Here is a 55,377-nt window from a genome sequence, read left to right on the forward strand (position 1 = left end):
TGCTCGCCCCCCCGGACGCCGACCGCCCCCCGGGCCCGCGCGGCCCCACCCGCACGCTCGTGCTCGGCGGCGCCCGGTCGGGCAAGTCCGCGGAGGCCGAGCGGATCCTCGCCGCCGCCCCGGCCGTCACGTACGTCGCGACCTCCGGACGGCGCGACGGCGACGCGGAGTGGCGCGAGCGCGTGGCGGCGCACGTCGACCGGCGCCCCGCCCACTGGACCACCGACGAGACCCTCGACCTCGTGCCCCTGCTCGAGGACGACGCCCCCGACGCCCCCGCCCTGCTCGTCGACTGCCTCACGCTCTGGCTCACCGGTGTCATCGACCGCCACGAGGGCTGGGACACGGAGGCGCCGGGCCACGCCGACGCCTGGCGCGGCGTGGACGCGGACGTCGCCGCCCTGGTGGCCGCGTGGCGTCGTACGACGCGGCGCGTGGTCGCGGTGAGCAACGAGGTCGGGCAGGGCGTGGTGCCCGCGACCGCCTCGGGCCGGATGTTCCGTGACGCAATGGGCCGGGTCAACGCCGCCGTCGCCGCCGAGACCGAGGACGTGCGCTGGTGCGTCGCCGGACGGGTCGTGGCGCTGTGAGCGGTGACGGACGGCTGCGCGACGGCCTCTGGCTCGCCTGCGGCACCCTGAGCGCCGTCCGAGTCCCGGCGCCGCGGGTCGTCGACCGCGCGGTGGGCGGCGTCGCGATGGCGCTCGCCCCGCTGGTCGGCGCACTCCTCGCGCTCGTGGTGGCCGTGCCGGCCGGCGTGCTGGGCGAGCTCGACCGGCCCCCGCTCCTCGTCGCCGCGCTCGCGGTCGGCGCGATCGCGCTGCTGACCCGGGCGATCCACCTCGACGGGCTCGCCGACACCGCCGACGGCCTCGGCTCCGCCCGCCGGGGCGAGGCCGCGCAGGAGATCATGCGGCGCTCCGACATCGGGCCCTTCGGCGTCGTGACCCTGCTGCTCGTGCTGCTGCTGCAGGTCGCGGCGCTCGCGCACCTGCTGGCCCTCGGCCCGGTCCTGGGCGCCACGGCGCTCGCGCTGGCGCTGCTCGGCAGCCGCGCGACGCTCGTCTGGCTGTGCACGCCCTCCTTCCCCGCGGCCCGCACGGACGGGCTCGGCGTCGTGGTCGCGGGGAGCGTGCCGCTCGCCCGGGCGCTGCTGTCGCTGGCGGTCGCCGCGGTGGTCGGCGCCGGCCTCGTCGCCGTGGTGCTGACGGTCGGCGACCCCTGGTGGGAGCCCGCCCGGCTGGTCGTCGCCCTGGTCGTCGGCGTCGTCGCGGGTCAGGTGCTCGCGCTGGGGCTGGTGCGGCGCTGCGTCGACCGGTTCGGCGGGGTGACGGGCGACGTGTACGGCGCGTGCGTCGAGGTCGCCGCGACCGCGACGCTGGTCGTCACCGCGCTGGTGCTCTGAGGCCCTCGCCGTTGTCGGCGGACCGTCCTAGGGTGGCGCTCATGACCACGCTCACCGACCGTCCCAGGACCGCTCTGGTCGTCATCGACGTGCAGAACGCCGTCGTCGCCGGCGGACACGACCGTGACGCCGTCGTCGGCGCCATCGCCGGACTCGTCGACCGTGCCCGTGAGGCGGGTGTCGACGTCGTCTGGGTCCAGCACAGCTCGGAACACCTCGTCGAGGGCAGCGACGAGTGGCAGATCGTGCCCGAGCTGACGCGCGCCGGCACCGAGCCGGTCGTCCACAAGCGGTACGCGGACTCGTTCGAGGAGACCGACCTCGAGCAGACGCTCGCCGAGCGCGGCGTCGGCCACCTCGTCGTCACGGGCGCCCAGACCGACGAGTGCGTCCGGTCGACGCTGCACGGCGCGATCGTGCGCGGCTACGACGCGACGCTGGTCAGCGACGCCCACACGACGGAGGACCAGTCGGCGTACGGCGCGCCCACGCCCGACCTCGTGATCGCCCACACGAACCTGTACTGGACCTACCACACGGCGCCGGGTCGCACGGCGGGCACGGTGGCCGCCGCCGACGTCGACTTCGGGGCGTTCGCGAGCGCCTGACGCGAGCCTCCCGGCGGCGGTGCTCAGCGCACCGACGGCTCCACGAACGGCGGGCGCACCACCGTGAAGGGCTCGGCGCGGCCGCGCACGTCGACGGCGACCTCGTCGCCCTCGGCCACGCGTGCGTCGAGCAGGGCCAGCGCCACGCCGGCCTTGAGGGTGGGGCTGAAGGTCCCGGACGTCACGACCCCGGCCGCACCCCCGTCCGCATCGGTGACGGTCATGCCTGCACGGGGGATGCCCCGCCGTACGGCGCGGAGGCCCCGGAGCACGCGGGCCGGACCGGCCGCCTTCTCGGCGGTGAGCGCGTCGCGGCCCCAGAACGCCGGCTTCCTCCAGCCGACGGCCCAGCCGAGCCGTGCCTGCACGGGCGTGATGTCGCGGGAGATGTCCTGGCCGTGGAGGGGGTAGCCCATCTCGGTGCGCAGGGTGTCGCGGGCGCCGAGACCGGCGGGCACCAGCCCGTGCGGCTCGCCGGCGGCGACGAGGCGGTCCCACAGCGCCTCCGCCACGCTCACCGGCGCGACGAGCTCGTAGCCCCGCTCCCCGGTGTAGCCGGTGCGGCAGACGACGACCGAGGTGCCGTCGACGTCCGTGTCGACGAACGACATGTAGTCGTGACCGGTGGGCAGCCCGGCACCGTCGAGCACCGCGTCGGCCGCGGGTCCCTGCACGGCGAGCACCACGTGGTCGCGGTGCTCGTCGCGCACCACGACGCCCTCCGGTGCGGCGGCCGCGAGGCGCCGTACGACCTCGGCGGTGTTCGCGGCGTTCGGCACGAGCAGGACGTCGTCGTCGGCGCGCAGATAGGCGATGAGGTCGTCGACGACGCCGCCGTCCTCGTCGCAGCAGAGCGTGTACTGCGCCTGGCCGGGCGCGATGCGGGAGAGGTCGGCGGTGAGGGTGGCGTCGACGTACGCCGCCGCGCCCGGGCCGCGCACGCTCGCCTTGCCGAGGTGGCTGACGTCGAACAGGCCGGCGGCCTGGCGCACAGCCGTGTGCTCCTTGACCACGCCGGTGGCGTACTCCAGCGGCATCGACCAGCCGCCGAACTCCGCGAGCTTGGCGCCGAGCGCGACGTGGCGCTGGTGCAGGGGGGACGTGAGCAGCTCCGGGGAGTCCTGGGTCGCCATGGCCAGCACTATGCCAGCGGCGACTAGCATCGCCCGGGTGACGTCGTACACGCTCAGCAAGGCCAGCCCCGCCAAGACCCGCGCCGACGCCGTCGTCGTCGGCGTCGTGACGACGAAGGACGGGCCGGCCCTCGCGCCCGGCGCGGAGTCCGTCGCCGACGCCTACGGCCGCCGCCTCCGCCCGCTGCTCACCGCGCTGGGCGTGACCGGCAAGGAGGGCGAGTCCCACCTGGTGCCCGTCGGCGACGAGCTGACGACCTCCCTGCTGGTGCTGGTCGGTCTCGGTGACGAGGCCGGGTCGAGCGACCCCGTCGTCGTACGACGCGGCGCGGGCACCGCGGCCCGAGCCGTCACGAACGCGGCGTCGGTCGCGCTCGCCCTGCCCGCCGACTCCCCCGCGCTGGTGCGGGCCGTCATCGAGGGCTTCGAGCTCGGCGGCTACCGCTTCACGGCGTACCGCAAGGAGAGCCTGACCGACGACACCACCGCGCCCGACGCGGTCGTGCTCACCCCGGCCGCGCGCCGCGCCGACGTCCAGGCGGAGGCGGAGGTGGCCCAGGTCGTGGCCCGCGCCGTCGCCGCCACCCGCGACTGGGTCAACACGCCGCCCGCCGACCTCACGCCGCCGGCCTTCGCCGACGCCGTCAGCGCCGCCCACCAGGCCGCCACCAAGGGTCGCGGCGCCCCGAAGATCGAGATCACCGTGCACGACGAGGTCTCCCTGGCCGAGCTGGGCTGCGGCGGCATCCTCGGCGTCGGTGCCGGGTCGAGCGCCCCGCCGCGCCTCGTCGAGCTGACCTACACCCCGGCCGACCCGGTCGCGCACCTCGCGCTCGTCGGCAAGGGCATCACCTTCGACTCGGGCGGTCTCTCCATCAAGCCCGGCGGGTCGATGACGACGATGAAGTGCGACATGGCCGGCGCCGCCGCCGTCGTGCAGGCGACCCTCGCGATCGCCGAGCTCGGGCTGCCCGTCACGGTCAGCACCTTCGCCCCGATGGCCGAGAACATGGTGTCGGGCAGCGCGACCCGGCCCGGGGACGTGCTGAGCATCTACGGCGGCACGACCGTCGAGATCTCCAACACCGACGCGGAGGGCCGCCTCGTGCTCGCCGACGGCCTGGCCCGCGCGGTCGAGCTCGCGCCCGACGTCGTGCTCGACGTGGCCACCCTCACCGGAGCGATGGTCGTGGCCCTCGGCGACCGCATCAGCGGCGTGATGGGCACCGACGACGTCGTGGCGGGCGTCGTCGAGGCGGCGGAGAGCGCCGGCGAGGCCATGTGGCCGATGCCCCTGCCCGACGAGATGCGCGAGCGTGTGCGCAGCAGCAAGGTCGCCGACCTCGCCCAGCACGACTGGGTGCGGTGGGGCGGCGGGCTCTTCGCCGGCGCCTTCCTGCGCGAGTTCACGGGCGGCCTGCCCTGGGCTCACCTCGACGTGGCCGGACCCGCGTTCCACGCGGGCGGCGCGACGGGCCACCTCACCCCGGGCGGCACCGGTGCCGCCGTGCCCACCCTCGTGGCCTACGCCCAGCGCCTCGCCGCGGAGCACGCCGCGAGCCCGGCGCGCTGAGCGCGCCGGACCCGGGCCTCAGAGCTCGCCGCTCGCCTTCTTGCGCCGGTTGAAGTCGCGCATGCGCTGCGGGATGCCGACGACCGCGGCGTCGTACGACGGCACCTGGTGCTTGTTGGCGAACGCGTGCGCCCACTTGACCGACGGCACGCGACGTCGCGTCCACTCGCCGTCGTGGGCGACGAGCAGGAGGGTGACGTCGCTGACCGCCGTGCGGGGCTCGACGAAGCCCTCGACGCCGCGGCGCGACTGCACGAACTCGAGCAGGTGCTGCGCGTCGTCGCTATCGGAGGCCCGCACGCGGGTGGAGCCGGTGCGCTCGGTGTGGCTGCCGGGACGACTGGTGCGCGGACGGGACCTGAAGCGGTCGAACAAACCCATGGTCACCATTCTGCCGTGTTCACGGGAGCACTACCGTCGAGTAGCGAACATGGGTCGTGTCCGGGTGGGAACCGGTGACCCGGTAGTGCAAGGATGGGCGCCGCAGCAGCACCCACTCGAGCCCTGGAGGCGAGGCGTGACGGACTACGACGTGCTGGTCCTCGACCGAGGACCGTCCGCCGGTCACGACCACGCCCTGCCCACGCCGTACGGCGGAGCACCGCTCGACCCCACGCTGCCAGTTTCCCTCCCGGGCGCCGACCGTCGCCCGGTGAGCCGCACGACACCTCACACACCCCGCTGAGACGAATAGGAAGCACATGGCGACCGAAGTAAACCTGCCGGCCCTCGGCGAGTCCGTCACCGAAGGCACCGTGACCCGCTGGCTCAAGCAGGTGGGCGACTCGATCGCGGTGGACGAGCCGCTCCTCGAGGTCTCGACCGACAAGGTCGACACGGAGATCCCCTCGCCCGTCGCGGGCACCCTGCTCGAGATCCGCGCCGAGGAGGACGACACGGTCGAGGTCGGCGCCGTGCTGGCCGTCGTGGGTGACGAGGGCGAGTCCGCCGGCGACGCCGACGACACCGCCGAGCCGGAGGCCCAGCCAAAGGACGACGCCGAGGCCGAGAAGAAGGCCGAGCAGGAGGAGGAGATCGTCGAGGAGAAGGGCGAGCTGCCCGCCGGCGACGAGACCCCCGAGGCCGAGAAGTCCGACGAGGCCCCCGCCGCGAAGCCCGCCGCCTCCGGCGGGTCGTCCTCCGGCACCGCCGTGACGCTCCCCGCGCTGGGCGAGTCCGTCACCGAGGGCACCGTCACCCGCTGGCTCAAGGAGGTCGGTGACGACGTCGCCGTCGACGAGCCCCTCCTCGAGGTCTCGACCGACAAGGTCGACACCGAGATCCCCTCGCCGGTCGCCGGCACGCTCCTGGAGATCAAGGCCGCCGAGGACGAGACCGTCGAGGTCGGCGCCGAGCTCGCCATCATCGGTTCCGCCGACGCCGCTCCCGCGGCCGCCGAGCCGGAGCCCGAGCCGGAGCCGGAGCCCACCCCCGAGCCCGAGCCGGAGCCCACCCCGGAGCCCGAGAAGAAGCCCGAGCCCGCCCCGGAGCCGGAGAAGAAGGCGGAGCCGGCCCCGGCCGCGCGCGCCGACGAGCCCGCCCCGGAGCAGCCCGCCCTGTCGTCCGGCTCGAGCGCCGGGTCCGACGCCGGCACCTACGTCACGCCGCTCGTGCGCAAGCTCGCCGCGCAGCACGACGTCGACCTGTCGTCGGTGACGGGCACCGGTGTCGGTGGCCGCGTCCGCAAGCAGGACGTGCTCGACGCCGCCGCGAAGGCCAAGGAGGCTGCCGCCGCTCCCGCGCCGTCCGCCCCCGCCGCCTCGGCTCCGTCCGCGCCCTCCGCTCCGTCGTCGTCGCCGTCGCCGGTCACCCCGTCGCCGCTGCGCGGCAAGACCGAGAAGCTGTCGCGGCTGCGCAAGATCATCGCGAGCCGCATGGTCGGGTCGCTCCAGACCTCGGCCCAGCTCACGCAGGTCGTGGAGATCGACGTCACCAACATCGCGCGTCTGCGCGACAGCGTGAAGGCCGACTTCCTGGCGCGCGAGGGCGTCAAGCTCTCGTACCTGCCGTTCTTCGCGAAGGCCGCGATCGACGCGCTGAAGGAGCACCCCGCCCTCAACGCCTCGATCGACGCCGAGGCCGACACGGTGACGTACTACGACCACGAGAACCTCTCGATCGCGGTCGACACCGAGAAGGGCCTCATCACCCCGGTGATCAAGGAGGCCGGTGACCTCTCGATCTCCGGTCTCGCGAAGAAGATCGCCGACATCGCGGCCCGCACGCGCACCAACAAGATCGGCCCCGACGAGCTGTCGGGCGGCACCTTCACGATCACGAACCTCGGCAGCGTCGGCGCCCTCTGGGACACGCCGATCATCAACTCGCCGCAGGTCGCGATCCTCGGCCCGGGTGCCGTCGTGAAGCGTCCCGTGGTGATCGACGACCCCAACCTGGGCGAGACGATCGCGGTGCGCCACATGGTCTACGTCGCGCTGACGTACGACCACCGTCTGGTGGACGGCGCCGGCGCCGGCCGCTTCCTCCAGGACGTGAAGAAGCGTCTGGAGAGCGGTCAGTTCGAGGTCTGACCGACCACGTCCGACCATCCGTACGACGGCCCCGGCCCGGTTCTTCCGGACCGGGGCCGTCGTGTCCGTTCAGGAGGTAGTGCATGCACGTCGTCGTCGCCGGTTCGTCCGGTTTCCTGGGCCAGGCCCTCGTCCGCGAGCTGCGCGCCCGCGACCACCGCGTCACGCGGCTCGTCCGCTCGGCCAGCGACGAGCCCGACACGTCGGTGTGGGCGCCGTACGACGGCACGGTCGACGCCGCGCTGGTCGGCAGCGCCGACGTGGTCGTCAACCTCGCCGGCTCGCCCACCATGGGCAACCCGCACTCGAAGAAGTGGGCCACCGAGCTCCGGCGCAGCCGGATCACCACGACGGCCCTGCTGGCCCGCACGATCGCGGATGCCGAGCGCTCCCCCGCCTTCCTCGCCGGCAACGGCATCTCCTTCTACGGCGACCACCGCGACGCCGGCGACCCCGTGCTGACGGAGTCGGCCGACAGCCGCGGCGACGCCCTGCTCACCGACGTGACCCGCGAGTGGCAGGACGCCGCCCAGGCGGCCGTCGACGCGGGGGCCAGGGTCTGCTTCCTGCGCACGGCGCCGGTGCTCGACCGCGCCAGCGCGCCGCTCAACCTGCTGCTGCCGCTCTTCCGCCTCGGCGGGGCCGCGAAGCTCGGCGACGGGCGCCAGCACTTCCCCGTCATCTCGCTGCGCGACTGGGTGGGCGGCGTGGCGCACCTCGCGGAGCACGACACCGCCTTGGGCGCCTTCAACCTCTGCTGCCCCGAGGTGCCGACCAACGCCGAGTTCACGAAGGTGCTGGCCGAGCTCGTCCGGCGTCCCGCGTTCCTGCGCGTGCCCTCCCCGCTGATCCGCTTCGGTGCCGGCCGGATGGCGCCCGAGGTGCTCGGTTCGCTCCGCACCCGTCCCGAGGCGCTCGAGCAGGCCGGCTACCTCTTCCACGACCACGACATCCGCGACGTGCTCACGACGGCGCTGGCCCCGACGACCTGACCTCGGTCAGGCGCCAGGTCGCGTCGTCGCCGCGGGTGAACGTGAGCACCCGCCGCGTCGACGGGGCCGACGGCGTCCGCACCCCCGTGGCGGCGCCGTCGGTCCGTCGTACGTCGGCCCGCCGCAGGCGCTCGGTCACGCCCACCACGAGCCGGTCCGGCGCGTGCTCGACCGTCGAGGCGGACACGAGCTCGAACCCGACCCCGTGCAGCCGCAGCCCGCGGTCCTCGTAAGCCGCCAGCAGCGCGACGTCCTCCGCCGCCAGCGGCGAGGCCTCCGGGTAGAGCAGCCGGAGCGCGGGCACGTCGCCGGCGGCGTACGCGACCGCGCGCGCCTCGTCCCAGTCGCGCACGACGGCCGCGGCGTCCACCTCCGACGCCCCGGCCGTCGGACGACCGGCGTCCCACCACCGACCCGCGGGACCGCCCTGCGCCGCCGCCGGGCTCGCGTCGCCACCCCCACCGGACGCACCCCCGCCGGACGCACCCCCGCCGGTTACCAGCACGGCGACGAGCCCGACGGCCGGCACGACCGCCAGCATCAGGGCGACGACGACCAGCGCCACGGGCGCGAGGCGACGGCGTGCGGCGCGGTGGGTCCCGCCGGGTGCGGCGCGACGGGCGGGTGGGACGGGCATGGCTCCACCCTGCCGCGGTCGGCCGATCGCTGCTTCCGCTCCTCCACAGGCTGCGCCCGGCCCGTCGTACGACGCGAGTAGGCTCGGCCCCATGGCACAGAGCGGTCTGTCGGTGAGGACGCTGGGGCTCGGCCCCGGCGAGGTGGGGCTCGAGTACCGCGAGGCGTGGGAGCTGCAGCGCGCCGTGCACGCCGAGGTCGTGGCGTCGCCGGTCGACCCCAGCGGCGCTCCGACAGGCACGATCCTCATGCTCCAGCACCCGCCGGTCTTCACCTGCGGCAAGCGCACCGACGCCCACGAGCGCCCCGCCGACCCGGGTGGCGCCGACGTCATCGACGTCGACCGGGGCGGCAAGATCACGTTCCACGGGCCGGGCCAGCTGGTGGGCTACCCCATCGTCCGGCTGCCCGACCACGTGCTGGTCGTCGACTACGTCCGCCGCGTGGAGGAGGCCCTCATCGGCGCCTGCGCCGACCTGGGCGTCGCGACCGCCCGGGTGCCCGGTCGCAGCGGCGTGTGGCTGCGCGCCGACGACCGCGGCCCCGAGCGCAAGATCGCCGCCATCGGGCTCCGCGTGGCTGGCGGCGTGACCATGCACGGGTTCTCGCTGAACTGCGACGTCGACCTCGACTGGTACGCCCGGTTCACGCCGTGCGGGATCACCGACGCGGGTGTCACGTCGCTCAGCGCCGAGCTGGGTCGCGACGTCACGATCACCGAGGTGCTGCCGGTCGTCGAGGCGCACCTGCGTCGCCTGCTGGCCTGGGCGCCGTACGACGCCACCCCCGACTTCGAGGCCCGCCCCGAGCCGCCCCGGGCGAGCGCGCCGTCGCTCCCCCGCATCGAGCTCGTCACCCCCGGCTGAGCCGCCCCGGCGCGACGCCGGAGTGTCGTGCGCCCGTTGTCACCCCTCCCCGGCAGGATGACCGCCGGAGACCAGGGGGCGGCGCCATGACCGAGCACGTGATCGAGACGCGCGGACTGCGCAAGGAGTTCCGCACGCGCCACGGCGTGCGCGTGGCGGTCGACGGGCTCGACCTCGCGGTGCCGGCCGGTGGCGTGCACGGTTTCCTCGGCCCCAACGGCTCCGGCAAGACCACGACCATCCGCATGCTCCTCGGCCTGGCCCGCGCCACCAGCGGCGAGATGCGGCTCTTCGGCCGTCCGGTGCCCGACGAGCTGCCGCACGTGATCGGCCGCGTCGGCGCCGTCGTGGAGTCGCCCAAGTTCAGCCCCACCTTCACGGCCCGGCAGAACCTGGGGCTCCTCGCCCGCGCGGGCGGGGTGCCGGTCGATCGCGTGGACACCGCGCTCACCACCGTGGGCCTCGCCGACCGCGCCGACGAGCGCTACCACGGCTACTCGCTCGGCATGAAGCAGCGACTGGCGATCGCCGCGACGCTGTTGAAGGACCCGGCGCTCCTCGTCCTCGACGAGCCGACCAACGGTCTCGACCCGGCCGGCATCCGCGAGATCCGCGAGATGGTCCGCGGGCTCGGGGAGCGGGGCGTGACCGTGCTCGTGAGCTCGCACCTCCTGGCCGAGGTGCAGCAGGTCTGCACCTCGGCGAGCATCATCGGCCGCGGCCGGCTGCTCGCCCAGGGTCGCGTCGACGACCTCCTGGGCGGCGGCACGTCGTACCGGGTGGTCGTGACCGACCCCGAGGCGGCGGTCGTCGCCCTGCGGGAGGCGGGTCTCGTCGTACGGCGCGAGCCCGGTGCCCCGCCGGGCACCCTCGCGGTCGACCCGGCCGGTGCCGGTCCGGCCCGGATCACGCAGGTGCTCGGCGAGCGCGGGCTGTGGCTCTCGGAGCTCTCCCCCGTGCGCGCCGACCTCGAGCAGGTCTTCCTCGACCTCACCTCGGACCACACCCTCGGCACGCCCGGCGACGAGCCCGGGACCACCGGCCCGGACGGAGACCCGTCGTGACCGGGCTCGCCGGGCTCGCCCGCGTGGAGCTCACCCGTCTGCGCCTGCGCCGGGCGGTGCTCGTGCTGCTGGCCGTCGCCGTCGTCGTGCCCGTCCTGATCTGGGCGAGCACGGCGTGGGACACCCGCGCGCACAGCGACGCCGACGCCCGCTTCGCCGAGGAGCAGCTGGTCACGGACACCGCCGACTGCCGCGCCTGGGCCGAGGAGGAGGAGCAGCGGCTGGACGCGGAGTCCGACGGCAGCGTCGACAACGTCGTCCTCTGCGCGGGCGACGAGGGCACGGGGGCCGAGGGCTACCTCCCCCGCCCTCCGCTCGACCTGGAGGAGGAGCGCACCGACAGCGGGTTCGCGGTGGTGGTGCTGCTCGGCGTCGTGGTGCTCCTGGTGGGCACGACGTTCGCTGGCGCCGACTGGGCGTCGGGGTCGATGTCGGTGCAGCTGCTCGTCGAGCCCCGCCGTACGCGCGTCTGGGTGGCGAAGGCCGTGGCCGTCGGTCTGTGGGCGGCGGTGGTCGCCCTCGTGGTGCAGGTCGCGTACTGGTCCGCCTTGATCGCGCTGGCCTTCTGGCGCATGCGACCACGGCCCGAGGGGTTCACCGTCGACCTCGTCGAGACCGTCACCGCTGCGACGCTGCTGCTCGCGGTGGCCGCGGTGACGGCGTACGCGCTGACGATGCTGCTGCGCTCCACGGTCGGCGCTCTCGGGGTGATGTTCGCCGTGCTGGTGCTGGGCAGCCTCCTCGTCGGGCTGCTGCCGCTCGACGCCCCCGAGCGCTGGCTCGTGCCGACCAACGTGCTCGCCTTCGTCACCGGGGAGTACCGCTACTACCTGCAGACTCCCGAGTGCCTCTACGGGTCGGGACTGCCGGGGTGCGAGGGCGTCATCGACCGCTCCGGCAGCGGCCTCTTCCTGCTCGTCGGTGCCGCGGTCGTGGTGGCGGCGTCGGTGCTGTCGTTCCGCCGTCGCGACGTGCCCTGAGAGCCCCCGGCGGATGCCCGGTGACCTGGCTCACCGGCGTACAGTGAAGTCCGTGACTCAGATGCCTGCCCCCGAAGGTCGCAAGCTCCTCCGCCTCGAGGTCCGCAACGCGGAGACGCCGATCGAGCGCAAGCCCGAGTGGATCAAGACCAAGGCGAAGATGGGGCCCGAGTTCCAGGCGCTGCAGGGCCTCGTGAAGTCCGAGGGCCTCCACACGGTGTGCCAGGAGGCGGGCTGCCCCAACATCTACGAGTGCTGGGAAGACCGCGAGGCCACGTTCCTCATCGGCGGCGACCAGTGCACGCGTCGCTGCGACTTCTGCCAGATCGACACCGGCAAGCCGCAGCCCCTCGACCGCGACGAGCCCCGCCGCGTCGCGGAGTCGGTGCAGAAGATGGAGCTGCGCTACGCGACCATCACCGGCGTCGCCCGCGACGACCTGCCCGACGGCGGCGCCTGGCTCTACGCCGAGACCGTGCGGATGATCCACGAGCTCAACCCCGGCACGGGCGTCGAGAACCTCATCCCCGACTTCAACGGCACCCCCGACCTGCTGGCCGAGGTCTTCGAGTCGCGCCCCGAGGTGCTCGCCCACAACGTCGAGACCGTGCCCCGCATCTTCAAGCGCATCCGCCCGGCGTTCCGCTACGAGCGCTCGCTCGACGTGATCACCCAGGCGCGCGCGTTCGGGCTGGTCACCAAGTCCAACCTCATCCTCGGCATGGGCGAGACCCGCGAGGAGGTCTCGCAGGCGCTGAGCGACCTCCACGAGGCCGGCTGCGACCTCATCACCATCACCCAGTACCTCCGTCCGTCGCTGCGCCACCACCCCGTCGAGCGCTGGGTCAAGCCCCACGAGTTCGTCGAGCTGCAGGAGGAGGCGATGGAGATCGGCTTCGCCGGCGCGCTGTCCGGACCCCTGGTCCGTTCGTCGTACCGCGCCGGTCGGCTGTACCGTCAGGCCGTCGAGGCTCGTTCCGGTGCGCCGGTCGAGACCAAGGCGAGCGTCAGCGTCTGACCCCCCGGGGGCACGGCGCTTTTCCTGTCCGACCGGGCCCGCACCGTCGGTCCCCGCAGAAGAAGGCTCCACCGCATGTCGAGCAAGCAGCCCGCAGCCCCCGCTCCGAAGAAGAAGCGCCGGCAGCAGTTCTCCGAGACCTACCGGATGGCCAAGAAGGGCGACCCGAAGCTCGGTCTGATCCTGCTGGGCACCTTCCTGGTGTTCGGCCTCGTCGGTTTCGGCCTCTTCTGGCTGATCCCGGGACCGAACTGGATCTTCGCCGTGCCCGGCGGCATCCTCACCGGCACCCTGGCCACCCTCATCGTCTTCGGCCGGCGCGCCCAGCGCTCGATGTACACGCAGATCGAGGACCAGAAGGGCGCCGCCGCGGCCGCGCTCCAGATGCTCCGCCGCGGCTGGGTCTCGAAGCCCATGGTGGCCTTCAACAAGCAGCAGGACGTCGTGCACCGCGTCGTCGGCCGCCCCGGCATCATCCTCATCGGTGAGGGCAGCCCCACGCGGCTCAAGCAGCTGATGGCCTCCGAGCGCCGCAAGCACGAGCGCGTCGCGACCGACACCCCCATCAACGAGGTCGTCGTCGGCCGTGGTGAGGGCCAGGTGCCGCTGCCCAAGCTGGTGCGCCACCTGCAGAAGATGCCCAAGAAGATCCGCCCCGCGGAGATGACCGACACGCTCAACCGCATCAAGGCGCTCGACGCCCAGCGCTCGACGCTCCCGCTGCCCAAGGGGCCGATGCCGTCGAACATGAAGGGCATGCGCCAGAACATGCGCGGGCGCTGAGCCGCTCCCCTGCCCGGTGCGCTCGCCGTACGGCGGGCAGCCCCCAGCGTGACGCAGCATGACGAACGCCCCGGTCCTGAGGACCGGGGCGTTCGTCGTACGGCGGTGCGTCAGGCGCTCGGGGCGCCCGGGAAGTCCTGGACCGTGCTCGGGTCCGGGGCCTGCACGTCGACGTCGGTGCCGAAGTCGGAGTAGGTGATGGTCTGCTCCGACTCGGGTGCGCCGGCGATCGACGGGATCGTGGTGACGACCTGGACGAGGTTGCCGTCGTCGTCGAACGCGGCCGTGTAGGTCAGCGTCTCGGGGAAGTCCGGGACCGCCTCGGTGAGCTCGGTGAGGCCCTGGGCCTCGAGCGACGCGAGGGCGTCCATCTCGACCTCGTAGACGTCGACCTCGGAGCCGTCGACGTCCTCGGTGCCCGTGTAGACGACCGAGTTGGCGGCGGTGGCGAAGAGCTCGCGGTTGGCCTCGGCGTCGAACGAGATCGAGAACGACTTCGCGAACGGGTTGTTCGGGTCGTCCAGCGGGAGGGAGAAGAAGCCACCAGCACCGTCGCCGACGTACATGACGTCGTCGACGAGGAGCACCTCGGACGACTGACCCGCCGTCTCCGTCGTGAGCTCCATCTGGACGTTCTCGGGGTCGAAGCTGATGACGCCCTCGGAGGTGACCGGGGCTGCTCCCGTCGCGTCGACCGCGACGGCGGCGGAGCCCATCTGCTCCATCGCGTCGGCGTACATGTCCGCGAACGCGGTCGGCTCGACCTCGTCGCCCTCGGCCGGACCCTCGTCCGTCTCCGGGTCGGCCTCCTCGGCGTCGCCGTCCTGCGAGCTGTCGTCGCTGCTGGAGTCGGAGGCGGTGGAGCCCCCGTCGTCATCGGAGCCGCAGGCGGCGAGGCCGCCGACGGCGAGCACTCCCAGGGTGGTGGCGGCGACGGCCCGTCGTACGTTGAAGCGGGTCATGGGGTTCTCCTCGGGTTCATCTCGGGAGACGTCCCCTCCTAGGTCCGGGGACGCCCGCGGCCACGGTGCCCCGGTGGCCCTCGCACCAAACTGGGGTCTGCCCCCCAGTCCCTCCGCCCCTCGAGGAGACGGGCGTCAGGGAGTCGTGAGCTCGCCCAGGCCGAGCTCGGCGAAGTCGATCGTGGTGTCCTCGGCGGGCGCCTCGACCGTGACGTCGGAGCCGTAGTCGTCGAACCGGATCGTGATCGTGGAGTCCTCGCCGGACGCCGGGTCGGGCAGGGCCATGTCGAGCTGGCGCACCAGGCCGTCGGCGTCGAGGAAGACGGCGTACTCGAGCGTCTCGGGCAGGGCCGCGGCATCCTGCTCGGTGACGCCGAACTCGGCCGCGGCCGCGGCGCCGTCCATGACGACGTCGTAGCGCTCGAGCGCGGCGCCCTCGACGTCCTGCTCCCCGCCGTACGTCACCGACTCCACCGACGCCTCGAAGAGCGCCACCATCGCGTCGGGGTCGAGACCCTGGGTGAACTGGTCGGGGTCGATGCCGAGCGAGGCGGCGGCCTCGGGGTCGGAGATGTCGACGCGGAGCCACTCGGCGCCGAGGTCGGCGAAGGCGGCGCTGCCCAGGTACATGACGCCGTCGACGAGGCGCAGGTCGAGCGCCTCCCCCGCGTAGTCCATCGACATCGCCAGCTGCGGCGGGGCGGTCGTGAGGTCGACCTGGCCCTCGGCGGTCATCGCCGCGGCGCCCATGCCGGCGCCGGAGAGCTCCATCGACATCGCGGCCGAGGTCTGGCCCTCGTACGCCGCGGTGTAGAGGGCGATGAACTCCTCGGTGGGGACGGCGTCGCCCTCCGCCCGCTCGCCGTCGGCGGCGCTGGGAGCGTCACCGCTCTCGCTGCTCTCCGAGCTCGCGTCGGCCGACGCGTCCTCGGTCGTGTCGTCGGAGCCGCACGCGGCGAGGCCGGTGACGGCGAGGGCACTGAGCGAGGCGGCGGCGATCGCGCGCCGTACGGGAAGGAGGGTCATGCGGGCACCTCTCGGGTGGTCAGCGGGCGCTCAGCGCCGCTGCAGGGGCACCGTCGCCGAGGCGACGATGAGGTCGTGGAGGCCGCGTCCGTCGGGGCGGAAGACGAGCGGCGGGATCACCAGGGCGACGAGCACCGAGCGCAGCAGGGCACGCAACGGGTCGATCGGCGACGGGTTGCCGTCCATGCGTACGACGCGCAGCCGCGTCGCGAGCTTGCCGAAGGAGCCGCCCGCCAGGCTGGTGAGCACGGTGCTCTCGGCGACGAAGAGCAGCAGGGTGAGGATCGACGGGTTCACGCCCGTCAGCTCCGTGCCGGCGGACGGGAAGTAGCGCGCCGGGCCGACGAACGCGATGACGACGAGCATGCAGGCCAGCCAGTCGACGAGCACCGCCAGCATCCGCCGGGCCCACGAGGCGGTCTCGGCGGGAGCGGACTTCGCGACGGGTGTATCGGGCACCGGTCCAGGCTAACGGGGCCGTCTGAGAGCTCCCGGCTCGGCCAACCTGTTACACGGGCGAAACACTCGGGATATGGCCGCGAAACTGGTGCTGCATACTTTGCCGAGTACTCGTCCGGCCCGTTGTCGCGCCGGATGACTGACCCCGTACCAGAGCAGTCGCGTGCGCGCGGCCTGCGTAGGAGGACGAATGTTCGCCAACAGCGAAGAGCTGCTGAAGTACATCAAGGACGAGGGCGTCGAGATGGTCGACGTCCGCTTCTGTGACCTGCCCGGCGTCATGCAGCACTTCACGGTCCCGGTCTCGTCGTTCGACCAGTCGGTCTTCGACGACGGCCTCAACTTCGACGGTTCGTCGATCCGTGGGTTCCAGGCGATCCACGAGTCGGACATGTCGCTGTTCCCGGACCCGACGACGGCGTTCATCGACCCGTTCCGCGTCGCCAAGACGCTGGTGGTGAACTTCTTCATCCACGACCCGATCACGGGCGAGCCCTACTCGCGCGACCCGCGCAACATCGCCCGCAAGGCGATGAGCTACCTCGCCACGACGGGCATCGGCGACACCGCCTACTTCGCCCCCGAGGCCGAGTTCTACGTGTTCGACAACGTGCGCTTCGAGACCAAGGCGAACGCGGGCTACTACGAGATCAACTCGTCGGCCGGCGCCTGGAACACGGGTGACGCGTTCGAGAACGACAACCGCGGCTACAAGGTCAAGTACAAGGGCGGCTACTTCCCCGTCGCGCCGACCGACCACTTCGGCGAGCTGCGCGACGAGATGGTCATCGAGCTCGAGAAGTCCGGCCTCCAGGTCGAGCGCGCCCACCACGAGGTCGGCACCGCCGGCCAGGCGGAGATCAACTACCGCTTCGACGAGCTGCTCAAGGCCGCCGACGACGTGATGAAGTTCAAGTACATCATCAAGAACACGGCGTGGCGCAACGGCAAGACCGCGACCTTCATGCCGAAGCCGATCTTCGGCGACAACGGCTCGGGCATGCACGTGCACCAGTCGATCTGGAACGAGGGCTCGCCCCTGTTCTACGACGAGACCGGCTACGGCGGCCTCTCCGACATGGCGCGCTGGTACATCGGCGGCATCCTGAAGCACGCCCCGTCGCTGCTCGCCTTCACGAACCCGACGGTGAACTCCTACCACCGCCTGGTGCCGGGCTTCGAGGCGCCGATCTCCCTCGTCTACTCGCAGCGCAACCGCTCGGCCTGCGTGCGCATCCCGATCACGGGCTCCAACCCGAAGGCGAAGCGCATCGAGTTCCGCTGCCCCGACCCGTCGGCGAACCCGTACCTCGCGTTCTCGGCGCTGCTCCTCGCGGGCATCGACGGCATCAAGAACAAGGTCGAGCCCGCCGCCCCGATCGACAAGGACATCTACGAGCTCCCGCCGGACGAGATGGCCGAGATCGACCAGGTGCCCACCTCGCTCGGCGCGGTCATGGACAACCTGGAGTCCGACCACGAGTTCCTGACGGCCGGCGACGTGTTCACGCCCGACCTGATCGAGACGTGGATCGACTACAAGCGCACGCAGGAGATCCTCCCCGTGCAGCTGCGGCCGCACCCGCACGAGTTCGAGCTGTACTACGACATCTGAGTCGAGTGACCGCGACGCCCCCGCCGACCACCTGGTCGTGCGGGGGCGTTGCCGTTGTACGACGCGACGCGGACTTCGTCCGACGGGATCCGCGTGCCCGCCCTCAGGTGCTCGAGCCGCTCGACGCGGCTGCGGTCCGACGCATCGCGGGAGCCCCGACGGCCGGCCCCAGCGCGAGGACGAGGAACGCGTACTGCCAGCCGACCGCGTCGGCCAGCAGCGGCACGAGCTGGATGCTGGCGACGGTGAGCGCGAAGCCCAGGGCGGTCTGAGCGCTCAGCGCCGTGCCGACGAACCTCTGGTCGGCGACCTCGGACAGGGCGGTGGAGAACACCCCGGAGTCCGCGATGACGGAGGCGCCCCAGACGGCGCAGAAGATCGCGAGCACCGGTAGCGGCGCGAGGAACGCGACCGGGGACACGAGGCAGCAGGCACCGCTGACGCTCAACGCGGTGACCGCCGCCGCGGAGCGGCCGTACCGGTCCGCGGCCCATCCACCGAGGAGACAGCCGGCGAGCCCGCACAGCCCCATGGTGACGAAGACCAGGAGCGCCGTGCGGGTGCCGAGGTCCGTGGACGCCCGTGAGTGCGTCAGGAACATCGGGACCCAGGTCCACAGCGCGTACAGCTCCCACATGTGGCCGAAGTAGCCGACGTTCACCCGGCGCGGACCCGGCTCGGCGAACATCGTCAGCGCGTAGCGGGGGTGCAGCGTCCGTGGCCCCGCCGCCAGGTGCGGTCCAGGTCGAACGACCACCAGCGCCACGGTCGCGCCGACGAGCCCTGCAGCGGCGGTCACCTGCAGCACGTAGCGCCAGGGCAGCGTCACGAGCCCGCCCACCAGGTGGGGCAGCGTCGACCCGATGGTGAGCGCTCCGATGAGCAGACCCATGGCCAGCCCACGGTTGCTGGTGGGCGCCCACGACGCCATCAGCTTGATGCCGACGGGATACACGCCGGCGAGGAACACGCCGGTCAGGAACCGCAGCACCAGCGCGGGCAGCAGACCGTCGGCCAGCGAGGCGAGCGCGAGGGTGCAGCCAGCCGCCAGGGCTGCGCTCGCCGCCATGAGGACGTGCGGTGGACAGCGGTCGGCGAGGTTCAGGACGGTGGAGGCCAGTGCGCCGACGACGAAGCCGAGCTGCACGGTGCCCGTGAGCCACACGGCCTGGGCGCTCGAGATGCCCCAGTCGGCCTGCACGCTCGGAACGACGGCCGACATCGAGAACCACACAGCCAGCCCGAGCACCTGGACGGCCGCGATGGCCGAGCGCTGCGAGGTGGCCGTCATCTCGTGATCCTCCCAGGCCACACGTCCCCCGCCGACCACCTGGTCGTGCGGGGGCGTTGCTGCTGTACGGCGCGACGCACGCGGCGCCTACGATGGCCGCGATCCCGATGAGCCACTCCGACGACGACGCCCGCAGATTGCTGCTCGTCGTCGACGCACCGTCGCTGCTGCACCGCAACCACCACGCCCGCGCCCACACCCGGGCGCTCGACCGGGCCGGGCGGCCGGTCTGGGCGCTGCACGGGATGCTGCGCCAGATCATCGAGTCCATCGACGGGTTCGCCCCCGACGCCGTGCTGTTCGGCCTCGACGACCGGACCGCTTCCGTGCGCCGCGACGCCTACCCGGCGTACAAGGCCGGACGCGCCGAGAAGCACCCCGAGCTCGTCGCCCAGCTCGAGCGGGCGGGCGCGCTCCTCGACGCGCTCGGCCTGGCCACCCTCACCCCGCCCGGGCTCGAGGCCGACGACGTCAGCGCCTCGGGCGCCACCTGGGCCGTCCGGCACGGCTGGGACTGCGTGATCATCACGTCCGACCGCGACGCCTTCGCCCACATCAGCGACCACACCAAGGTGCTCCGCCTGATCGACGGCGGCATCCACGGCTCCCCGCTGCTCGACCCGCGGCGGCTGCACGCCATGTACGGGGTGGCCGCCGAGAACTACCTCGCGTACGCGGCGCTGCGCGGCGACGCCAGCGACAACCTCCCCGGCGTACCGGGCATCGGGCAGAAAACCGCCGCGCCGCTGCTGGAGACCGCCGGCTCGATGGAGGCGGTGTGGGCCGACATCGACCACGACGAGGGGCGCTCGCTCGCCGCGGCCCTCGACTCGTGGTCGGCGGACCACGGGGGCCGTCGCCTCGGCGACCGCGTCGTGGGTCACCTCCGGGCGCCCGGCGCCCGCGAGCGCTACGACTTCAACGTCTCGATGATGCGGGGCCACGACGACCTCGACCTCGGCCTGACGCCGGACGTGCCCGGCTCCCCCGGCCTGCTGCCGCTGGACGTCGAGCGGGTCAGCCGGGTCGTGGGGTTCCTCGGCGTCGAGGCGACGACGTCGCTGGCGGTGCGGGTCCTGACGGGCGACCCCGCCTCGGCGTCACGACGCTGAGGCGGGCACGCGCTCAGGAGACGCTGATCTCGACCTGGTCCGGGTAGAACGCCACGTGACCCGCGATGGGCGCGACGGCGTCGTACGGGTCGTCGTACACCCACACCACGTTCTCGGCACGGTCGTCGCCGTCGACGAGCGAGAAGTAGCCCGACTCGCCCTTGTAGGGGCAGTACGTCGTGTGCTCCGTCCGCTCGAGCACCGACGCGTCGACGTCGGCGAGCGGGATGTACTGCACCGGCGGGTACGACGCCTCCTGCAGGGTCTGCGCGCGGTCGGTCTCGGCGATGACCCGGCCGTGGCGTGTGACGACCACGCGGCCCTCGGTGGGGGTGACGTCGATGGGGTGGGACTCGTCGGGGATCAGGTGCGGGCGCTCGGTCATGACGTGGTCAACGCCGAACGGCGCCCAGGTCATCCCGCTCGGTCCGCGTGAGCCCCGCCCGCGAGCGTCAGCCCAGCAGGGCCAGGTCGCGCCGTACGTAGCGCAGGTGCGCCCACTCCTCCTCGAGGATCACGCGCACGCAGTCGCCGACGGTGGGATGCCAGTCGTCGCCACCCCAGGGGTTGTCGCGCTCCTCCGCGAGCAGCTCCGGGGTCGCCATGGCCAGGAAGTCCGTCACCATCTGCTGACGCTCGGCGCGGACGGCGAGGATCTCGTCGTACGTCGGTGTGTCCGCCCGGAAGATCGACATGTCGAAGCCCATCTCGCCGGCGCCGGTGAAGATGAGCCCGATCTCGTGGAGCGGCTGCTGGACCCGCAGGACGCCGCCGCGGAGCCAGGCGTCGGTCGCCAGCACCAGGTGGCGCAGGGTCTCGGCCAGCGACCACTCGTCCTCGACGTGGGCGTCGACCATGTCGGGTGGCGTGTCCGCCACGGTCGCAGCCCACGCGGCCTGCACCGCCACCCATCCCTCGCGCAGACCCTCGGGTGTCTCGGCCTTCTGCAGCTCGCGGCCCGGGAACTGACGGTTGAGCTCGGCGTCGACGAGCGGTACGACGTCGACCCCGTTGACGATCAGGGTGCCGAAGAACAGGTCGTGGCTGTCGATGTCGAGCCCGCCCACCTCGACGGCCCGCATCGTCGCGCCGCTGATGTCGGAGGACCGGAGGGTCACGCCCTTGAAGCTCGACCTCACGAAGGTGGCGCCCTCGAAGTCCTTGATGCCGGAGTAGGTCGTCATCGCTCTCCCACCGTCGCTGCCGGGACTGCCCTGACCGCCAGCGTCACGAGCCGCGGCGGCTGCGTCAAGGGCCGGACGGGTCAGACGCCCGGCCACTCCGCGTCGGGGGCCTCGTCCGGCGGCGCCGGGTCGGCTGCCGGGTGGACGGGCGCCCGGTCCCCGATCCCGGTGCGCACGGTGAGCAGCTCCGGGAAGAACGTGAGGTCGAGCGCGCGCTTCAGGAACGCCGCCCCCGAGCTGCCGCCCGTGCCCGGCTTGAAACCGATGGTGCGCTGGACGGTGCGCAGGTGGCGGAACCGCCAGAACTGGAACGCGTCCTCCAGGTCGACGAGGTCCTCGCACACGGCGTACGCCTCCCAGTGGGTCGCCGTGTCGGCGTAGATGACCGCGAAGGTCTCCACCAGGTCGGGGTGCTCGACCCACGCCTCGCGCACGTCGCGCTCGAGCACCTGCCCGGGCACGTCGTGGCCGTGACGGGCGAGGAAGCACAGGAGCGCGTCGTACACGGTCGGGGTCTCGAGGAGCGACCGCAGGCCGTGCTGCGCGTCCGGGTCCGCGTCGAAGACGGCCAGCATCGCGGCGTTCTTGTTGCCGAGGAGGAACTCCACCGAGCGGTAGAGGTACGACTGGAACCCCGACGAGGGCCCGAGGAAGCCGCGGAACTCGGCATACTCGCTCGGGGTCAGGGTCGCGAGCACCGACCACTGCTCGGTGAGGGTGCGGAAGATGTGCTTCACGCGGGCCAGGGCCTTGCGGGCCCGGCTCGGCTCGTCGGCGTCGAGGTAGCGCCGGACCGCCTCGAGCTCGTGCAGGACCAGCTTGAACCACAGCTCGGTGGTCTGGTGCTGCACGATGAAGAGCAGCTCGTCCGGGTGCTCGGGGCGGCTCAGCGGGTGCTGGGCGTCGAGCAGGGTCGCGAGGTCGAGGTACGACGCGTAGTCGAGCGTCGACCGGAAGTCGGTCCGGATGCCGTCCTCGAGCGGTCGCTCGCCCTCGCGCGGGCCGTCGTCGTGTGCGGTCACTGGTGTGCCTTCCGATCGGGTGGGGCGGACTCCTCGTCGGCCGAATTGCTCATCCGGATGACAAGAATGGTGCTCAGCACCGGCATTCCCCGCGCCGACCGGCCCACCGGTGACCGCATCGTGCCACCCTCGACGGCGGGGGTGGGGGCCGTCGTGAGGGAGATCGAGTCCGACCTGGTGCGCGTCGCTCGTCTGGAGCGGGGCGACCGGGTGCTGCTGCCTGACCGGACGTCGTGGGGATGGGTGACTGTCACCGACGTGCAGGGGTCCTCCGGGACCGGATTCGTGTACCTCCTCGAGGTGTGGCTGCCGCTCGGGGCGCGGGCCCGCGCGAGCCGCACGATCTGGCGCCACGGCTGGGACCGCGTGCACCGGTGGGACCGAGCGACGCACCCGGTCGAGGCGAGCGTCCGGCTCGCGTCGTGGCGGCGTGTCCTCATGCGGAGGAGGCGGTTGACCTACGCTCCGTCCATGCCCGCCGCCCACCACAGCACGCCATGAACCTCCTGGTCCCGTTCTTCGCGGTCCTGGGCATCCTCGTGGTGGTGTTCGTCGTGGTCCTCCTGCTCGCCGGGTTCCGACCGCAGCGCAGCCGTCGCGACACCTCGCACCGGTTCGGCCGTGGTGGTGGGTCCGGGGACGGCGGGACGACGACGTGATCACCGAGACCGCGGCCCCACGCCGTACCCGACCGAGGGCAACGCCTTAACTACGTACCCGAGCGAAAGACCTGACGTCGTACGGCCGAAAACGCCGACCCGACAAGAGGCACGACGTCAAGACCCCCCGGCAGTTCTCAGCAGCGGTAGAGACAAGGCTAAGTCCGGTACCTCGATGACGCCGCGGGTACTCGGCGCACTCGCCCGAGGTAAGGGGCGCGGGTAGCGACAATCGCTCGGCGGGGGCAAGGAGGATCGGCTTGAGTTGGCACAGACCTTGCGGGCCCGGCTCGGCTCGTCCTGATCGAGGTAGCTCCAAACGGCCTTGAGCTCGTGCAGGACGAGCTTTAGTCAGACCTCGGTGGTCTGGTGCTGGACGATGACGAGCAGCTCGGGGCGGCTAAGCGGGTACTGAGCGGGGCGTCGAGGTCCAAGTACGACGCATAGTCGAGCGTCGACCGGAAGTCGGGCTAGATGCGATCGATCCTCAAAGGGTGCACTCGTTGTTCGCGGGCCGTCGTCGGGTGCTGTCACGCACTGGTCTTCCGTGGCGCCACTTCCTACGACCGGCCGTCCCCCGCGGCGTTTGCCGACTGGATGCCCCGCTTCGCAGGTCCCGTTCCCTACGGTCACGCCGAGCCAGCACTGACCGTCATGATTTGAAGTGAGAGCTTCCTCGAAGGCCACACACAGGCGAGGGCGCTGCTTTAGGTTTGGGTCTAAGTAGACGCTGAGTGGGGGGACTATGGAGACGCTGCGCTTGTCGAAGGACGATCTTCTAGCACGGCACACCGATGAGGAGTGGCGTTCAAACTTCCTCAAGGCGGCAAGACTTGGCGAGTTTCTCGCTGGCAGCATCCTGCGCGAGAAATACAAGATCCCGGATGAGATTGTCAATACGGTACACCTTACCGAATACGGCAACAAAATACTTCAGCGCCTCGTAGTTAAGAACGACGTTCCCGCCAAGGAAGCGCGCCTAATTTGCTTCCTACGCCTTGTCCACCGAGAGCCGCTGGTCGATCTGACTCGAACAGATCTCGCCGAATTGCACAAACTTATCGACAGGCAGATTCGCGAACGCGAACTTCTGTTTCCATTTATTCTCGGTCGGGACCTTTACGATCGAGCCGCGTCGATGTACGACGACGCCCGCGACACCCTCTCTCACGCAGAGACACTCCGCCTATTAGACGGACTGCCCATCGGCGTCTTCCAAGCCGACGACCTCATCTCGGGCCCATACGGCTTATTGCAAAGCAAAGAGCGGCGATGGTTTGGGCCTGTGTCCTCGGTTCCCATGTATCACTGCAGCGAATTAACATGCTCGGCCATTCACTCTACACGCCTCAGTAGCGACCACAACGCGCCGATAAACCAACACCAGCAGGCAATGGAACGCGTCCTGGAGGCACTCGGGGATGATGAATCAGAGTGGGGAGAGTTTATCCAACACCTGGCCGGAACAGATGGCTTTCGCTATGATGACCGTTCGCTTGAGCCGCTGTGGCTCGCACTTGCAGACCTATTCGCAGACGACGAATTGCGAACCCTTTTAGCTCACTTGCTGGATTCTACTGGAGCCGAGTACCGTAGCCAATTGGAACCTCTGGCGCTTGTAGGACGCTCAGACGATATCGCAGCCTCCATCGAGTCGCGCGCCGGCCTTATTCAAGTCCTGCTCTTAACTGACAACGCAACTCTCGTAGCGGGCATCGATCAACTTGTACTCGCGTCAGACCAAGATCCCCGGCGGATCGAGGTTGAGGCAGGCGAAATTCGTCGACTAGTTACCAACCAACGACTCGCCTACGGCACTTTCGGCACGTACCCCGAGCTGTCTTCGTTGGGAGTTAGATTTACCTCTGACGAGCACTCGCTCGGCCCAATGCGCCTGAAACGCCTCGTCGACGAACTCTACTCTCTCGATCGTTCCGATGAGGTAGATGAGCTGCAGTGGCAGTTGCGCTCAGTTGAGGGAGATGATCCCCCAGAACGACTGGAGGAGTTCGTTCGATCTGCCGAGCCCGACGAGGTGATAGAGCGGCTAATACTATCTCGCCGGACCAACCTCGTCCTGGCCTGCGAGCGACTTGGACTTCGATACGACGATTTCGCTGACGATGCAACTTTTGTACAGGCGGCTTTGTGGAAGCTCGGCTTTTATCGGCATGAAGCCACAGACCTTCGCTCGAATCATTGGCAACAATTCCTGCGCTTGAAACGCTTCTGCCAAACTGCCGGAGTTGGAGCACGAGTAGACCCAGTGGAACTCCGCTCAAAAACAGCCAACTATTTCGTAGAACTGGAGGGTGTTCTTGACGATGCACTTAGTTTCGCCACGTGGGCGTTGACGTTCGATCACTTGGGCGCCGAGCGTCCATTCGATTACGAACCAACCGGAGAGCGGCTCGCTTCTTTCAAGCGTTTGAATGAGTTTGAAAGCGCCGACAAAGCTGCACCAGAGATGCTACTTGGGGACAAAAACACTCTACAACCCCTGATCAGTGGGTTCGGACGACTCGCCGACCTTCTGGAGAACATGCTGGAGAATTCAGGGGCGCACAGACGCGATTCCAAGCTGTATCCCCACTTTGCACAGCACACCAGCCTTAAGAAGTTTCCTTTCGAGCATACCGCTATTTTTCTCGACCTACTTCCCCGATCGCAAGGCAGGATTCTTGAGTCTCTGAAGTTCGTTCGCGAGACGCTTGACCGTGGAAGCGTTGCCGCCACGAGGAATGAACACATGCATTATCGCGCAACATCTCCTGAGATAAGTAAACTGGATTCAGCCCTGGACTCTGCAGAGAAGGCCGTCTCAAGGCTCGAGGCTGACGGATTGAGTCGAACTCTGTTTCGACAAGTCAGCGACCGCGGCGACAGCTGGGGCCGCAGGATCTTCACGCTACGCAGCGCCAAGGGCACAGAGATCGCATTCGCCCGACCCAGTGCTTACGACTGGCTGCGAATGCCGCTCTTGGGAAGCGGACCTCAGTACCTCATGCCAGCCGCGGTCCTCGCTCAGCCCAATGAGGTTCTCCGATTTCGGCAAACCTTTGCGACGTCATACGCACGGTACTGGCAGAACTATCCATCTCGCCGCCCACCCAGGGTCGGCGTCATCGGCGCGCGCGTAGGGTCGTCACAGGACGCCGACCTTTAGCATGAAGAGTTCGCATCCACATCGCCGCGTTGAACCAAGCACAGTTCTCGCTTGATGAGGTTCGGATGACCGCCCGCCAGGTCCGCACCCGCACCCTCATCACCGCCGACGACTGCCGCCACGACGCCGACGACATCGACCCGACGGCCCCCGGGTACGGCGCGCACCTGCCGTTCCACTCGATCCTGCAACGGTGCGGGCTCGCCTGGCGGGCCTACCTCGAGACCCTGCCCGGCTTCGACGACGGCGTCATCGTGCCCCACCTCAGCGCGGACTTCCTGGCCGAGGTGCACGTCGGGCCCATCGAGATCGCCGTCTCGCTGGTGCGCGTCGGCTCGTCGTCGTTCACCCTGCGGTGCGACGTGGAGCAGGACGGGGCGACGGCGGCGCGGGTGACGGTCGTGCTCGTGAAGTTCGACTACGAGCGCCGGCACTCCGTGCCGCTCACCGCCGACCAGCACGCGGTGCTCGGAGCCGACCTCCCCGCCGGTGGCGAGAGCTGACGTCATACGGAGCGAGCACCCGGCGCCACGATCGGGATGACGTCCCGCTCCACCTCCCCCGCCACCCCGCGCAGCCCCCTCACCCCTCGTAGCGCACGACCCCGAGGGCGAAGTCGACGTACTGGCGCGCGATGACCTCGGCGGACGCCGGGCCCTCGGCGCGGTACCACTGCGCGAGCGCGGTGCACATCGTCGCGACGGCCCGGGCGGCCTCGTGCGGCAGCGCGGTCCGGAAGACCCCCGCCTCCACGCCGTCGAGCACCGCCACGTCGACGAGCCGCTGCTCCTCGACGCGCATCGCGGCGACCCGGGGGCGCGCCTCGGGCGAGAGGCTCCGCATCTCCGAGGCCCCGACGAACGCCAGCGGGCAGCGGTGGGTGTGGAAGAGCGCGAGGCTCTCGACGGTGTGGACGAAGCGTTCGACGACGCCGTCCGCCTCCGCGATGGCGGCTTCGGTGCGGGCGCGGAGGTCGTGCATCGTCAGGTCGAGCAGCGCGACGAGCATCTCGTGCTTGCTGGCGTAGTAGTGGTAGAGCCCGGGCACCGAGAGGCCGGCGTGCTCGGCGATGGTGCGCATCGAGGCGCCGTGGTAGCCGAACTCCACGAACGACGCGAGCGCGGCGGCGAGCGCGACGTCGAGATCCAGCGGCGGGAAGTCGCGCCAGGCCCCGGGCCGGCTGAGGTCCACGGCCACCCGGACGGTCGGCTCGAGCGCGGGCAGGGGCGGCGCGGCCTGGTGCGGCCCTCCGGTGAGCAGCCGCTCCACCGTCACGCCGAGGGCACCCGCCAGGTGGGTGGTGCGCTCGCTGGAGACACCGGTCCGACCGTTCTCGATGCCGCTGAGGGTCGCGGCGCTGACCCCGAGCTCCGCGGCGAGCCCGCGCAGCGTGAGCCCGCGGGCGACCCGGAGCGCCCGCACGGTGGCGCCCAGGTTCTCCCGGTGCAGGCGTCCCGCCTCGACCGCCTCCGTCATCGCGCCTCCTCGTCGCCGTACCCGCGTGCCGATCCCGTCACCGACCCGCAGTGTTCAGGAATTCTAAACACAGCCGACACTCCGCTCGATGAGATCCACCCTTTGACAACAACGACCGGCGACGTAGATTGTGACGCGCGTCATAGCCTGACCCGATCGTCCGCTCGCTCATCGTCGCCGGCCCCGTCCAGGAGGACCCCCATGACCGAATCCGCCTCTCCCGACCTCACCGAGCTCCTCAAGGACTCCCCCTCCAACTGGGGCAAGTGGGGTGACGACGACGAGGTCGGCGGCCTCAACTACCTCGGTCCGGAGCAGGTCATCGCCGCGGCCGGGCTCATCCGCAGCGGCAAGGTGTTCACGCTCCAGCGCCTCATCGGCGACCCGAAGGGCGACCCCGTGTGGCCCGGTCGCACGCCCGCCGAGCGCACCCAGATCCTCGACGAGTCGAGCTGGGACGGCGAGGACGCGCCCGCCTTCCCCGGCGGCCTCCACTACGCCGACGACAAGATCAACGCGTTCCTCCAGGGCTCGACGCAGTACGACGCCCTCGGCCACGTCTGGTACGGCGGGCAGATCTGGAACGGGTACGACGCCCGCACCACCGTCGGCGGCCTCGACAAGGCGAGCATCGAGCCGATCGCCGAGCGCGGTGTCGTCGGTCGCGCCGTGCTGCTCGACATGGCCCGCTTCCGCGGCAAGCCGACGCTCGAGTCGGCCGAGACCTACACGCACGAGGACCTCGTCGCCTGCGCGGAGTCGCAGGGCGTCGAGCTGCGCAAGCGCGACATCCTCATCATCCGGACGAACTACCTGCAGCTCTTCTTCGACCTCGGCGACAAGTTCTACGAGGGCTTCTGCGAGCCCGGCCTGGTCTACAGCCCCGAGCTCGTCCAGTGGTTCCAGGACATGGAGATCCCCAACCTCGTCACCGACACCATCGCCAACGAGGTCACCTTCGACCCGAACAACGGCGTCGCGCTGGTGCTCCACAACGCGCTGATGCGCAACCTCGGCGTCACGCTCACCGAGATCGCGGACCTCGAGAAGCTCGCCTCGGACTGCGCCGAGGACGGTGTCTACGAGTTCTTCTACGCCGCGGCTCCGCTCAAGGTCGCCCTCGGCAGCGGCTCGCCGGTCAACCCGCTCGTGATCAAGTAGGAGGACCAGGCGACGTGAGCGTCTACGACGAGAGGCCCTGGCTGGGGCTGTACGGCGACATGCCCGCCGACCTGGAGCTCGAGCACCCGAACGCGCTCGAGATGTTCCGGGCGGGCCTGGCGGCCGACCCCGACGGGGTGGCGGTGCGCTACTTCGACGGCGTGCTGACCCGCACGGAGCTCGACGCGCAGAGCGACGCACTCGCCAGTGCGCTGCTCGCGCACGGGTTCGCGCCCGGCGACCGGCTGGCGGTCTACCTGCAGAACGTGCCGCAGTTCGTCGTCTGCATGCTCGCGACCTGGAAGGCCGGCGGTGTGCTGGTCTCGATCAACCCGATGAGCCGGAGCCGCGAGCTGACCTACCTGCTCGCGGACTCCGGCGCCACGGTGCTCGTCGCGCTCGAGTCGTTGTACGACGAGGTCGGCCGCGACGTCGTGCCCGGCAGCGACGTGCGGCTGGTGCTCACGACGAGCGAGCTCGAGTACCAGACACGGCACGACGAGCGGCTCTTCGCCGGCTCGTCCCGGCAGCGCCACGACGGCACGACCGACCTGGTCGAGCTGATCGAGCAGCACCGGGGCGAGTCGCCGCCGCCCGTCGAGCTGGGCGCCGACGACCTGGCGTTCCTGACCTACACCTCCGGCACCACCGGCGTGCCGAAGGGCGCGATGAACACGCACCGCAACGTCGTGTTCACGTCGCGGGTCTACCGCGACTGGGCGCGCTTCGGGCCCGGTGGCTCCGTGTTCGGCATCGCGCCGCTGTTCCACATCACCGGGCTGATCGGTCACATCGGCGTCAGCTTCGCAGCGCCGATCCCGCTGGTGCTGGCCTACCGGTTCGAGCCCGACGTGGTGCTGGACGCCCTCGTCGAGCACCGCCCGACGTACACGATCGGCGCGATCACGGCGTTCAACGCGCTCTTCAACTCGCCCCGGTTCACGCGCGACCACTTCTCCTCGTTCACCGCGACGTTCTCCGGCGGCGCGGCGATCTCACCGACGTCCGAGAAGGCGTTCTTCGAGGCGACCGGGCTCCAGGTGCACAACGCCTACGGCCTCACCGAGACCACGAGCCCGATGACCCTCACCCCGTTCGGCACGCCCTCCCCCGTCGACCCGACGTCCGGCGCGCTCTCGGTGGGCGTGCCGGTGCCGAGCACGATCGTCCGCATCCAGGACGACCTCGGTCAGGACGTGCCGATCGGCGACGTCGGCGAGATCGTCGCCGACGGGCCGCAGGTGGTCGCCGGCTACTGGGGCAAGCCGAAGGAGACGGCCGCCAACCTGCCCGGCGGGGCGCTCAAGAGCGGCGACGTGGGGTTCATGAACCGCGACGGGTTCGTCTTCATCGTCGACCGCAAGAAGGACATGATCAACGCGTCCGGCTACAAGGTGTGGCCGCGCGAGGTCGAGGACGTGCTCGCCGAGCACGCCGCGGTGCGCGAGTCCGCCGTCGTCGGCGTGCCCGACGAGAAGCGCGGCGAGACCGTCAAGGCGTTCGTCAGCCTCAAGGCCGGGGCCGAGACCACGCCCGAGGAGCTCATCGCCCACTGCAAGGAACGGATGGCGGCGTACAAGTATCCGCGTCAGGTCGTGATCATCGACGAGCTGCCGAAGACCGTCACCGGCAAGATCCTGCGCCGCGAGCTGCGCAGCTGACTCCGTACGGCGGCGACCCCCGCGCCGCCGTACGGCTCCACCCCGGGCACTTCACCCCCGGGTCCCGACCGACGTGAGGACCGACCATGTTCACCGTGACCTTCGTGCTCTACGAGTCGCCCGCGATGGACCGTCAGGAGTCCCTGTCCTACTGGCGCACCACGCACGCCGGGATCGTCGGTCGCGTGCCCGGGGTGCAGCGCTACGTGCAGCAGCACGCCGTCGCCGCGCCGGACGGACCCCCTCCCTTCCTGGGGGTGGCGAGCCTGAGCTTCGCCGACCAGGCGGCGTTCGAGGCGGCCGCGGGGTCGCCGGAGTTCTCCGCCGCCGTCGCGGACGTGGCGAACTTCGCCGACGGCGCCCGGCTCCCGACCGCCTTCACCGAGGAGGTCGTGATCGTTGGCTGAGCCGACGGCCGCCCCCACCGATCCGCCCGGTCTGCCCGTCGCTGCGGTCGAGGAGCACGTACGACGCGAGCTCCCCGACCTCCTGCAGGGCCCGCTCGCCGCCGAGCTGACCTCGGGGGGACGGTCGAACCTCACCTACACGCTCACCGACGGGCGCACCCGCTGGGTGCTCCGGCGCCCCCCGCTCGGCCACGTGCTGGCGACGGCTCACGACATGGGGCGTGAGCACCGGCTGCTGGCGGCCCTGGCTCCGACGGCCGTGCCGGTGCCCGCGCCGCTGCTCCTCGCCGGCCCCGACGTGATCGGGGCACCCTTCTACGTCATGGACTTCGCCGACGGCGCCGTGCTGCGCACCACCGATCAGCTGGCCGCCCTCGGCGATCCGACCGCACGGGCGGCGGCGGAGGACCTGGTCGACGTGCTGGTGCGCCTGCACGCGGTCGTGCCGGACGAGGTCGGCCTCGGCGACCTGGGCCGTCCCGCGGGCTACCTCGACCGGCAGCTCCGCACCTGGCAGCGACAGCTGGCGGCCTCCCACAGCCGCGACCTCCCCGACCTCGACGCCCTGGCGCAGCGGCTCGGCTCCGCCGTCCCGACGACGCAGCGGGACACGGTCGTCCACGGCGACTACCGCCTCGACAACGTCGTCGTCGACCCCACCGGCGGGTCGGTCGTGGCCGTGCTCGACTGGGAGATGGCCACCCTCGGCGACCCGCTCACCGACCTGGCGTCGATGGTCGTGTGGTGGTCGGGAGTGGCCGGACTCGACATCCCCGTCGCCGCGGCGCCCGGCGACGTCCCGGGCTACCCCGACGCCGACCAGCTCGTCGCCTGGTACGCCGCCGGCACGGGCCTCGACCTGGGCGACCTGTCCTGGTACCTCGGCTTCGCGTTCTTCAAGATCGCGGCGATCTTCGAGGGCATCCACTACCGCTCGCAGCAGGGCCTCACTGTCGGCGAGGACTTCGACCGCATGGGTGCCGTCGTGCCGGAGCTCGTCGAGCGGGGGCACGCGGCGCTCGGCGGCGGCTGAGCCGTGCGTGGTCAGGCGGCGCTGACCAGCTCGTCGGGCGGCACGATGCGCACGCCCGCGTCGGAGCCGAAGAACACGGGGTACGACGCGAACGGCGCCTGCTGCAGCGCGGCGTGGAGCCGCCGGACCCAGGTGCGGTCGAGCGCGGTGAGCGTCTGCCCGCCGGGGCGAGCCCGGAGGTGGGCGACGGAACCACCTGGCGCGTGCTCGGCGAGCAGGTCCTCGTGGACCCGCATCAGGCCCTCCAGGTAGCGGTCGTCGGGCGCCTCGGACGGCACGGTGTCGTCGATCTGCAGGTAGAGCGGCGTCAGCCGGCCGTCGGCGTCGAGATGGAGGCAGTGCAGCTGCGGGCGGCTGTAGCCGAGCCCGCCGTCGATGTGCTCCCAGACGGCGGTGAGGTCGGCGAGGTGGCGGATCGGGTGGTCGAGGGGGTCCATGCCGTCCAGTGTCGGACGACCCGTCCTCGCCCGCTGAGGTTCTCCACAGGGCCTGGGAGAACGGCGCGGGGCCGTCCCGAGCCCTCCGCCCCGGCTATCGTCGATCCATGCCTCGACGCAGCCTGGGTGACGTCCTCGGTGTCTACCGGCGTGACGGTCGGGTCCGCTTCGGGCGCGCGCCGTACCTCACCGACGCCGACCGCGAGAGGACCCGGAACCCCGGGCGGACCACTCGGGTCCTGCAACGCATCGGGCTCGTGTACGCCCCGGACGGGACCCGCCGCCGACTGTTCGGCGGGCGCACCCGCGACTGAGCGGTCCCGTCGGTCCGCCGACCATCCAGTGGTGCCCGCACCACCGTGACCTGGCTCTCACTAATGCTAGTATTCATACGCATTGATTGCGGCGGTCGATCGTCGCTGCGGACGAGCCGGAGGATCCATGAACGACCGAGTGACGCCGCCCGCCCAGCTCGACACGCTGGTGGTCGGCGCGGGCTTCTCGGGCATCTACTCCCTGCACCGGTTGCGGTCCCTCGGCCGCACGGTGCACGTCGTCGAGGCCGACACCGACCTCGGTGGCGTGTGGTTCCGCAACCGCTACCCGGGTGCTCGCTGCGACATCGAGAGCGTCGACTACTGCTACTCGTTCGACCCGACGATCGTCGCCGAGTGGACGTGGACGGAGCGCTACCCGGCGCAGCCGGAGATCCTCCGCTACATCAACTTCGTCGCCGACCGCCTCGACCTGCGGTCCGGCATCACCTTCGGCACGAAGGTCACCGAGCTGCACTGGGACGACGAGGCGTCGGTCTGGAGGGCCCGCACCGACCACGGCGACACGATCGTGGCGCGCACGGTGATCATGGCCAGCGGCCAGCTGTCGGTGCCCCAGCTCCCGGCCATCGCCGGGATCGAGTCGTTCACGGGCGAGCTGCTGCACACCGGGGCGTGGCCGACCGAGGGCGTCGACCTCGCCGGCAAGCGCGTCGGCGTCATCGGGACCGGGTCCTCCGGCGTCCAGGCCGTGCCCCAGCTCGCGAAGCAGGCCGAGGAGCTTTTCGTCTTCCAGCGCACGGCGCACTACGCGATCCCGGCGCGCAACCGACCGCTCGACCCCGAGTACGTCGCCGATCTCAAGGGTCGCTTCGAGGAGTACCGCGAGATCGCCCGCCACCACCCCGGCGGCACCCACCGCGTGCTCGGCGAGGAGTCGGCGCACGACGTCGACCCGGGCGCCCTCGAGGAGACCTTCCGGCGCCACTGGAACAACGGCGGGCCGGACATCCTCGCGGCCTACCGCGACTTCCGGACCGACGAGGTCGCGGCCGAGAAGGCCGGCGCCTTCGTGCGCGAGCGCATCCGCGAGATCGTCGAGGACCCGGAGACCGCGGAGAAGCTCTGCCCGAAGGGCTACCCGTTCGGGGCCAAGCGGCTCGTGCTCGAGATCGACTACTACACGACCTTCAACCGCGAGAACGTGCACCTCGTGGACGTCGCCGCCGCCCCCATCGAGCGGATCGAGGGCAACGAGGTCGTCACGACCGACGGCCGCTACGAGCTCGACGTGCTCGTGACCGCCACCGGCTTCGACGCGCTCACGGGCCCCCTCTTCGCGATCGACCTGCGCGGCGTCGGCGGCCAGCTGCTGAGCGACGCCTGGAAGGACGGGCCGCAGACCTACATCGGTGTCGCCACCCACGGGTTCCCGAACCTCTTCGTCGTCGCCGGGGCGGGCAGCCCGTCCGTCATCAGCAACGTGCTGATCTCCATCGAGCAGCACGTCGAGTGGATCACCGACCTGGTCCAGCACCTCTTCGACCACGACCTGCGGCGGGTCGAGGCCGGCCTGGAGGAGCAGGAGGCCTGGACCCGGGAGGTCTACGACATCGCCTCGAAGACCCTCTTCATGAAGGGAAACTCCTGGTACCTCGGTGCGAACGTGCCCGGCAAGCCGCGCGTGTTCTCGCTCTACCTCGGCGGCGTCGGCCACTACCGCGACGTCTGCGAGAAGGTCGCCGCCGACGGGTACGCCGGGTTCACCCTCTCGTGACCTGGCCCCTCGTCGCGCCGCTCGACCCCGAGCTCGACGCGCTGCGGGCCGCCGGCGCAGCCCGTGGCCTGGCGCCCATGGTCGCGCTCTCCCCCGCCGAGGCCCGGGAGCGCGTCACCGCGGGCGACCGGTGGTGCGCCTCGGGGCCCGACGTCGCGTCGTACGACGCCGTGGCCGAGGTCGACGGCCACCGCGTGCCCGTCCGCGTGTACGCCGCGGGGCGTCCCAGCGGCGTCACCCTCGTCCACAGCCACGGCGGCGGGTGGGTGACGGGCGACCTCGCGTACGGCGACGAGCTCTGCCGGTTCCTCGCCGCCGAGGCCGGCTGCACCGTGGTGGGCGTGGACTACCGGCTCGCACCGGAGCACCCGTTCCCCGCCGCGCTGGACGACGTCGCCACGGCCGTGCGCTGGGCCGCCGCGCAGCCCTGGACCCGCACGCTCGCCGTGGGTGGGGACAGCGCGGGCGGCAACCTCACGGCGGCCGCCGTCCTGCGGATGCGCGACGCGGGTGAGGAGGTCCCGGCCTTCCAGCTGCTCGTCTACCCGGCGCTCGACCGCGAGGACGCCCACGCGTCGTACGTCCAGCAGGCCGCCGCGTTCCCGGTCGGGGCCGCCGACATGCACTGGTTCCTGGACCACTACGTCCCGGTGGCGCAGCGCGACGACCCCGCGGTGGCACCGCTGCGGGCCGCCGACCTCCGCGGGCTCCCCCGCACCCACGTGGTGACCGTCGGCCACGACCCGCTGCGCGACGAGGGGCTCGCCTGGGCCGCACGTCTCGCCGAGGCCGGCGCCGAGGTGTCGACGACGCACCACCCCGACCTCTGCCACGGCTTCCTGCGCTTCACCGGCGCCTCGGCAGCCGCCCGCTCCGCCCGGGACGCGCTCGTCGCCCAGGCGTGCACGATGGTCGCCGAGACCGCCTCACCCCCCGACGACGCCGACGCCGTACCGACGGCGCGCCCACCAGACCACGGAGGACCGAGATGACCAGCCCCACCACCGACGACCGCGCTGCGGAGGCTCCCGAGGAGCCCGACCTCCTCGTCGAGGAGCGCGGCCGGGTGCTCGTGCTCACGATGAACCGACCCGCGTCCAAGAACGCGATGTCGATGGCGATGGCCCACCAGATCGCGGAGGCCCTCGAGACCTTCGACGCCCGCCCCGACCTCAGCGTCGCGGTCATCACCGGCAGCGGGGGCACCTTCTGCGCGGGCATGGACCTCAAGGGGTTCGCCCGCGGCGAGCGCCCGGTCGTCGAGGGCCGGGGCTTCGCGGGCATCGTGAAGCAGCCGCCGACGAAGCCGATCATCGCCGCGGTCGAGGGCTACGCGCTCGCCGGAGGCTTCGAGATCGTGCTCTGCTGCGACCTCGTCGTCGCCTCGAGCACCGCCACGTTCGGCCTGCCGGAGGTGAAGCGCGGGCTGACCGCGGCCGCCGGCGGGCTGCTGCGGCTGCAGCACCGCGTGCCCTACCACCTCGCGATGGAGCTCGTGCTCACCGGACGGATGTGGCCCGCCGCCGACGCCGCCGAGGTCCGCCTGGTGAACGTGCTCACCGAGCCGGGCGAGGCCCTCACCGCCGCCCTCGCGCTCGCCGACGAGGTCGCGGCCAACGCACCTCTCGCGCTCGCCGCCTCGAAGCAGGTGCTGGTGCAGTCCGTCGACTGGTCGCTCGACGACCAGTTCGGGCGCCAGGAGCAGTTCGTGAACCCCGTCCGCGAGTCCGCCGACGCGAAGGAGGGCGCCCGCGCCTTCGTCGAGAAGCGACCCGCCCGGTGGACCGGCGCCTGAGCCGACGCGGCAGGCGCCGTACGACGTGACAGCGGGTCCGGACCTCGAGGAGGTCCGGACCCGCTTGCGTCGTCCGTCAGACCAGGAGGCCGACCGGGAGCACCTCGCTGCCCTCCGGCTGCGACCAGGCGACCCTCACGGCGGCGTCGACAGCAAGGTCCGCCGCGTCGGCCTGCGGCAGGAGCAGCGAGAGCCACGGGCCCTCGTCGAGCTCGACGATGCCGATGACCGTGGCCACGGCCGGCTGGTCGTCCTTGGCGCGGCCCGGCTTGACCGTCCAGGTGACGAGCCGGCCGGCGCCGGTCGACTCGCGCCACTCGAGGTCGGCGGCCTGGGTCACCGAGCAGAACCGGGCGGCCGGCTCCGACCACGCGTCGCTGCTCGGCGACCAGCGCAGCAGGAGCCGCCCCTCGGCCGAGGCCTCGAAGAACGGGGCCGAGAAGTCGTCGCGGACGACGGGCGCGAGGCCCGCCGGGGCGTCGATGAGGGTGAGCGTCATGTCACTTGCCCTTCTGGTGCGGGCTGAGGATCAGCGTGGAGTGGAAGTCGAGGACGCCGCCGTTGCCGCTGACCATCACGAGGTCGTGCTGCGGCACCTGACGCTCGCCGCCCTGGCCGCGGGCCTGGATGACCGCCTCGGACAACGGGGTCATGCCCCACATGTAGAACGAGGAGAGCTCGCCGCCGCCCGTGTTGGTCGGGTGGGAGCCGCCGGGGGCGATCGCGCCGCTGGCGACGAACTCGCCCCCCTCGCCCTTCGCACAGAAGCCGTAGTCCTCCAGGGTCACCAGCGTGGTGAAGGTGAAGCAGTCGTAGAGCTCGCGCACGTCGATCTCGTCGACGCCGACACCGGCCATCTTGAGGGCCTCCGGACCCGACTGCGCCGCCCCGGTGACCAGGCCGAACTCGCTGTCACGACGGTTGACGTAGCCCGGGTGGCCCTGGCCCCAGCCCCACACGTGCACGGGCGGCTGGGCGAGCGTCGCCGCCCGCTCGGCGCTCGTCACGATGACGGCGACCGCACCGTTGCTGACGAGGCAGCAGTCGAGCAGGCGCAACGGGTCGGCGATCATCCGCGAGGACTGGTGGTCCTCCAGCGTCATCGGCTCGCGCATCTGGGCGGCCGGGTTGAGCTGCGCCCACTGGCGTGCGGCCACGGCCACCGCGCCGAGCTGCTCGCTGGTGGTGCCGTAGGCGTGCATGTGACGACGCGTCGCGACGGCGTACCGCTCCGGCGCGGCCTTCAGCCCCGCCGCGAACGGCAGCGACCCGACCCCCTTCATCGCGCGGGCCTGGCCCGGGTAGGCCGCACCGGCCCGCTTGCCCTCCGTGAGCGGCGCGTCGGCGTAGACGCAGGCCACGACCTCGGCCATGCCCGCCTCGATGGCCATGGCGGCCATCTGCACCATCTGCCCGGCCGACGACCCGAAGCCCTGGATCGTCGCGAGCACCCGCGTGTTGCGCATGCCGAGGGTCGACTGCAGCCGCAGGTCGGTGTCGTTCTTGATGCCCGGGTTCACGTAGAGCCCGTCGATGTCGGCCAGGCTCAGCCCGGCGTCGGCGGCGGCCCGCGAGATCGCGTCGACCGCGAAGTCGGTGGCGCTGCGGCCGTAGACCTTGCCCATCTCGGTGATGCCGAGACCGGCGATGGCGGCACGGGTGGTCATGCGGTGCTCCCCTCGGTGGTGGTGCTGGTCGAGCCGGTACGGCGGGGCAGGACGACCTCGACGACGCCCGGGCCGACGGTGACGCCGGCGGACGTCTCGCAGCGGATGGCGACCTCGACGATCCCCAGGTCGCCCTCGGTGCGCGTGGCCGCGACCTCCGCGATGACCCGCATGGTCTCGCCGACGTAGTTGAACGAGCGCATGCGGAAGCCACGGATCGCACGGATCCGGCCGCCCAGGCCCATCCAGTCGCGCACGGCGCGCTCCCACGAGCTCATCAGGAAGGACGTGTTGGCGTACATCTCCTCGGCGCCCGTGCTCCGCGCGTACTCGGAGTTGTGGTGGATGGAGTTGAAGTCGCGGTTGCTCCCGGCGGCCATGACGAGCCGGTAGACGGTCAGCGGGAGGGCCACGGTCGGCAGCCCGTCGCCGACGGCGACGTCCTCGAAGTGGAGGCCGCTCGGGGCCACCGCGCTGCTCGACGGATCGGTCGGCGGGCTGGTCACGGGGCTGGTCACGCCTGCTCCTTCGGTCGGGGCACGTACGCGTACGTGCCGATCCGGATGCGGCCGACGACCTCGCCGGCCTCGGTGACGATCTCGCTCTCCCACGTCATGAAGGCACCACGGCCGACGCCCGTCTCCTTCGGCGTGCAGCTGACGAGGCGGCGGCCACGACGCCCGATCCGCTCCCCCGCGACGACGTCGCGCTCGAGGTCGACCTCGATGTCGGTGCCGAAGAAGCCCGTGGTCCGGGGGCCGAGCGGCATGTCCGCGTTGTTGATCGCGGTCTTCACCGGCTGGGCGTCCCGGGCGTCGCTGTCGAACAGGGTGTCGCCGGGCACCCAGGCCTTCGGGATCGTCCAGGCGATGACACCGGTGGCCGGCATCGTGATGTCGGAGTACCCGTGCGCCCGGGCGACGTCGGCGTCGGTGTGGAGCGCGCAGTCGAGCTCGAGCGGCTCGAGGTAGCGGCGGACGGCGCCCGGTTCCACCGGGTCCCCGCCCCACGTCACCGCGCCGTCGGCGAAGTCGTCGCCGACCGCGTCGACGACCGGCTGCCACTCCGCCTTCCAGTCCGCCTCCCGGTCCGTCTCGGTCGTGCTCGTCAGCGAGGTCATCGCAGTGCTCCTTCGTCGTGCAGCGCGGCGATGCGCGCGTCGTCGTAGCCGAGCAGGTCGCGGAGGACCACCTCGTTGTCCTGGCCGAGGGTCGGCGCGGCCCGGCGGGGGCCGCCCGGGGTGGCCGAGAGCCGGTAGCGCGGCCCCTCGACGGTCGTCGTGCCGTGCAGGGGGTGGGGCAGCTCGACGAGGTGCCCCCGGGCGGCGAGCTGGGCGTCCTCGACGTAGTCGGCGGTCGACACGGCCTTGTGCGCCGCGACGCCCGCGGCCTGCAGGGCCTGCTCCGCCTCGTCGGCCGTCCGCGCGGACGTCCAGGCGCCGATCGCGTCGTCGATCTCGACCTCGGCGTCGCGTCGCCCCGCCGCCGTCGCCAGGTCGGGCCGCGACGCGAGGTCCGCCCGTCCGATCGTCGTGGCCAGCAGCGACCACTCGTCGTCAGTGCGCGCCACCACCGCGACGAAGCGGTCGCGGCCCGGGCGTGCCTCCTCGGCGGCCGACGGGTAGACCCCGTGCGGCACCATCACGGCGTCGTGGTTGCCGCGGCGCTCGGCGACCGTGCCGTCGTACGAGTGCTGCGCCACCTGGGGCGAGAGGAAGAAGACCCCGGCCTCGACCTGGGCGACGTCGATGTAGCAGCCCGTGCCGGTCCGGCGCCGGTTCTCCAGCGCCGCGAGCAGGGTGACCAGCGCGAGCCGGGGGCCGACGTAGTCGGTGTAGGGGCCGAACGGGCCCATCGGCAGGGCGTCCTCCCAGCCCACGAGGTTCTGGAACCCGCTGAGCGACGACCCGACGTTGCCGAACCCCGCCAGCGTCGACCACGGACCGTCCTGCCCGGCGATCGAGGTGCTGAGCATGATCAGGTCGGGCCGGTCCGCGGAGAGCGTGGCGTAGTCGAGCCCCCACTTGCGCAGCTGGCCGGGCGAGAACGACTCCACCACCACGTCGGCCCACGCGACGAGGTCGCGCACGACCTGCTGGCCGGACGACGACTTGAGGTCGAGGGTCACGCCGAGCTTGCCGGCGTTGCAGTTGCCGAAGAGCACCGAGCCCTCCTTGTCCTGCACGCCGCCGTGGAACGGCTGCATCAGGCGGGCCGTCTCGACGCGCGTGCCGGACTCGACGCGCACCACCTCGGCCCCGAAGTCGGCCAGCGCCCGCCCGATGAGCGGACCCGCGACGACCCAGGAGAGGTCGAGCACCTTGAGACCAGCGAGTGCCGCGGTCATCGGGCGGCCCCCTCGAGGTCGACGGCGGCCGCGGCCGGCGCGTGGCCGAGCCAGTCCCGCAGGACCTCCTCCTGGTGCTCCCCCAGACGCGGGGCCCGTCGCCGCACGCGCGGCCCGTCGGCGCCGGTCACGTGGGCGATGCGGCCCGGGATGCGGGTGGTGACGCCGGCGACGTCCACCTCGGCCCAGAAGCCGCGGGCCTCGAGGTGCGGGCTGGCCGCCAGGTCGGACATGTCGAAGATCGACATGCACAGCAGGCGCCGCTCGATCGCGGCGTCGAGCACCTCGGCCTTGGTCTTGGTCAGCAGGAAGGCGCGCACGGCCGCCCGCGCGACGTCGAGCTCGCTCTCCTCCAGCTCGCCCGCGACGATGCGGTCAGGCACGGTCCGCCAGTCCCACGACGCCACCGGCTCCTCGACCGCGCCCTCGTCGCGGAGCCAGCCGAAGAGGTTGTTGGTGAAGGTGCCGGCCGCGGGCCCCATCGAGAGGTGCAGCTCGATCATGCCGTCGCGGCAGTACCACTTCTTCAGGCTGTTGGGCGTGGCCGCCCCGCTGCCGCTCTGGTCGGTGCGCTTGACCGGCGCCTGGTGCCACTCGGGGTGGTCGTCGCCGACGGCGTGCGCCAGCACCCGGCCGAGGGTCGCGACGCCGAGACTGGCCTGGGCCGAGACGTCGACCACCTGGCCGGCACCGGTCGCGGACCGGGCCAGCACGGCCAGCATCGCGCCCGTGGCCGCGTCGGCCGCGGCGTGCAGGTAGGCCTGGGGCGCGCTGATGCGCAGGGGCGCCCGGTCGCCGTCACGGTGCGGCTCGAGCGGCCCGCCGGCGGCCCACACGACGAGGTCGCTGTCGGCGTACCGGGCCTTCGGGCCCTCCCAGCCGAACGCGCTGACCGCGACGTACACGAGCTCGGGACGCTCGGCCCGCAGGGAGACGGGGTCGAGGCCGACCGCCTCCACGAGGTCACGGGGCCACGAGGTGACGACGACGTCGGCACGGGCCGCGAGGCGTCGTACGACGGCCACGTCGGCCTCGTCGTCGAGGTCGACCGCGATGCCCCGCTTGCCCGCGGCGAAGGTCTCCCAGAACAGCGACGAGACGGCGAGCCCGTCGGCGACGGGCGGGGCCGAGCGGGCGGAGGAACCGGCGAACGGCTCCACCTGCACGACGTCCGCCCCGAGGTCGGCGAGCAGGCGTCCGCAGAGCAGGCCCCGCTCGTCGGTCAGGTCGAGGACACGGAGGTGCTCAAGCATCGGCCGGCGCGGTCTCCAGCAGCGCGATGGCGCTCTCGGGACAGGCGTCGGCCGCCTCGTACGCCAGGTCCAGCTGCTCGTCCGGCACCTGCCAGCACCGGCCGCGCTCGGCCACGAAGCCCTCGTCGTCGTCGGAGAGGAGGTCGGGGGCGACCGAGTAGCAGCGGCCGTGGCCCATGCACTTCTCGGCGTCGATGGAGATGAACACGGCTCAGGCCTCCCATTCCAGCGGCAGCGTCGGCAGCGTCAGCTGTCCGCCGCGCTCGGTGAGCTCGACCCCGTCGCTGATGCGGTAGTCGGGGATACGTGGGTGCCACTCCTCGAGCACGACCTTGATGCCCATGCGGGCGAGGTGCATGCCGAGGCAGCGGTGCGGCCCACCCCCGAACGCGAGGTGGGTGCTGGCGCCGTGGCGGTCCATGTCGAAGGTGTCGGGGTCGTCGTACTTGCGCGGGTCGCGGTTCGCCTGCGCGATCCCGATCCACACCACGTCGCCCTTGGCGAGCTGGAGGCCGTCGAACTCGCCGTCCTCCTGCACCTCCCGACCCGCCTGGAAGACCAGGGGGTAGAGCCGCAGGAACTCCTCCATGGCCTTCGGCACCATCTCGGGCTCGTCGATCAGGCGCTGCCGGTCCTCGGGGTGCTGCGCGAGGTGGGTGAAGATGTAGCCGAGCGCGCTGCGGGTGGTGTCGAGCCCCGCCAGCATGAGCGTCAGCAGGATGGTGAGGATGTCGTCGTGGCTCAGCGCCTCACCGTCGATGTCGGCCTGCACCAGGCGCGACACCATGTCGACGTCGGGGTCGCCGGGGTGGGCGCGACGCTCGTTCACCGCCTCGGTGAAGTAGTCCATGATGTTCTTCTTCGCGACGGTGGCCGTCGACATGTCGCCCGACAGCATCGCGGCGAAGAACTCCTCCGACCACACCACGAACTTCTCGCCGTCGCTCGTCGGCAGCCCGAGGATCGAGAGGAACAGGTCGGTCGGGAACCGGATGGCGAACTCCTGCACGAAGTCGCACCGCCCGGCCGGCCGCAGCTCCTCGATGAGCTCGATGCAGCGTGCCCGGGCCTGCGGCTCCATGCGCCGGATCGCCACCGGTGAGAAGAACTGGTTGAGGATCTTGCGCAGCTTCTGGTGCGCCGACCCGTTCAGGTCCTGCGGCAGCAACGGCTCGCCGATCCCCGGGTTGAGGGCGCTGCGGACCGCGGTGGTCCACGTCGCGTGCTGCTGGAAGCCGCGCTGCACGTCGTCGTAGCGCTGCAGCATGAAGAAGCCGCGCTCGGTCGTGTCGTTGAACTGGAAGCGCGCGGCCTCCCGGTCGGCGTCCAGCCGGCGGTAGTGCTCGTAGATCTCGGTGTACGACGTGAAGTCCGTGTGGCTGACGGGCAGGCCACGGAAGGTCTCGGTCGAGTCGACGCTCATCGATCGTCCTTTCGGGGGTGGGTCGGTCTAGCCGCTCGCGGCCATGTCGGGCAGCCAGGTGGCGATCTCGGGGAAGAAGATCAGGATCACCGTCACCAGGATCGCCATCGGCATGAACCACCAGCAGGCCATGAAGACGTCGTTCAGGGTGATCTTCTGGCCCTGGTTGACCTCGGGCTCCTTGCAGATCGAGTGGATGATGAAGGCCAGGATCCCGACAGGTGGTGTCACCACCGCCAGCTCGCCCATGAAGACGGCGAACACGCCGTACCAGAGCAGGGAGATGTCGAGGTCGATCAGCGTCGGCATCAGGATCGGGATGGTGAGCACCATCATCGGCAGCGGCTCCATGAAGGTGCCGAGCACGATGTAGACGACCATCATCAGCAGCAGGAACGTCACGCGGTTGAGGTTCATCGACTCGACCAGCTCGGCGAAGCCGTTGCTGATCCCCGTCAGGGTGAACATCCGCGAGAGCGCCTCGACGCCCGCCAGCATGAAGAAGATCGCGCCGACGCTGCTGACGGTGGCCACCGACGCGTCGGCGATCGCCCGGAACGGGTGGTCGCCACGCTTCCAGACCATCGTGATGACGAGGGCGAAGACCGCCGCCACCGCGCCCGCCTCGGTGGCCGTGAAGGTCCCCGAGAACATGCCCCAGATGATGACGCCGATGAGGAGCGGGACCGGCCAGACCTTGGCCAGGCTGGCGAACCGGTCGAGCCACGTGGTCTCGCCCAGCGCCGCAGCGGTCTCGGCGGCCCGGGACTCCTCGGGCACCCAGCGCTTCGCGAAGATCACGATCATGATCGTGAAGAGGACCGCGACGAGGATGCCCGGGCCGATGCCGGCGATCAGCTGGGGCCCGATCGGGACCTCCGCGATGCCCGCGTAGATCACGAGCATGATGCTCGGTGGGATCAGCTGGCCCGGGAGGCCCGCGACGATGACGGAGCCGATGGCGAGCCGCTTGTCGTAGCCGGCCTTCAGCATCTCGGGGATGCCGATGCGTGCGAGGGCGTACGTCGTGCCGACCGAGGAGCCGCTGACCGAGGCCAGGCCGGCGCCCGCGACGTTCGTGCCCACCGCGAGACCACCCGGGAGCCAACCGAGCCAGAGACGGCCCGTGTCGTACAGGCTCTCGGTGAGACCGGCCTTCCACAGCAGCAGGCCCATGAGGATGAACATGGGCACGACGCTCAGGGTCCAGTTCGCGACCTGCGAGTAGGGCAGGGTCGTCATCGTGCTCTCGACCAGCAGCTCGCCCCGCAGGGCGTACATGCCGAGCAGCGCCGGGATGATCATCGCCAGGGCGACGGGCATCCGGATGAAGATCAGCGACAGCATGAGGATGCAGGCCGAGATGCCGATCGCCTCGGGCACCAGCGGCAGGAACAGCGCGACGGTGGAGCCGATCATGATGACCGCCGTGATGGCCAGCGTGATCCACGAGCGGGGACCGTTGCGACGGCCCCGCGTCGTGTCCACGTTCTTCACGACCTCCGGCGGCGCACCACCCGGGTCCGGCAGGCTCGTCGTCGTCGGGACGTCGGTGTCGGTGCTCACTTGCGGGCTCCCTCGTCGACGGCGAGCTGGTCGAGCACCAGCGCGTCGTCGGGATCACTGATGAAGTGGTCGTCCTCCGGGTGCGTCACCGAACGGACGGCGGTCCAGAGGAACTGGAAGGTCAGGCTGCCGAACGCGAGCGGGACCAGGTAGTAGGTCGGCCACGACACGACGTCGCTGACGCCGGCCGTCTTGCCGATCTCCTGGGCGTGCTGCGCCTCGCCCCACCCGAACCAGGCGAAGCCGGCCGCCACGACGGCGGCCAGCGTGAAGATGCCGGCCAGGAAGAACCGCTTCGTGACGTCGGGCAGCTGCTCGAACACGAGGTCGGCCGCGATGTGCTGACCCCGGGCCTGGGCCGCGATGAACCCGAGGAACGCCACGATCGGGAGGTACCAGTACTGCGTGATCTCGAGCGTGTTCGGGATCGGGTCGTTCAGGAAGGTGCGCATCAGCGCGTTCGCGGTGATGTGCACCATCATCACGAAGGTCACGACGACGGCCGGCACCTCGATGAGGAGCTGGGGCCTGAGACGCCGCGGCTTCGCGGCCGTCACGGTCGGTTCGGTCATGGATCGCTCCCGGAGGGGGTGGTGCCTCCGAGACCCCGGGCGGGGTCTCGGAGGCGGGGGTCGAGTCAGGAGGGCCGGTGGTCGGCGAAGACGTCCTCGATCAGGACGTCGAGGAACGGCTGCACGTCGATCTCGTCCTCGGTGTACCAGGTGTCGAAGTCGTTGTACTCGACCTCGTCGGCGTAGCCGAGACCCTCGACCTCGGTCAGCCAGCGCTCGGCACTGGCCTCCACGTCGTCGACGACGGCGTTGCTGTCGGAGAAGGCGTCACCGGCGCGGATCTCCTCCAGCAGGGCCGCGTTCTCCTCCTGCAGTGCGGTGCGGGCGTCCTCCTCGAACGTCTCGATCGAGCCGCCCGCGGCCTTCGCACCCTCGGCGGCGAGCACCGTGTTGGGCCAGATCTTCTCGGTGATGTTCTGGCCGATGAAGATGTCGAGACGGTCCCAGAAGAGCTGCTGGACCACGAGCGGGAGGGTCTCCCACGTGGCCTTGCTGAACGCCATGCCGCCGGGCGCCAGGGCGAAGCCGGCCTCGGGGTCGATGACGACGTTCGGCGCCTCCTCGACGAAGCCGCCGAGGACGGCGACCGTCGGGCTGGAGACGGTGCAGTCGACCACGCCGCGCTCCAGGCTCTCGAACAGCTCGGTGTAGGGGACGGAGCTCGGCGAACCGCCGAGCGCCTCGACCTGGGCGCTCTGCGCCGTGCCGCCGGAACCGGTGGCCGCGCCGTCGATGTCGTCGAGGCTGCGCTTCTCCGAGCTGCAGAAGAAGCCGTTGGAGCCGGAGTTGTAGACCGGCACCATCGGCACGAGCCCCTGCTCGTCCCACTCCTGCATGACGTCGTCGTTGTTGAAGAAGACCTCGTTGGGCCACGCGTTCGACTGCAGGGCGCCGACGATGGCGCTCTGGTTCGAGATGAAGCCCGTCTCGATGAGGGCGGCGGTGGCCGGGTACTCGGACGGCTCGTAGATCGGGAGGACCTGACCCAGGTCGAGCCGGCCGTCACGCAGGGCGTCGTCGATCTCGGCGGGCGGGGCGACGGCGTTCGAGTACGCGATCTCGAAGGTGATCTTGCCGTCGGACCACTCCTCGATGGCGGCCAGGTAGGCCTCGACGTTGGCGCCGGTGACGGAGCCCTTGGGCGCGGGGCTCTGGGTGTTGAGCGTCATCGCGTCGACGTCGGCGAACGCCTCCTTGTACTCGTCCATGGTGGCGCCGGCCTCGATGCCGTCGCCGCCCGCCGAGTTGCCGCCCCCGCCCTCCTCGGCGCATCCGGCGAGCGCGAGGCTGCCGACGAGCGCCATGGTCGCCATCGCGGCCACACGGGGCTTGGTGATTCCTGCACGCATCCGTCTGCTCCATCTGTTGCTGCTGTGGTGGTGGGGACCCCGAGGTCACCGCGACGGGGCAGGCTCAGAGTGACCCCCGTCACGCGGTATATGCGTATCATTAACCTGGTTTGGCGATCGGTCAATAGCCCGCGCGGACCAGACGGACGGCCGGTCCTTCCGGCCGGACCTTCCGGTCGAGCTCAGGCGCTCCAGACGACGGCCACGTCCAGTGCCTCGACGACGCCGCCGCGCACCCGGAGCGGGTTGACCTCGACGGCAGCGAGGTCCTCCCCGAGAGCGAGCGAGAGGTCCGCGATGCGGACGATGACGTCCGTCAGGTGGCCCAGGTCGACCGGCTCCGTCCCGCGGGCTCCCTCGAGCAACGGCCACGCCCGCAACCGGCGCAACGCCTGCTCGACCTCGGAGGGGCCGGCGGGAAGGGCGAGACGCTGGACGTCCTGCATGACCTCGGCCCAGATGCCGCCGAGGCCGACGGCGAGCACGTTGCCCCAGCCGGGTTCCCTCACGACCCCGACGAGGAGGTCCACCCCGTCGGGGCGCATCGGGCTCACCAGGAGGCCCTGCACCGCGGCGTCGGGCAGCGCCGCACGGACGTCGACCAGCATGCGGGCGGCCCGCTCCTCCACGTCGGCGGAGGCGACGCCGAGCGCCACTCCCCCGACGTCGCTCTTGTGGAGGATGTCGTCGGAGACGATCTTGATCGCCGTGGGGTCGTCCCAACCGGCTGCGGCCCGCGCGGCCTCGGCCGCGGTCGGCACGACGACACCGGGGACCATCGGCACGCCGGCCTGCTCGAGCAGCGGCCGGCACGTGGCCTCGGACCACGTGCCGGTGGGCGGGGCCTCGAGGGTGAGCGTCGGCAGGTGGCGGGGCGCCACCTCGTGCCGGTCGCGGGTCCACCCCTGGATCGCGTGCACGGCCGGGAGCACCCGGTCGACCCCGCCGAAGACGGCGGGCACTCCGAGCTCGCGACGGATCTCCCGCACCCGCGGCGAGAGGTGCCGCACGGTGGTGTTCACCAGGATGGTGGGCGTCCCCGACGCCGCGGCGACCTCGGAGAGGTGGCGCACCGCGTCCCGCCCCCACGCGACGTTCTCGGCCTGGTGGTCGATCTCCTGGGCGGCGACGACGATCCCGATGCCGGGGTCGCGGGCGACGACCTCGAGGGCGTTCCCGAACAACATCGCGTCGGCGACGGCCGCGCCGGTGACGTCGAGCGGGTTGTGGGCGACGGCGAAGTCGGGGAGCAGCGCCCCGAGCTCGCCCACCGTGCCCGGCGTCAGGTCCGGGAGCACGAGCCCGAGGTCCTCGGCGAGGTCGGCGACGATGTCGCAGGTGCCACCGGAGAGGGTCAGCAGGGCGAGCCCGCCGTCGACGGGGCCGGTGTGGGCGAAGGTGTCGGCGACGACGAGCAGGTCCTCGAGGGAGGACACCCGCACCACTCCGGCCGCGCGCAGGAACGCGTCGATCACCGCGTCGTTGCCGACCAGGGACCCGGTGTGGGCGAGCGCCGCGCGCGCCGCGGCCTCGCTGCGACCCACCTTGAGGCAGACGACCAGCTTGTCCGCGTCACGGGCCCGGCGGCACGCGGCGAGGAACGCGGACGGGTCCTGGAACGTCTCGGCGAACACGGCGATCACCGAGGTGGCCGCGTCCTGCGCCAGGAAGTCGACCACGTCCGCGAGGTTGACGTCCATCTCGTTGCCGGTGCTCACCGCGAAGCTGAGGCCGACGTCGAACGACCGCGCCATGTTCATGAGCTGGATCGTCACGTTGCCGCTCTGCGACGCGATCGCCACGGAGCCGGACCGCAGCTCCTCGCCGGGCGGGAACGGCTTGAGCGCCGTGCGGGCGGCGATGTTGACGTACCCGAGCGAGTTCGGACCGAGCACCGACATGCCGTGGGTGCGGCACAGCTCGGCGAGCTCCTCCTGGACCGCCCGGCCCTCCTCCCCCATCTCGGCGAAGCCCGAGCTGAGCACGACGGCGTTCTTCACGCCGGCGGCGGCGACGTCGCGCATCGCGGGCAGCACGGCCGCGCTCGGCACCATGACGTAGGCCAGGTCGGGCACCACCGGCAGGTCGTGCACGCTCCGGTGCACCTCCGTGCCGTGCGCCGTGCCGCCCTTGGGGTTGACGAGGAACAGCTGCCCGTCGAAGCCGATGACGTCGAGGGCCTCGTTGATCCGGGTCGACCAGCTGGAGCGGTCGCTGGCTCCGACGAGCGCCACGGAACGTGGCTCGAGCAGGCCGCTGAGGCGGTGGTTCATGGAGCTCCTTCGAAGGGGGGACGCGGCAGGAGCTCAGGCGCGGGTGCCGCGCCAGGCCATCGTGCCGCCGTCCACCGGCACGTTGGCGCCGGTGAGGAAGCTCGCCTCGGAGGAGGCGAGGAAGCACACGACGTTGGCCAGCTCGTCCGGGTCACCGGCCCGCGGGATGAGGTGGTTGCCGGTCATCTGCCGCAGCTGGGCGTCGGGGTCGGCGGCCGTCGCGATGCGGTGCCGGGCCATCGGGGTGTCGAACGACCCGGGCGAGAAGCTGTTGCAGCGCACGTCGGGCGCGAGCGAGATGGCGCACGACCGGGTGAGCTGGATGACGGCGCCCTTGCTCGCGGCGTACGCGGGCGACGGGTAGCCGGTCATGCCCGAGACGGAGGCGGCGTTGATGACCGACGGCGACCTCGTGGAGCGCCGCAGGATCGGCGCCGCGCGCTGCGTCGCGAGCCAGACCGCCTTGAGGTTCACCGCCATCACGGCGTCCCACGAGTCCTCGCTCAGGGTGTCGAACGTGGCGTCCGACTGGAAGGTGACGTCGAGGATGCCGGCGTTGTTCACCAGGGTGTCGAGCCCGCCCATGGCGTCCACCGCGTCGTCGACCATCCCGCGGACCTCGTCGGGCCGGCGCAGGTCGACCACCAGCACGGTGGCCTCCGCACCCGCCGCGACCACCTCGGCGGCGACCTGCTCGGCCGCCGCGGCGTCGACGTCCGCGACGGTCACGTGGGCCGCTCCCCGGCGCGCGGCACCGAGGGCGATCGCCCGCCCCAGGCCCTGGGCGGCGCCCGTGACCAGCCAGCTCGAGTCCAACGGGGTGTTCATTCCGTTCTCCGTCCCGCTTCGCGCAGCCCACCCTGGGCGGCGTACTTCTCGTCGGCCATGGCGGACGGGCCGCCCGCGCCGGTCATGCCGGCGTCGACGGGCAGCACCACGCCCGTGACGTAGGCGGCGTCGTCGCTGGCCAGGTACAGCACTCCCCGGGCGACGTCGTCGGGCTGCAGTGCGCGCCCCATGTACGACGACCGGTCGAGGGCCGTCTCGGCTCCCGCGAGGTCGTCGGCGCCACCGGCGACCAGGTCGGCGGTCATCTGCGAGACGACCGCACCGGGGATGACGACGTTGCAGCGCACGCCGTGGCGACGCAGCTCGGCGGCGACGGAGTGCGAGAGGCCGATGATCCCGGCCTTCACGCCCGAGTAGACGTGCGCGCCCACCCCGCCCATGACCGCCGCGGGGCTCGACGTCGAGATGATGACGCCGCTCCCCTGCGGCTTCATGACCCGGGCCGCGTGCTTCATCCCGCACAGCACCCCCCGCAGGTTGACCGCCACGGTGAGGTCGGCGTCCTCCAGGCTCGTGCGGTCGATCGGGCCGACCGCGCCGATGATGCCGGCGTTGTTGAACATGACGTCGAGGCGACCGAAGCGCTCGACGGCCGTGTCGACCAACCGGGCCACGTCGGACTCGACCGTCACGTCGGTGCGCACGAAGACGACGTCCTCCGTGCCACCGGCCAGCTCGGCCGCCAGCCGCTCGCCCGCCTCGACCTGCAGGTCCCCGATCACGACCCGGGCACCCTCGGAATGCAGGAGCCGGGCGGTGCCGGCCCCGATGCCGTGGGCGCCGCCCGTGACGACGGCGACCTTGCCCGCCATCCGTCCCGTCACAGGCCGACCGCGATCGACTTGGTCTCGAGGAACGCCTTGAAGCCCTCCGGCCCCATCTCGCGCCCGATGCCCGACTGCTTGTAGCCGCCGAACGGGGAGCCGTAGGACTGCGGCATCCCGTTGATGCTGACCATCCCGGTGCGCACGCGTCGCGCCACGCGCACCGCGCGCTCGGCGTCGGCGCTCCACACCGAGCCGGAGAGGCCGTACACGGAGTCGTTCGCGATGGCGACGGCGTCGTCCTCGTCGTCGTACACGATCACGGCCATGACGGGACCGAAGATCTCCTCCTGGGCCACGCGCATGGAGTTGTGGACGCCGGCGAGGAGCGTCGGCGGCACGAACCAGCCGGCGGCGAGCTCGGAGGGCAGGACCAGCCGGTCGCCGCCCGTGACGACCCGCGCCCCCTCGTCGCGGCCGGTCGTGACGTAGCCCGCGACGCGGTCGCGCTGCCGCTCCGAGACCATCGGACCGATCATCGTGTCGGACGCCATCGGGTCGCCCACCCGGAGCGCCCGCATGGCCTCGGCGAGCGCCTCCACCACCCGGGCCTCGAGCGACCGGGGCACCAGGACCCGGGTCTGGGCGATGCAGGCCTGTCCGTTGACCATCATCGCCATCGGCAGCAGCGCCGGGACGACGGTGGCGACGTCGGCGTCCTCGAGCAGGATCGCGGCGGACTTCCCGCCGAGCTCGAGGGTGACGCGGGCGATCCGCTCGGCGGCGGTGGCCATGATCTTCTTGCCCGCCGCGCTGCTGCCGGTGAACGCGATCTTGTCGACGTCGGGGTGCGCCACGAGGTGCTGGCCGGCCTCGCGGTCGGCGGGCACGATGCTGAGCACGCCCTCGGGCAGCCCGGCCTCGAGCAGCGCGTCGGCGAAGGCGTACGCCGTCAGCGGCGTCTCCGGCGGGGGCTTGAGGATGATCGAGCACCCGGCGGCCAGGGCGGGTGCGAGCTTGAGCGACGGCGTGCTGAGCGGACCGTTCCACGGCGTGATGGCGGCGACGACACCGACCGGCTCCTGCGTCACCAGGCTGGCGTTCGTGCCGTCGGTGCGCGTCTCGTCGTACGCGAAGTCCCGCGCCATGTCCGCGTAGTACCGGGTGTGGCGGATGGGGTTCGGCACGTGGGCCTTCTCGCTGAACCACAGCGGGCAGCCCAGCTCGGAGGTGATGCTGACGGCGAGCTCCGGGGCCCGCTGCTCGAGCAGGTCGGCGGCCCGGTGGAGCACCTCCGCCCGCTCGGAGGGCGCGACCGAGGCCCACACGCCCGAGTCGAAGGAGGAACGGGCGGCCGCGACGGCGGCATCCATGTCGGCCGGGGTGCCGAGGGCTGCGGACCCCACCCGTCCACCGGTCGCGGGGTTGCGCACCTCGACGGTCTCGGAGCCTGCGGAGCGCTGCCAGCGACCACCGATGAACAGCTCGGGGCGTTCGGTCATGGACACGGGTGGGTCGACCTCCTCGGCGCCCGGCACGGACTGGTCCGCCCGCCGGTGCGACAATTGCTGATAATGAAATGTAACGTAATCCATGGCGTGATCCCGCGCACACACGACCCCGGAACGGGAGACAGCATGACCGGAACGACCAGCCCCGCGGACGACGACGGGCCGACGGCCGTCCTGGCCCGGCTCCGGGCGCTCGAGGACGCCGAGGCGACCCGCAACCACCTCCACGCCTACGCCGCCGCCCTCGACGCCCCGACGCCCGAGGCGGTGGCCGACCTCTTCACGCCCGACGGCGTGCTCCTCGTGGGCGGGGAGTCGTTCCGCGGCCGTGACGCCGTCGTCGAGTTCTACCGCTCGCGGATCGCGGCGGACCCCTCGGAGAAGCGGCACTTCATCACCAGCCCGCGGGTGCGCACGCTCGCACCCGGCCGCCTGGAGGTGGCGTCGTACTTCCTCTGGACGGCCCGCGCCGATCGCCGCTCGGTGCTCGGCTGGGGCACGTACCTCGACGAGGTGCGGGTCGTCGACGGCGTGGCCCTGTTCGCCATCAAGACGATCACGCCGCACGTCATGACCGACCTCGCGGCGGGCTGGCCGGCGTCGCCGGGCGACTGAACCGCGCGGCTCATCGGAAGTGCGGCAGCACCTCGGTCTTGAACTTCTCCAGGGTGGCCAGCACCTGCTCCTGACCCAGCTCGTACCACTGCATGCGCAGCACGATGTGGGTCAGGCCCTGCTGCTCGAGGTCCTTGAGCGCCGCCACGGCACCCGCGGGGTCCGTGAAGAGGTAGGACGCGTCGGCGACCTCCTCCGCGGCGGAGTCGGTCTGGAGGTGGCGGTAGGCCTCGCCCTGCTGGGGGGCGTTGTACGCGGCGTACTTCGCCGTGAGCGCCCCGCGGGCCGTGACGCCGATGTGGCGTGCGCGGTCGCGGTCGTCGTCGAGGACGAGCTCGCGCCGTACGACGAGCTCCGAGGTCGACTTGCCGAGACGCTCGCGCTCGGCGCGGTAGTGGCCCAGCACCTGCGCGAGCTTCTCCGGCGTGACGTGCGGCGGCACGATCCAGGCGTCGCCCAGCCGGGCCGCACGCTGGGCGCCCGTCTTGTGGGGACCGGCCCCGATCCACACGGGCGGACCACCGGGCTGCACGGGGGCGAGGCTGATGCGCTGGTCCTTCACGCGGAAGTGCTCGCCGTCGAAGGTCGTGTCCTGCCCCGACCACAGCTGGCGGATGAGCGTGATGCTCTCCTCGTAGCGACCCACGCGGTCGCCCATGGGGATCCCGAACGACTCGAACTCGTTCTCGCGGTAGCCCATCCCGAAGCCGGCGACCGCGCGCCCACCGGTGAGGTGGTCGAGGGTGGCGAACTCCTCCGCCACCTCGACGGGGTGGCGCAGCGGCAGGATGAACATGTTGGTGCCGAGGGTCATCTCACCGGCGTCCTGGGCGAGGGCCGAGAGCAGCGGCACCGGCTGCAGCGTCGGCATGCTGCCGAGGTAGTGCTGGAGCACCCAGATCGAGGAGATGCCGGCGTCCGAGGCCGCCCTGACCTGCTCGCGCATCATCGAGATCCGTGAGGCCGGGACCACGCCCGGCGGGAAGTCGTTCATGATGGCCAGGCCGAACTTGAGCGTCATGCGGTCCTCCGGATCGAATCCATCCTATTGATGATCATGGACCCTAGGGGGCCGCGTCGGTCCCCGCAAGCGCTGCCGCCCGTCGCAGTGCGAACCCGCACCCCGCGACCATCTCCTCGACGATCGCGGCGGTGGGCCGCAGCTCGCGCAGCGAGCCCACGACCTGCCCCACGAAGAAGGACTGGAGCGCGGTGGCGCCCGGGTCGCCGTCGGCCGCCGCCTCGTCCACCAGGGCGAAGGCGTCCTTGGCCAGCAGGAGCTGAAGCGGCATGCCGAGCGGCTCGGGCGCGCCGCTCCCCTCCCAGGCGTCGTGCCAGGCACTGCGCAGCTGGCGGGCGTGCTTGCCCGTCCGGGCGCGCGACCTGACGGTGTCGCCGCTGCCGGCGGCGAGCAGCTTGCGCTTGAGCGAGGCGGCGCTGATGTCCTCCTCGCTGCCGAGCCACACGGAGCCGCACCAGGCCCCGTCGGCCCCGAGCACGAGCGCGGCGGCCATCTGGGCGCCCGACGCGATGCCGCCCGCGGCGAGCACGGGTGCGCCCGCGGCGACGGCGACCACCTCGGGCGTCAGCACGGTCGTGGCGATGGTGCCCGTGTGGCCGCCGGCCTCGGTGCCCTGGGCGACCAGAAGGTCCACCCCGGCGTCGAGCTGCTTGACCGCGTGCCGCGCGCTGCCGACGAGCCCGGCCACCACCGCACCCGCGGCGTGACCCCGCTCGACGAGGCGCGCCGGGGCCGGTCCGAGCGCGTTGGCGACGAGAGCGACCCCGTGGTCGACGATCACGTCGAGCAGGCCGTCGACCCCGGTCGGCGCCAGCGCGCCCACGGTGCCGTCGGCGGCGCCGAGACCCGCCCGGTACCGGTCGGCGGAGAGTCCGTGCGCGGCCAGCAGGTCGGCGACGAAGGCGAGGTGCTCGGCGGGCACCTGGGCCCGGAGGCTGGCGACGAGGTCGTCGGGCATCCCCTCGACCGAGGTCGCCGGCACGAGCAGGTCGACGCCGTACGGCGCTCCCCCGCAGCGCTGCTCGATCCAGGTGAGCTGGGCGTCGAGCTCGTCGGGACCCCAGGCCGTGGCGGCCAGGACACCGAGGCCGCCGGCCCGCGAGACCTCGGCCACGACGCCCGGGGAGCGACTGAACCCGACCAGGGGGTGCCGGATGCCGAGGAGCTCGGTGAGGGCGGTGCGCACTCCCCTCACTCCCTCGGGAGGCCGAGGCCCCGGGCGACGAGCCCCCGCTGGATGTCGTTCGTGCCGCCGCCGATCACGTACATCGGGGCCAGCCGGTGGGCCGCCTCGAAGCGTCCGGCGTCGAGCGCGCCCTCGGCACCGGCGGACAGCAGGGCCCCGGGCCCGAGCAGGTCGAGCGCCACGCGGCCCAGCTCCTCCGCGAGATCGCCGCCGAGGATCGCGGCGACCGGACCGGCGATCCGCGCGTCGCCGTCGCTCACGGCCTGGGTCGCGTCGAGCACCAGGGCGCGGGCCGCCTGGAGCCGCGCGGCGAGCCGGGCCAGCCGGTCGCGTCCGACGTCGTCCGGCGGGGGCGAGCCCGGGCGGCGCAGGAGCGCGACCAGCTCGTCGAGGTGCCGGCGCAGGGTGGCGACCACGCCGCCCATCACGACCCGCTCGGCGGCGAGGGCGTCGGCGACCACCGCCCACCCGCCGTGCACCTCGCCGACCCGGGCGGCGTCCGGGACCCGCACGGCGTCGAGGAAGACCGTGCACGAGATCTCGCCCGAGAGCGCCACGTGCCGGTGCACCGTGATCCCGGGGCTGTCCATGGCCACGAGGAGGACCGTGATGCCGGCGTGGCGGGGCACGGCGTCGGGGTCCGTGCGGACGGCCAGCCAGACGTGCGTCGCGGTGTGGGCGCGCGTGGTCCAGACCTTCTGGCCGTCGACGACCCAGTCGTCGCCGTCGCGGACGGCCCTCGTGCGCAGCGACGCCAGGTCGGAGCCGGCCTCGGGCTCGGAGTAGCCGAGGCAGAAGGCCATGCGCCCCTCGCGCACGAGCGGGAGGAACGCGCCCTGCTGCGCGGGGGTGCCGTGCCGCAGGAGCGCGTGACC

The 55,377-nt window shown here is 71.8% G+C and carries 56 protein-coding genes (2 of these 56 cut by a window edge); 26 read left to right on the forward strand and 30 right to left on the reverse strand.

From position 1 onward, the window contains the following. The 3 genes in view from K329_RS31720 to K329_RS0114030 are tightly spaced (at most 41 nt apart) and all read left to right on the forward strand, a layout consistent with a single transcriptional unit that may run on beyond the window. Positions 1-590: the 3' end of a bifunctional adenosylcobinamide kinase/adenosylcobinamide-phosphate guanylyltransferase gene (locus tag K329_RS31720; RefSeq protein WP_028473541.1), read on the forward strand. 799 nt of this gene lie to the left of the window's left edge; 590 of the gene's 1,389 nt are visible here — the last part of the coding sequence; its start codon lies off the left edge, out of view; it ends in the stop codon at positions 588-590. Next, entirely contained in the window at positions 587-1,405 is an 819-nt protein-coding gene (locus tag K329_RS0114025) for an adenosylcobinamide-GDP ribazoletransferase (RefSeq protein ID WP_028473542.1), read from the forward strand. The genes K329_RS31720 and K329_RS0114025 overlap by 4 nt, the downstream gene beginning before the upstream one ends. Positions 1,406-1,446: 41 nt before the next feature. Next, complete coding sequence (locus K329_RS0114030) at positions 1,447-2,013, forward strand: cysteine hydrolase family protein (RefSeq protein ID WP_028473543.1); 567 nt, start codon at positions 1,447-1,449, stop codon at positions 2,011-2,013. Positions 2,014-2,036: 23 nt separating this feature from the next. On the opposite strand, the gene gcvT is transcribed toward K329_RS0114030, so the two are convergent. Then, on the reverse strand, positions 2,037-3,146 hold the full coding sequence (gene gcvT, locus K329_RS0114035) for a glycine cleavage system aminomethyltransferase GcvT (RefSeq protein ID WP_028473544.1): 1,110 nt from the start codon (positions 3,144-3,146) through the stop codon (positions 2,037-2,039). 37 nt (positions 3,147-3,183) lie between these two features. On the opposite strand from gcvT, the gene K329_RS0114040 reads away from it, so the two are divergent. Continuing rightward, positions 3,184-4,719: a leucyl aminopeptidase gene (locus K329_RS0114040; protein ID WP_028473545.1), complete on the forward strand. Its 1,536-nt coding sequence runs from the start codon at positions 3,184-3,186 to the stop codon at positions 4,717-4,719. Positions 4,720-4,737: 18 nt separating this feature from the next. Here K329_RS0114040 and K329_RS0114045 read toward each other — a convergent pair whose 3' ends face one another. Continuing rightward, on the reverse strand, positions 4,738-5,100 hold the full coding sequence (locus tag K329_RS0114045; RefSeq protein ID WP_028473546.1) for a hypothetical protein: 363 nt from the start codon (positions 5,098-5,100) through the stop codon (positions 4,738-4,740). A 320-nt stretch (positions 5,101-5,420) separates the two neighbouring features. On the opposite strand from K329_RS0114045, the gene sucB reads away from it, so the two are divergent. Then, entirely contained in the window at positions 5,421-7,250 is a 1,830-nt protein-coding gene (gene sucB / locus K329_RS0114050) for a 2-oxoglutarate dehydrogenase, E2 component, dihydrolipoamide succinyltransferase (RefSeq protein ID WP_028473547.1), read from the forward strand. Between the two features lie 83 nt (positions 7,251-7,333). Beyond that, a complete protein-coding gene (locus K329_RS0114055; RefSeq protein WP_028473548.1) occupies positions 7,334-8,242 on the forward strand; it encodes a TIGR01777 family oxidoreductase in 909 nt (302 codons plus the stop codon). Here K329_RS0114055 and K329_RS0114060 read toward each other — a convergent pair. Continuing rightward, positions 8,214-8,879 carry a hypothetical protein gene (locus tag K329_RS0114060; RefSeq protein ID WP_028473549.1) on the reverse strand — a complete coding sequence of 222 codons (666 nt, stop codon included), beginning with the start codon at positions 8,877-8,879 and terminating at the stop codon, positions 8,214-8,216. The two genes, K329_RS0114055 and K329_RS0114060, sit on opposite strands and share 29 nt — an antisense overlap. A gap of 91 nt (positions 8,880-8,970) precedes the next feature. Here K329_RS0114060 and lipB point away from each other — a divergent pair, with 91 nt between their 5' ends. The 5 genes from lipB to K329_RS0114085 all read left to right on the forward strand — a co-directional run bounded on the left by lipB (position 8,971) and on the right by K329_RS0114085 (position 13,589). After that, entirely contained in the window at positions 8,971-9,744 is a 774-nt protein-coding gene (gene lipB / locus K329_RS26870) for a lipoyl(octanoyl) transferase LipB (protein WP_052336897.1), read from the forward strand. A gap of 86 nt (positions 9,745-9,830) precedes the next feature. Further along, the gene (locus tag K329_RS0114070; protein ID WP_028473550.1) at positions 9,831-10,808 is read left to right on the forward strand and encodes an ABC transporter ATP-binding protein; all 978 of its coding nucleotides are present in this window, start codon (positions 9,831-9,833) and stop codon (positions 10,806-10,808) included. Then, complete coding sequence (locus K329_RS0114075) at positions 10,805-11,788, forward strand: ABC transporter permease subunit (protein ID WP_028473551.1); 984 nt, start codon at positions 10,805-10,807, stop codon at positions 11,786-11,788. Before K329_RS0114070 ends, K329_RS0114075 begins: the two co-directional genes overlap by 4 nt. A 61-nt stretch (positions 11,789-11,849) precedes the next feature. After that, complete coding sequence (lipA, locus tag K329_RS0114080) at positions 11,850-12,806, forward strand: lipoyl synthase (protein WP_043643606.1); 957 nt, start codon at positions 11,850-11,852, stop codon at positions 12,804-12,806. Between the two features lie 75 nt (positions 12,807-12,881). Next, positions 12,882-13,589: a DUF4191 domain-containing protein gene (locus K329_RS0114085; RefSeq protein ID WP_028473553.1), complete on the forward strand. Its 708-nt coding sequence runs from the start codon at positions 12,882-12,884 to the stop codon at positions 13,587-13,589. A 110-nt stretch (positions 13,590-13,699) separates the two neighbouring features. Here K329_RS0114085 and K329_RS0114090 read toward each other — a convergent pair whose 3' ends face one another. The 3 genes from K329_RS0114090 to K329_RS0114100 all read right to left on the reverse strand — a co-directional run bounded on the left by K329_RS0114090 (position 13,700) and on the right by K329_RS0114100 (position 16,036). After that, the gene (locus K329_RS0114090; RefSeq protein WP_028473554.1) at positions 13,700-14,551 is read right to left on the reverse strand and encodes a LolA-like protein; all 852 of its coding nucleotides are present in this window, start codon (positions 14,549-14,551) and stop codon (positions 13,700-13,702) included. 135 nt (positions 14,552-14,686) lie between these two features. Further along, on the reverse strand, positions 14,687-15,577 hold the full coding sequence (locus tag K329_RS0114095; RefSeq protein ID WP_028473555.1) for an SCO4651 family lipoprotein: 891 nt from the start codon (positions 15,575-15,577) through the stop codon (positions 14,687-14,689). 30 nt (positions 15,578-15,607) lie between these two features. Continuing rightward, the gene (locus K329_RS0114100; protein ID WP_028473556.1) at positions 15,608-16,036 is read right to left on the reverse strand and encodes an RDD family protein; all 429 of its coding nucleotides are present in this window, start codon (positions 16,034-16,036) and stop codon (positions 15,608-15,610) included. A 190-nt stretch (positions 16,037-16,226) separates the two neighbouring features. Here K329_RS0114100 and glnA point away from each other — a divergent pair, with 190 nt between their 5' ends. Further along, a complete protein-coding gene (gene glnA / locus K329_RS0114105) occupies positions 16,227-17,651 on the forward strand; it encodes a type I glutamate--ammonia ligase (RefSeq protein WP_028473557.1) in 1,425 nt (474 codons plus the stop codon). A 103-nt stretch (positions 17,652-17,754) separates the two neighbouring features. On the opposite strand, the gene K329_RS0114110 is transcribed toward glnA, so the two are convergent. After that, on the reverse strand, positions 17,755-18,942 hold the full coding sequence (locus K329_RS0114110) for an MFS transporter (protein ID WP_028473558.1): 1,188 nt from the start codon (positions 18,940-18,942) through the stop codon (positions 17,755-17,757). A 107-nt stretch (positions 18,943-19,049) separates the two neighbouring features. Between K329_RS0114110 and K329_RS0114115 the strand changes: the two genes are divergently transcribed. Continuing rightward, the gene (locus tag K329_RS0114115; RefSeq protein ID WP_043643607.1) at positions 19,050-20,054 is read left to right on the forward strand and encodes a 5'-3' exonuclease; all 1,005 of its coding nucleotides are present in this window, start codon (positions 19,050-19,052) and stop codon (positions 20,052-20,054) included. A 13-nt stretch (positions 20,055-20,067) separates the two neighbouring features. Here K329_RS0114115 and K329_RS0114120 read toward each other — a convergent pair whose 3' ends face one another. The 3 genes from K329_RS0114120 to K329_RS26875 all read right to left on the reverse strand — a co-directional run bounded on the left by K329_RS0114120 (position 20,068) and on the right by K329_RS26875 (position 22,260). Continuing rightward, a complete protein-coding gene (locus K329_RS0114120; protein WP_028473560.1) occupies positions 20,068-20,439 on the reverse strand; it encodes a DUF427 domain-containing protein in 372 nt (123 codons plus the stop codon). Between the two features lie 67 nt (positions 20,440-20,506). Further along, entirely contained in the window at positions 20,507-21,238 is a 732-nt protein-coding gene (locus tag K329_RS0114125) for a DinB family protein (protein WP_028473561.1), read from the reverse strand. An 80-nt stretch (positions 21,239-21,318) separates the two neighbouring features. Next, on the reverse strand, positions 21,319-22,260 hold the full coding sequence (locus K329_RS26875; RefSeq protein WP_084541298.1) for a tryptophan 2,3-dioxygenase: 942 nt from the start codon (positions 22,258-22,260) through the stop codon (positions 21,319-21,321). A 66-nt stretch (positions 22,261-22,326) separates the two neighbouring features. On the opposite strand from K329_RS26875, the gene K329_RS0114135 reads away from it, so the two are divergent. The 4 genes from K329_RS0114135 (at position 22,327) to K329_RS29650 (ending at position 26,588) form a co-directional block, all read left to right on the forward strand. Beyond that, positions 22,327-22,761 carry a hypothetical protein gene (locus K329_RS0114135; protein ID WP_028473562.1) on the forward strand — a complete coding sequence of 145 codons (435 nt, stop codon included), beginning with the start codon at positions 22,327-22,329 and terminating at the stop codon, positions 22,759-22,761. After that, positions 22,758-22,919, forward strand: a complete 162-nt coding sequence (locus K329_RS30930; RefSeq protein ID WP_157571738.1) for a hypothetical protein — start codon at positions 22,758-22,760, stop codon at positions 22,917-22,919. The genes K329_RS0114135 and K329_RS30930 overlap by 4 nt, the downstream gene beginning before the upstream one ends. A 745-nt stretch (positions 22,920-23,664) precedes the next feature. After that, on the forward strand, positions 23,665-26,085 hold the full coding sequence (locus K329_RS30935) for a hypothetical protein (protein WP_157571739.1): 2,421 nt from the start codon (positions 23,665-23,667) through the stop codon (positions 26,083-26,085). A gap of 65 nt (positions 26,086-26,150) precedes the next feature. Next, the gene (locus K329_RS29650; protein ID WP_052336898.1) at positions 26,151-26,588 is read left to right on the forward strand and encodes an acyl-CoA thioesterase; all 438 of its coding nucleotides are present in this window, start codon (positions 26,151-26,153) and stop codon (positions 26,586-26,588) included. Positions 26,589-26,667: 79 nt separating this feature from the next. Here K329_RS29650 and K329_RS0114150 read toward each other — a convergent pair whose 3' ends face one another. After that, a complete protein-coding gene (locus tag K329_RS0114150; protein WP_052336899.1) occupies positions 26,668-27,561 on the reverse strand; it encodes a TetR-type transcription factor C-terminal domain-containing protein in 894 nt (297 codons plus the stop codon). Positions 27,562-27,762: 201 nt separating this feature from the next. Between K329_RS0114150 and K329_RS0114155 the strand changes: the two genes are divergently transcribed. The 4 genes from K329_RS0114155 (at position 27,763) to K329_RS0114170 (ending at position 31,823) form a co-directional block, all read left to right on the forward strand. Next, positions 27,763-28,722, forward strand: coding sequence for a cyclase family protein (locus K329_RS0114155; protein WP_028473564.1), 960 nt, complete (start codon positions 27,763-27,765; stop codon positions 28,720-28,722). Between the two features lie 14 nt (positions 28,723-28,736). Beyond that, positions 28,737-30,383, forward strand: coding sequence for a class I adenylate-forming enzyme family protein (locus tag K329_RS0114160; protein WP_028473565.1), 1,647 nt, complete (start codon positions 28,737-28,739; stop codon positions 30,381-30,383). Between the two features lie 86 nt (positions 30,384-30,469). After that, positions 30,470-30,790 carry an EthD family reductase gene (locus tag K329_RS0114165; RefSeq protein ID WP_028473566.1) on the forward strand — a complete coding sequence of 107 codons (321 nt, stop codon included), beginning with the start codon at positions 30,470-30,472 and terminating at the stop codon, positions 30,788-30,790. Beyond that, positions 30,783-31,823 (forward strand): phosphotransferase family protein, encoded by a 1,041-nt coding sequence (locus tag K329_RS0114170; protein ID WP_028473567.1) that lies wholly within the window; start codon positions 30,783-30,785, stop codon positions 31,821-31,823. Before K329_RS0114165 ends, K329_RS0114170 begins: the two co-directional genes overlap by 8 nt. Positions 31,824-31,834: 11 nt before the next feature. Here the strand turns inward: K329_RS0114170 and K329_RS0114175 are convergent, their stop codons facing one another. After that, positions 31,835-32,260: a hypothetical protein gene (locus tag K329_RS0114175; protein WP_028473568.1), complete on the reverse strand. Its 426-nt coding sequence runs from the start codon at positions 32,258-32,260 to the stop codon at positions 31,835-31,837. 107 nt (positions 32,261-32,367) lie between these two features. Between K329_RS0114175 and K329_RS0114180 the strand changes: the two genes are divergently transcribed. The 4 genes from K329_RS0114180 (at position 32,368) to K329_RS0114195 (ending at position 36,107) form a co-directional block, all read left to right on the forward strand. Beyond that, entirely contained in the window at positions 32,368-32,574 is a 207-nt protein-coding gene (locus K329_RS0114180; protein ID WP_028473569.1) for a hypothetical protein, read from the forward strand. Positions 32,575-32,701: 127 nt separating this feature from the next. Continuing rightward, positions 32,702-34,312 (forward strand): flavin-containing monooxygenase, encoded by a 1,611-nt coding sequence (locus K329_RS0114185; protein ID WP_028473570.1) that lies wholly within the window; start codon positions 32,702-32,704, stop codon positions 34,310-34,312. Beyond that, entirely contained in the window at positions 34,309-35,304 is a 996-nt protein-coding gene (locus K329_RS26885; protein WP_211225863.1) for an alpha/beta hydrolase, read from the forward strand. The genes K329_RS0114185 and K329_RS26885 overlap by 4 nt, the downstream gene beginning before the upstream one ends. Next, the gene (locus tag K329_RS0114195) at positions 35,301-36,107 is read left to right on the forward strand and encodes a crotonase/enoyl-CoA hydratase family protein (protein WP_043643608.1); all 807 of its coding nucleotides are present in this window, start codon (positions 35,301-35,303) and stop codon (positions 36,105-36,107) included. The genes K329_RS26885 and K329_RS0114195 overlap by 4 nt, the downstream gene beginning before the upstream one ends. 76 nt (positions 36,108-36,183) lie before the next feature. Here the strand turns inward: K329_RS0114195 and K329_RS0114200 are convergent, their stop codons facing one another. From K329_RS0114200 to K329_RS0114270, 15 genes are all read right to left on the reverse strand, one after another. After that, positions 36,184-36,606 carry a Zn-ribbon domain-containing OB-fold protein gene (locus K329_RS0114200; protein ID WP_043643610.1) on the reverse strand — a complete coding sequence of 141 codons (423 nt, stop codon included), beginning with the start codon at positions 36,604-36,606 and terminating at the stop codon, positions 36,184-36,186. Position 36,607: 1 nt separating this feature from the next. Further along, complete coding sequence (locus K329_RS0114205; protein WP_028473573.1) at positions 36,608-37,774, reverse strand: thiolase C-terminal domain-containing protein; 1,167 nt, start codon at positions 37,772-37,774, stop codon at positions 36,608-36,610. Beyond that, positions 37,771-38,292, reverse strand: a complete 522-nt coding sequence (locus K329_RS26890) for a hotdog family protein (protein ID WP_211225864.1) — start codon at positions 38,290-38,292, stop codon at positions 37,771-37,773. Before K329_RS26890 ends, K329_RS0114205 begins: the two co-directional genes overlap by 4 nt. Next, the gene (locus tag K329_RS0114215) at positions 38,289-38,894 is read right to left on the reverse strand and encodes an FAS1-like dehydratase domain-containing protein (RefSeq protein WP_211225865.1); all 606 of its coding nucleotides are present in this window, start codon (positions 38,892-38,894) and stop codon (positions 38,289-38,291) included. The genes K329_RS26890 and K329_RS0114215 overlap by 4 nt, the downstream gene beginning before the upstream one ends. After that, the gene (locus K329_RS0114220; protein WP_028473575.1) at positions 38,891-40,120 is read right to left on the reverse strand and encodes a CaiB/BaiF CoA transferase family protein; all 1,230 of its coding nucleotides are present in this window, start codon (positions 40,118-40,120) and stop codon (positions 38,891-38,893) included. Before K329_RS0114220 ends, K329_RS0114215 begins: the two co-directional genes overlap by 4 nt. Next, on the reverse strand, positions 40,117-41,373 hold the full coding sequence (locus tag K329_RS26895) for a CoA transferase (RefSeq protein ID WP_052336900.1): 1,257 nt from the start codon (positions 41,371-41,373) through the stop codon (positions 40,117-40,119). The genes K329_RS0114220 and K329_RS26895 overlap by 4 nt, the downstream gene beginning before the upstream one ends. After that, complete coding sequence (locus K329_RS0114230; protein ID WP_028473576.1) at positions 41,366-41,581, reverse strand: ferredoxin; 216 nt, start codon at positions 41,579-41,581, stop codon at positions 41,366-41,368. The genes K329_RS26895 and K329_RS0114230 overlap by 8 nt, the downstream gene beginning before the upstream one ends. Positions 41,582-41,584: 3 nt before the next feature. Then, positions 41,585-42,796: a cytochrome P450 gene (locus K329_RS0114235; RefSeq protein ID WP_052336901.1), complete on the reverse strand. Its 1,212-nt coding sequence runs from the start codon at positions 42,794-42,796 to the stop codon at positions 41,585-41,587. 27 nt (positions 42,797-42,823) lie between these two features. Further along, the gene (locus K329_RS0114240; protein WP_211225866.1) at positions 42,824-44,362 is read right to left on the reverse strand and encodes a TRAP transporter large permease; all 1,539 of its coding nucleotides are present in this window, start codon (positions 44,360-44,362) and stop codon (positions 42,824-42,826) included. Further along, positions 44,359-44,934, reverse strand: a complete 576-nt coding sequence (locus tag K329_RS26900) for a TRAP transporter small permease (protein ID WP_052336902.1) — start codon at positions 44,932-44,934, stop codon at positions 44,359-44,361. The genes K329_RS0114240 and K329_RS26900 overlap by 4 nt, the downstream gene beginning before the upstream one ends. A gap of 65 nt (positions 44,935-44,999) precedes the next feature. Then, positions 45,000-46,283, reverse strand: coding sequence for a TRAP transporter substrate-binding protein DctP (gene dctP, locus K329_RS0114250; RefSeq protein ID WP_052336903.1), 1,284 nt, complete (start codon positions 46,281-46,283; stop codon positions 45,000-45,002). 182 nt (positions 46,284-46,465) lie between these two features. Continuing rightward, on the reverse strand, positions 46,466-48,556 hold the full coding sequence (locus tag K329_RS0114255) for an acetate--CoA ligase family protein (protein ID WP_028473580.1): 2,091 nt from the start codon (positions 48,554-48,556) through the stop codon (positions 46,466-46,468). A 33-nt stretch (positions 48,557-48,589) separates the two neighbouring features. Then, entirely contained in the window at positions 48,590-49,384 is a 795-nt protein-coding gene (locus tag K329_RS0114260; protein WP_028473581.1) for an SDR family NAD(P)-dependent oxidoreductase, read from the reverse strand. Then, complete coding sequence (locus tag K329_RS0114265; protein ID WP_211225867.1) at positions 49,381-50,217, reverse strand: SDR family oxidoreductase; 837 nt, start codon at positions 50,215-50,217, stop codon at positions 49,381-49,383. Before K329_RS0114265 ends, K329_RS0114260 begins: the two co-directional genes overlap by 4 nt. Positions 50,218-50,225: 8 nt before the next feature. Continuing rightward, positions 50,226-51,671 (reverse strand): aldehyde dehydrogenase, encoded by a 1,446-nt coding sequence (locus K329_RS0114270; RefSeq protein WP_028473583.1) that lies wholly within the window; start codon positions 51,669-51,671, stop codon positions 50,226-50,228. Positions 51,672-51,806: 135 nt separating this feature from the next. Here K329_RS0114270 and K329_RS0114275 point away from each other — a divergent pair, with 135 nt between their 5' ends. Continuing rightward, positions 51,807-52,295, forward strand: coding sequence for a nuclear transport factor 2 family protein (locus tag K329_RS0114275; protein WP_052336904.1), 489 nt, complete (start codon positions 51,807-51,809; stop codon positions 52,293-52,295). Between the two features lie 10 nt (positions 52,296-52,305). Here the strand turns inward: K329_RS0114275 and K329_RS0114280 are convergent, their stop codons facing one another. The 3 genes in view from K329_RS0114280 to K329_RS0114290 are tightly spaced (at most 43 nt apart) and all read right to left on the reverse strand, a layout consistent with a single transcriptional unit that may run on beyond the window. Beyond that, positions 52,306-53,316, reverse strand: a complete 1,011-nt coding sequence (locus K329_RS0114280) for an LLM class flavin-dependent oxidoreductase (protein WP_028473585.1) — start codon at positions 53,314-53,316, stop codon at positions 52,306-52,308. Positions 53,317-53,359: 43 nt separating this feature from the next. After that, entirely contained in the window at positions 53,360-54,502 is a 1,143-nt protein-coding gene (locus K329_RS0114285) for an NAD(P)H-dependent flavin oxidoreductase (protein WP_028473586.1), read from the reverse strand. 5 nt (positions 54,503-54,507) lie between these two features. Beyond that, a protein-coding gene (locus K329_RS0114290; RefSeq protein WP_028473587.1) for an acyl-CoA dehydrogenase family protein crosses the window boundary here: on the reverse strand, positions 54,508-55,377 show its 3' end. Its footprint extends 1,251 nt past the window's final position; 870 of the gene's 2,121 nt are visible here — the last part of the coding sequence; its start codon lies beyond the right edge, outside the window; its stop codon occupies positions 54,508-54,510.

It is taken from the genome of Nocardioides alkalitolerans DSM 16699 (assembly GCF_000426525.1).
GTDB classification, from domain to species: Bacteria; Actinomycetota; Actinomycetes; order Propionibacteriales; family Nocardioidaceae; genus Nocardioides; species Nocardioides alkalitolerans.

What these genes read in the sequence shown, in the direction of transcription:
- K329_RS0114060 (WP_028473549.1), bottom strand. Translation starts at nt 8,879, where the DNA reads ATGCCCGTCCCACCCGCCCGTCGCGCCGCACCCGGCGGGACCCACCGC.
- K329_RS0114270 (WP_028473583.1), bottom strand. Translation starts at nt 51,671, where the DNA reads ATGACCGAACGCCCCGAGCTGTTCATCGGTGGTCGCTGGCAGCGCTCC.
- K329_RS0114135 (WP_028473562.1), top strand. Translation starts at nt 22,327, where the DNA reads ATGGTGCTCAGCACCGGCATTCCCCGCGCCGACCGGCCCACCGGTGAC.
- K329_RS0114150 (WP_052336899.1), bottom strand. Translation starts at nt 27,561, where the DNA reads ATGACGGAGGCGGTCGAGGCGGGACGCCTGCACCGGGAGAACCTGGGC.
- K329_RS0114235 (WP_052336901.1), bottom strand. Translation starts at nt 42,796, where the DNA reads ATGAGCGTCGACTCGACCGAGACCTTCCGTGGCCTGCCCGTCAGCCAC.
- K329_RS0114280 (WP_028473585.1), bottom strand. Translation starts at nt 53,316, where the DNA reads ATGACGCTCAAGTTCGGCCTGGCCATCATGAACGACTTCCCGCCGGGC.
- dctP (WP_052336903.1), bottom strand. Translation starts at nt 46,283, where the DNA reads ATGCGTGCAGGAATCACCAAGCCCCGTGTGGCCGCGATGGCGACCATG.
- gcvT (WP_028473544.1), bottom strand. Translation starts at nt 3,146, where the DNA reads ATGGCGACCCAGGACTCCCCGGAGCTGCTCACGTCCCCCCTGCACCAG.
- K329_RS0114055 (WP_028473548.1), top strand. Translation starts at nt 7,334, where the DNA reads ATGCACGTCGTCGTCGCCGGTTCGTCCGGTTTCCTGGGCCAGGCCCTC.
- K329_RS0114195 (WP_043643608.1), top strand. Translation starts at nt 35,301, where the DNA reads ATGACCAGCCCCACCACCGACGACCGCGCTGCGGAGGCTCCCGAGGAG.
- sucB (WP_028473547.1), top strand. Translation starts at nt 5,421, where the DNA reads ATGGCGACCGAAGTAAACCTGCCGGCCCTCGGCGAGTCCGTCACCGAA.
- glnA (WP_028473557.1), top strand. Translation starts at nt 16,227, where the DNA reads ATGTTCGCCAACAGCGAAGAGCTGCTGAAGTACATCAAGGACGAGGGC.
- K329_RS0114220 (WP_028473575.1), bottom strand. Translation starts at nt 40,120, where the DNA reads ATGACCGCGGCACTCGCTGGTCTCAAGGTGCTCGACCTCTCCTGGGTC.
- K329_RS30930 (WP_157571738.1), top strand. Translation starts at nt 22,758, where the DNA reads ATGAACCTCCTGGTCCCGTTCTTCGCGGTCCTGGGCATCCTCGTGGTG.
- K329_RS0114265 (WP_211225867.1), bottom strand. Translation starts at nt 50,217, where the DNA reads ATGGCGGGCAAGGTCGCCGTCGTCACGGGCGGCGCCCACGGCATCGGG.
- K329_RS0114095 (WP_028473555.1), bottom strand. Translation starts at nt 15,577, where the DNA reads ATGACCCTCCTTCCCGTACGGCGCGCGATCGCCGCCGCCTCGCTCAGT.
- K329_RS0114125 (WP_028473561.1), bottom strand. Translation starts at nt 21,238, where the DNA reads ATGACGACCTACTCCGGCATCAAGGACTTCGAGGGCGCCACCTTCGTG.
- K329_RS29650 (WP_052336898.1), top strand. Translation starts at nt 26,151, where the DNA reads ATGACCGCCCGCCAGGTCCGCACCCGCACCCTCATCACCGCCGACGAC.
- K329_RS0114090 (WP_028473554.1), bottom strand. Translation starts at nt 14,551, where the DNA reads ATGACCCGCTTCAACGTACGACGGGCCGTCGCCGCCACCACCCTGGGA.
- K329_RS0114175 (WP_028473568.1), bottom strand. Translation starts at nt 32,260, where the DNA reads ATGGACCCCCTCGACCACCCGATCCGCCACCTCGCCGACCTCACCGCC.
- K329_RS0114115 (WP_043643607.1), top strand. Translation starts at nt 19,050, where the DNA reads ATGAGCCACTCCGACGACGACGCCCGCAGATTGCTGCTCGTCGTCGAC.
- K329_RS30935 (WP_157571739.1), top strand. Translation starts at nt 23,665, where the DNA reads ATGGAGACGCTGCGCTTGTCGAAGGACGATCTTCTAGCACGGCACACC.
- K329_RS0114260 (WP_028473581.1), bottom strand. Translation starts at nt 49,384, where the DNA reads ATGAACACCCCGTTGGACTCGAGCTGGCTGGTCACGGGCGCCGCCCAG.
- K329_RS0114180 (WP_028473569.1), top strand. Translation starts at nt 32,368, where the DNA reads ATGCCTCGACGCAGCCTGGGTGACGTCCTCGGTGTCTACCGGCGTGAC.
- K329_RS0114205 (WP_028473573.1), bottom strand. Translation starts at nt 37,774, where the DNA reads ATGACCACCCGTGCCGCCATCGCCGGTCTCGGCATCACCGAGATGGGC.
- K329_RS0114185 (WP_028473570.1), top strand. Translation starts at nt 32,702, where the DNA reads ATGAACGACCGAGTGACGCCGCCCGCCCAGCTCGACACGCTGGTGGTC.
- K329_RS0114070 (WP_028473550.1), top strand. Translation starts at nt 9,831, where the DNA reads ATGACCGAGCACGTGATCGAGACGCGCGGACTGCGCAAGGAGTTCCGC.
- K329_RS0114275 (WP_052336904.1), top strand. Translation starts at nt 51,807, where the DNA reads ATGACCGGAACGACCAGCCCCGCGGACGACGACGGGCCGACGGCCGTC.
- K329_RS0114045 (WP_028473546.1), bottom strand. Translation starts at nt 5,100, where the DNA reads ATGGGTTTGTTCGACCGCTTCAGGTCCCGTCCGCGCACCAGTCGTCCC.
- K329_RS0114255 (WP_028473580.1), bottom strand. Translation starts at nt 48,556, where the DNA reads ATGAACCACCGCCTCAGCGGCCTGCTCGAGCCACGTTCCGTGGCGCTC.
- K329_RS26895 (WP_052336900.1), bottom strand. Translation starts at nt 41,373, where the DNA reads ATGCTTGAGCACCTCCGTGTCCTCGACCTGACCGACGAGCGGGGCCTG.
- K329_RS0114165 (WP_028473566.1), top strand. Translation starts at nt 30,470, where the DNA reads ATGTTCACCGTGACCTTCGTGCTCTACGAGTCGCCCGCGATGGACCGT.
- K329_RS0114200 (WP_043643610.1), bottom strand. Translation starts at nt 36,606, where the DNA reads ATGACGCTCACCCTCATCGACGCCCCGGCGGGCCTCGCGCCCGTCGTC.
- K329_RS0114085 (WP_028473553.1), top strand. Translation starts at nt 12,882, where the DNA reads ATGTCGAGCAAGCAGCCCGCAGCCCCCGCTCCGAAGAAGAAGCGCCGG.
- K329_RS0114110 (WP_028473558.1), bottom strand. Translation starts at nt 18,942, where the DNA reads ATGACGGCCACCTCGCAGCGCTCGGCCATCGCGGCCGTCCAGGTGCTC.
- lipA (WP_043643606.1), top strand. Translation starts at nt 11,850, where the DNA reads ATGCCTGCCCCCGAAGGTCGCAAGCTCCTCCGCCTCGAGGTCCGCAAC.
- K329_RS0114155 (WP_028473564.1), top strand. Translation starts at nt 27,763, where the DNA reads ATGACCGAATCCGCCTCTCCCGACCTCACCGAGCTCCTCAAGGACTCC.
- K329_RS0114030 (WP_028473543.1), top strand. Translation starts at nt 1,447, where the DNA reads ATGACCACGCTCACCGACCGTCCCAGGACCGCTCTGGTCGTCATCGAC.
- K329_RS26900 (WP_052336902.1), bottom strand. Translation starts at nt 44,934, where the DNA reads ATGACCGAACCGACCGTGACGGCCGCGAAGCCGCGGCGTCTCAGGCCC.
- K329_RS0114215 (WP_211225865.1), bottom strand. Translation starts at nt 38,894, where the DNA reads ATGACCTCGCTGACGAGCACGACCGAGACGGACCGGGAGGCGGACTGG.
- K329_RS0114120 (WP_028473560.1), bottom strand. Translation starts at nt 20,439, where the DNA reads ATGACCGAGCGCCCGCACCTGATCCCCGACGAGTCCCACCCCATCGAC.
- lipB (WP_052336897.1), top strand. Translation starts at nt 8,971, where the DNA reads ATGGCACAGAGCGGTCTGTCGGTGAGGACGCTGGGGCTCGGCCCCGGC.